This window comes from Vibrio sp. Vb1574 (genome assembly GCF_033338675.1).
Window position 1 is genome coordinate 1 of the sequence record NZ_JAWOTC010000016.1, and the last position, 57,671, is coordinate 57,671.

Genomic DNA, 57,671 nt, shown 5'->3' on the forward strand with positions numbered 1-57,671 from the left:
CTTTAAAATACAAAACGCCCGATGAAGTACATCGAGCGTTTTAGTTAAAAAGTGTCAACCCATATCAGGACGGGTCAGCGAACACGAGCTATTTCGTGTAGCGCATCACCCCTTCTTGCACGGCGGTCGCCACTAAGTGACCTTGCTGGTTGTATATTTCGCCACGGACCAACCCACGAGTATTGCTCGCCGTTGGGCTCTCTATCGCATATAGAAGCCATTCATCCATCTTAAACGGGCGATGGAACCAGATAGAGTGGTCAATGGTGGCCACTTGAAAGTTAGGCGTCATTAATGAGACTTCATGTGGATGCATTGCTGTCACAAGGAATCCCCAATCGGATGCGTAGGCCAGAAGGTACTGGTGAATTAGCTGATTCTCTGGCATTTCACCATTAGCACGAATCCAAAGGTACTGTTTGGGTTCTGCTTTTTTGGGCTTCAAAGGGTTGATAACCGTAACGGGGCGAGTTTCGATTGGCTTTTCCCCGCAAAATGTTTTGCGTAAGCGTTTGGGTAGAAATTCTGCAATATGGCTTGCGAGCTCACTCTCTGAGGCAAAGTATTCTGGACCAGGGATATCTGGCATTTCTTTTTGATGATCAAACCCAGGTTGATCGCCATGGTAGGATGCGGTTAGGTAAAAAATAGGGCGTCCATTTTGAATTGCTTTTACGCGTCTAGTGCTAAAGCTACGGCCATCTCTCAGATTTTCTACATCATAAATAATAGGTTTTTCTGGATCGCCAGGGTACAAAAAATAGCTATGGAAGGAGTGTACCGTGCGTGTTTCTTCAACGGTGTAGCGCGCAGCAGAAAGCGCTTGCCCAATTACTTGACCGCCATAAACTTGAGGCAAACCTAGGTTTTCACTTTGGCCACGAAACAAGCCTTCTTCTAATTTTTCGAGTTGTAGTAGGCTGAGCAATTCTCGTAGTGGTTTACTCATTGTGTCTCCTCACCGTTGTCTTTCATTCCAAGTTACCTCAACAGCCTCACTCTTGTGAAGTGGCATAGTTAAGAACTATTGAGTAACTTAGAAATAGTATTGTTCCAATTATGAAACAAAATCAATTGTTTGATAAATTCTAACTCAGTCAAACTATTGTCAAATAAAGTGACAGGAAGCAGACAGTTTTATATTCCACACCTATAATTGCCTCGGTTTAATGCTCTTTTCGAGGAATATATGAAAAAAACACTACTACTTGTTACTTCTCTACTCTTTGGGGCTGCGTTAGTGGGTTGCCAAACTTCTCAAAATACAGAAATGGAATCTACAGAAGCGTCAATGAAGACGATTACAGGTACAGTGGCTTATCGCGAGCGGATTGCCTTGCCACCAAACGCAGTGGTTACTATTGCGTTAGAAGATGTGTCCTTGGCGGATGCGCCAGCAAAAGTGTTGGCGAAACAGACATTCGAAACAGAAGGTAAGCAAGTTCCTCTTTCTTTTGAGTTGAGTTACGACAGCAATGAAATCAAACCAAACCATCGTTACAGCGTTCGTGCTCGCATTGAGGTAGATGGAAAGCTGCGTTTTATCAGCGACACACATAACGGTGTTATTACAGATGAAGCACAAACTCACCAATTAGATATTCGTCTAGTTGGAACACGTTAATACGACGTACTGAGAACAAAAAATGGCAGCTTAAGGCTGCCATTTGTATTTTTTAAGTGAAGTTTTGCCAACTTCCGATACTTCAATCCCTTCTGCTTCTAATTTCTTTTTTTGTCGCTCTAAGTCTCTGCCTTTTAAAGATATTTTTCCTTGGCTATTTACCACTCTAAACCAGGGGAGTTTACTGCCTTCTGGTAAGTTGCCCAGTGCTTTACCAACATGTCTCGCATAGCCCGGATAACCGGCCATTTTGGCAATTTCCCCATAGGTGGAGACTTTTCCTTTTGGAATTTGGTGAATTACAGCAAAGATTTGCGCTAAAAATTGGTCCATACTCAAAAGTGTCTATTTTGGGTTACTAAGGAATGGTAAACCATTGGACTTGTATATTGCTAACGGTTCTTAACCCTTGTGTTGCCAGCGACTCACTTTGAAGAATTACATTTTCTGTTCTTTAGTGTCGTTGGTTGATGAGCCTTAAACAGCATGAAGCAAACGCAAGCTAAGCTTGAATCTAGACCCTCTCAACGACTTTCAATCCCAGTTTTTGCCGTTGAGTTACCAAGTAGGTGGGGAAGCCAGGAGGCGCTATGATTTTATCGACACTTCAATTTTTCGTTACGACCTTACTCGCTGTTGTCTGTGTTCGGGCGATGAGTTTGAGCGAGGGTGACATTCCCGTTCTTGCACTTATGATCCCCGCGCTGTGGGTTCTGCCACAAGGTGGGTTCGCTGGCTTAGTATTGCTGGGCGCGATGATGGCTTTTGGTGCGACACTCTCAATGCAGCCAATTGCTTTGTCGGTTGGTGTTTTGATCCTTTTCCCACTTTTAATGGTGGTATTTTCTCGTAGAAGCTCTTTAGGTGTGTTGCTCACCGCTGGTCTTATTGTACTTACACTGCAAGTTGGTCTTATGGTCACACAGCAAGGCGGTAAGCTGGATGGTTCTGCTTGGGTTACAGTGGTTCAAACCATTGCGGTTATGGCGATGTGGTGGTCGGCTGCGCATTGGACGCCATCCAATAAACACAGCTGGTGGCCGTTGTTTTTGTTGCTCCCATTGTGGATTGCAGGCCTACCGTACGCCGTTCTTATGGCGTTAAGTTTGACGGGAATGTTAGCGTCAATGGAAGCACTTGCGAAGCTTCAACATACCATTCGTTGGAGCAAATTATTATGTTGGACATTGCCGACTGTGGGTTTTGCCGCTTTAGTCGTCAGCCCGACCACGGATGTGCCAAACCCTGTTTTCGTGGTTTGGATCTGTTTGTTAGGGACGGCTTGGATGACTGACTATATTTTACGTAGTAGCGATGAACAGGCTGAATTATGAGTTTTTAGTCAGGTAAAAAGTGACATGTGCGGCAGAGTATCGAATTGGTTGTGGAACAAAATGGAGATTAGTATATGTTCTTCATTTCATATTTACTACACTTCCAATAATAATAACCACAATATAAGTGGTTGATTTAAGATAAGTTTGTCATGACAACTTTTGCTCGAACACTGTTGCTTTTTGCATGTTGCCTCTTGAGTTTGAATGTAAAAGCCGAAGCCCCTTTAATTGCTCATTATAAAGTCGCGACTGAAGCGGATGATGTCGTCACTCGTGTTCTTTTCAATGCTGTTTCAAAGGAGTTTGGCTTTACCGTTCAATACGTGAACTACTCCAGCTTTGATGCCATTCTAAATTCAGTAGCGAATGGGGAAGCGGACTTTGCTGCGAATATCACTTACACACAAGAACGTGCTCAACGTTTTAGTTATTCCCGCCCAACAAATATCGAATATACCTACCTCTTTGGTTTAAAAGATTCGACGTTGAGTGACATTTCGCGTGTTGGCGTCCCCAAAGATACAGTTTATGCCCAATTACTTAAACAACACTACCCTGAGCTAGAACAGATCTCTTATCAAGGTCACGAACAAGCAGTAACACTGCTACGTTCAGGTGCTGTGGATGGCGTTGTCGATGCCATTAACCAGCTCAAGCCGATGCTGATGGAGGGGTTTGACGCCAAGATGCTCAATGATCAGATTTCGATAAAGCCCGTATCCATCATCAGTAAAAAAGATCATCATCTTGAAGAGTTGGACACGTTCGCTACGTTTATTCACGGGGAAGCGGTGCAAAAGCAGCTTCGCGAAGAAATTTCCCAGTATCAATTTGAATTAAGGCGAGCAGCGTTGCGTGATTCTATTCGTTTATTACCCCTTGATTTTAATGAACCAATACGGATTAAGCTCGAATCTATCTTTCCATATGTTGTATACAACGCAGATGGTAGTGTCGAAGGGATGACGGCTGATGTAGTCCTGAGAAGCTGTGAGATCTTGGCTTTAAACTGCTTGATCATTAGTGAGCCTGGTGAAAGCTGGGGTTCTATGTACCATGAGTTTATCCAAGGTAATTTCGAAATTTTGGCGCCGTTAACGGTCAGCCGTGAGCGGCGCGCATTTAGCTACTTTCCAAAGCCCCATTACGCGCCAGCATCGGTGATGGTCAAGCGTTTAGGTTACAAACCGAGCACATACTCTCATGTTTCACAGTTGATATCTGAGCGGATTGGCGTAGTTAAGGATGACTTTTTCGATCAAATGATGACGCAACTGTTACCGCTAAAAGAACTCAAACGTTATCGTACCCAACAAGAGCTCATTCAGGGGCTACTAAATGAAGAAGTCGATTACATTCCGATGGATACGGCGATGCTCAATCATTTTTTACGTCTCAGTGAATTGGTTCCGATAGAGCAGGATACCGCTATTGGCGAGTTTTATGAGTCACAACTCTCTGTTGGATTGGTCGCGAATGAAAAAGGAGCCATGCTTGCGCCTTTCTTCAGTCGAGCGATAGCGATGTTAGAAGTTGATAAGATCATTGCTCAGTACGATGTACGCCCAGATTGGCGTACCGCACTTGAATATGAGATTCGATTAGCGACGCAAACACAAGCTGTGTTTATCTTTGTATTATTGTTTGCTATTTGTGTTTCGCTTTATCTTTACCGTCAATCGAACACTGACAACTTAACAGGGTTAAGGAATCGTCGTGCGTTGCAAGTAAAGTATCGAAAAGGAGTAAACAAAGATCTATCCATACTTTACTTAGACATTAATCATTTCAAACGAATCAATGACACTTATGGTCATCGCGCTGGGGACGAAGTTTTACAACTACTGGCGCTAAAAATTCATTATGTCTGGTCGGGAAGATGTTATCGAATTGGAGGGGATGAGTTCATATTACTGGGTTATCCTACGCAAGCCGAGTTAACTAGAGCAATGAGAGAGCTCAGTAGAATCGATGTGAAAGGCAAATTATGTAGTGATTTGGAGTCTATAAGTATCTCTATTGGTTTCTCTGCAAAAAGGGAACGGCACATGAGCTTAGAGCAAGCGATGCATTTGGCTGATGAAGACATGTACATGAGTAAGCAGTCCTCACGGCACGACTCCTCTTATCGTGACTGCACGGTTTCATCATAAAGGAATGAATTGATCGAGTTTTGTTCAAACGGTAATGAAATGATGAAATTCAAGGTTTTTGCTCTTGCATTATGAGAGCTGATACTGAATAATCGCCCCATCGATTGAGGCAAGACCTCTCGAAAAGAATTATGGGGCTCTGGTCCTCTCGCAACAATAGCTCGTGAACTCGGTCAGGTCCGGAAGGAAGCAGCCGCAGCGTGTGACTTGTGTGCCGGGATGTGGCTGGGGTCCCACCCTTTGAAAGCCCTGCGTTATCGCAGGGCTTTTTTCGTTTTTGAGCCTTCTTTTATTTTGGCTACGCTTGGTGTTCAACGTCTTCTGATGATCAAGCTTCTTGAGGTTATTTAGGTATAATTTATAATCTCATCCGCTCGATACCGAACTTTCGTGAAGATTGTTTAGGGTACACTCGCCGAATAACCATTTTCACCTGGGATACTTTAATGATTTCAAAAAACCAATTAAAACTGCTTCGTGCTTTAGGTCAAAAGAAACAGCGTAAAGCGCATGGCTTATTCCTAGTTCAGGGTGAAAAGAACGTACTAGAGCTAGCAAGTAGTTCATTGAAGGTGAAGCAGGTTTTTGCAACAGCGGCATTTCTCGAACAAAATGCTGGTACGCTAAATCGTTTTGATTGTGTTGAAGCATCGCTTGATGAATTGACCAAAGCGAGCACGCTTGTGAGCAATAATGCGGCCATTGCTGTGGTTGAAATTCCGAGTGTAAAAGAGCCTCAAGCGAAAGGCTTGATGATTGCGCTAGATGGTGTATCCGACCCTGGTAATCTAGGTACGATTATTCGTGTTGCAGACTGGTATGGCATCAAGCACATTATTGCGAGTACAGATTGTGCTGATCCTTATAATCCTAAAACGATCAGTGCGACCATGGGCAGCTTTGGCCGCGTACAAGTGAGTTTGGTGGATTTGCCAAGTTACTTGGAACACGCCAAATTGCCAGTATATGGCGCGTTTTTGGAAGGAGAGAGCGTTCATAAAACGGATTTCGCTGCTGAAGGTATTTTGTTGATGGGCAGCGAATCTCATGGTGTGCGTGAAGCCGCAGCAAAATTCGTGACAGATAAGATCACGATTCCGGCGTTTGGCGGTGCCGAATCACTGAATGTCGCGATGGCGACTGGCATTATTTTAGACAACATGCGCCGCCAACATAGCTAACGCAACAATTACATAATAACAAAGCCAGTCAATTGACTGGCTTTGTTGTATTTTGCCTAGAAAAATCAGCCTGGCTGAATCTTGCGTTTAACGAAATACAGTGAATGTTGTTCGGTGAGTTAATTTTGTTTTAGTTCAATAGGCTGTGCCTATAAATAAAATTACTCCTTTCCATTTAGTAAAATCAGGAAATTAGGCGACACTTATCTAAAGGCCGCAATAAAATGCCCTTAAGGAGATAAGAATGCATTCATTAAAAGTAAAAGATTACATGACGTTGCAAGCGGTGACTTTCACGAAAGATATGTCACTTTCGGCAGCTTTAAACAAAGTAATGCAAAGTGTCACACTAGGTGGCCCTGTCATTGATGAAAATGAAAAAGTGGTTGGGTTTTTATCGGAGCAAGACTTATTAGATAAGTTGGTGAAAGCAAGTTATCACTGCCAAGATACACATACGGTACAAGAGTGTATGCATGATGATGTCTTATCTGTTTCTCCAGAAATGTCAGTAATTGAACTGGCTGACATGATGAAAGTTGGAAAGCCGAAAATGTATCCAGTGGTGGATGGCAAAGGTAAGTTGGTTGGTGTTATCACAAGAAGAGACGTGCTGCGTGCCATAGGAATGACATTAAATGAGTGTTTTAAGCATCCCGTTTAACCTCTCTGTTTAAACTTTACGGAATATTGCTTTTAAACTGGTTTGGAAAGACGCTTCGGCGTCTTTTTTATTTTCTATCGCCGAACTGTACAAATTTATCTTGACCTTGGAGCTTACTCTAAGGTTTATCCTTAGCAATAGGTAAATCACCGATACCAATAAGGAAAAAATTATGTGTACAAAACATCAAGGTTGCCAATCTAGCAAAATCAAAACTGCGGTGCCGCTTGGTGCAAGCGAGTCATGCTGTGCGCCAGTAAAATCTTCGCTCAATATCTCTCAGGCCAGTGTTGATGTTTCTGAAAGCTCTTGCTGTAGTGGAGGAGGCTGCAGCGTTGACACAGGCGAGGAAGACGATCCCACAAGGGAGAGTAATTCCTCCGTTCGGAACGCTTGGCTTGTGTCAGGTATGGATTGCCCATCTTGTGCGCAAAAGCTTGAGAAAGCCATTACGTCTTTACAAGGCGTCAGCCAAGCCAAGGTTTTGTTTGCAACAGAAAAACTGGTCGTCGATTTTGATGGTCTAGAGCTGATAGCTACGATAGAGCAGACAGCCCAAAAAACGGGTTTCCCGCTCTTTTCACTTGATGCTCCAAAACCAAGCACTACAAAGAAAGGCTGGCTTGGCGTCATAAGAGACAACATCCAAATTCTCTCGATTGCTGGTGCAATGGCTACTGCGGCAGTAATTTCTAAGATCGACCCTCAAATAAGCGCTTGGTTATTCACTTTGACGTGTTTACTTGGTTTATACCCAATCGCGCTCAAAGCATTTAAGTTGGCGCGTAGCGGTACGCCTTTTGCGATTGAAACGTTAATGAGTGTAGCGGCGCTCGGCGCTTTATATTTAGGTGAAACCGCCGAAGCCGCAATGGTGTTATTGCTTTTCCTTATTGGTGAAAAGTTAGAAGCATATGCATCATCTCGCGCGCGAAGCGGTGTCCAGGCGTTAATGGACTTAGTCCCAGAAAATTCAATTTTAATTATTGATGGTGAACGCAAAGAAGTACCAGCTGCGCAGCTTAAACCAGGGGATATCATAGAAGTCGCACCCGGAGGTCGTTTGCCTGCCGACGGTGTTTTGCAAGATGCGCTTGCGAGTTTTGACGAAAGTGCGTTAACGGGAGAATCTGTTCCCGTTGAACATCAAACCGGTGGCAAAGTGATGGCCGGGGCTGTGGTTGTCGATAAAGTGGTTCGTTTACAGGTGACTTCCCGTCAGGGCGAGAATGCGATAGATCGAATTCTTCATTTGATTGAAGAAGCAGAATCCCGTAAGGCACCATTAGAACGCTTTCTTGATAAATTTAGCCGTTGGTATACGCCACTAATGATGTTGGTGTCTCTGATGGTTATCGTTACGCCGCCATTACTATTTGCCCAACCGTGGGAAACGTGGATCTATCGAGGACTCGCCCTGCTGTTGATTGCTTGTCCATGTGCATTAGTCATTTCAACGCCTGCGGCGATCACTTCTGGCTTGGCGGCAGCGGCTAAGCGGGGCGCATTGATCAAAGGTGGAGCGGCGCTTGAGTTGCTTGGCAAGGTTGAGTCTGTCGCATTTGATAAAACTGGGACACTGACGCAAGGTAAACCAGAAGTGACCGACGTCTTTGCTTTTGATATGGATGAAGACAAGTTACTTAGCCTAACTGCGTCAATCGAGGTTGGTTCAAGTCATCCTCTAGCGGTTTCTTTAGTTACCAAAGTGCAAGAGCAGGGGCTTACTATTCCTGAAGCGTTGGATAAAACCGCGCAAGTAGGCTCTGGTGTCACTGGTTACGTCGATGGAAAAATGGTCCAAGTGGTCACGCCTTCAAAGGCAGACTTTCCACTTTCTCAAGAAGCCAAAGAGCAAGTGGTTACGTTGGAACAACAAGGTAAAACGGTTGTCATTGTTCGTTACGATGACGAGGTCATTGGCGTGATCGCATGGCAAGATACATTGCGCTCAGATGCCCAGCAAGCCATCGCAATGTTGAAGGAACTTGGGGTCACGTCGGTGATGCTAACGGGTGACAACCCGAGAAGTGCAGAAGCAATGGCAAATAGAATAGGCTTGGATTATAAAGCGAGTTTGTTACCTGCAGACAAGGTGCATTACGTCGAGAAACTATCACAACAACATACCGTTGCGATGGTGGGAGACGGTATCAATGATGCTCCAGCCATGAAAGCTTCGAGCATTGGTATTGCGATGGGAGGCGGTACGGATGTTGCGCTCGAGACTGCTGATGCGGCGTTAACACACAACCGGTTGATTGAGCTACCTGCCATGATAGAACTGTCGCGTGCGACGCTAAGTAACATTCGTCAGAATGTCGCGTTAGCGCTAGGTTTGAAAGGTGTATTCTTAGTGACAAGTTTACTTGGGGTTACTGGGTTGTGGGTTGCAGTATTAGCTGACAGTGGTGCAACAGCACTGGTGACATTGAATGCGTTGAGATTACTTCGTTTTGAGTCCAAACAGATCAAATAACTGACCTAACCAATGATCCCACTCATTAATAGCCCGAGGCATTCGTGTATCGGGCTTTTTTTAACCGTATTCACCTGATGCGATCAGACGTTTTTCTCGTCCTTGAAATCACGCATTGCTATGCAACAAAATGATCTAACGCCCCTTAAAGTGTGATCAATACCAGTTTTGTTTGAAATTTCATTTTCATTACATTTTGTCATTGTGATTGTGATCACTCTATGTTGGTGAAAGGTTCGCTACAGTGCATCTGTACCCAATAACTGATTAATGAGCTTATTGTTCATAAAATAAGCCACAATAAGGAGCGACTTATGTCTCAAGCTGTATTCCATTTAGGTGTTACTGAAGCTGATCTTAATGGTGCGACTCTAGCGATCATTCCTGGTGACCCAGCGCGTGTTCAAAAAATCGCAGAACAAATGGAAAATCCAGTATTTCTAGCAAGCCATCGTGAATACACGCTATACCGTGCAGAGCTAGACGGTAAACCTGTTGTGGTTTGTTCTACAGGTATTGGTGGTCCTTCTACCTCTATCGCAGTTGAGGAATTGGCACAGCTTGGTGTTCGCACTTTCCTACGTGTTGGTACAACGGGTGCAATTCAACCGCATGTAAACGTGGGTGACATGATCGTAACGACGGGGTCAGTTCGTCTTGACGGTGCGAGCCTACACTTTGCTCCTATGGAATTCCCAGCAGTTGCTGACTTTGAAGTAGCAACCGCAATGAAAGCAGCGGTAGAAGAGTCTGGCGCTACAGTTCACATGGGTGTGACTGCATCAAGCGACACGTTCTACCCTGGTCAAGAACGTTACGATACGTTCTCTGGTCGTGTTGTTAAGCGTTTCCAAGGCTCTATGCAAGAATGGCAAGACATGGGCGTACTTAACTTCGAGATGGAGTCTGCAACACTGCTAACAATGTGTGCGAGCTCTGGTTTAAAAGCGGGTTGTGTGGCTGGTGTTATCATCAACCGTACACAAAAAGAGATTCCAGATCATTCAACTCTGAAAGAAACGGAAGCGCGTTCAATTAAAGTGGTTGTAGAAGCAGCGCGTAAAATGCTTTAAGCCGCTATAGTTGGCATTTAAACAAACAGAAAAAACCAGAGGCTAACCTCTGGTTTTTTTCTACTTATAGAAATGCGTACAGCTAAAATTTAGGTATAAAAAAGCAGCATTAATGCTGCTTTTTATCGTTGTGAATTTTAGCTTTTCTTAATGGCACTATATCTCGTCTGAACCGCCCGCGTCTTTAAACCAAGCAGTTAAGTGCGTTCTTAAATCTTTAAGCTCATCAGGGCCAATCAGGGCTAGCCCTAAGTCTTCAGCACGAGTAATGTCATTGTGACGAAGAGGACGGAAGCTCACCAACATTGCGCGCGCTTGTAAGCCACCTAATAGATCGCGAAGCGATTCTAACTTATATAAAGTATCGTCGCCGTCATCTCTCATGCCTTTGGTTTTGCATTCGATGATGTGCAGCTTGTTGTTTACAACTGTTGCGACATCTAACTCATTGCGTACTTCACTTTCACCAAGTTTGCGATAAACCTGAACATTTAACGATCGATCTTGGATCGTCGGCATGGTGTCTTGGATTTGCTTCACGGTGCTGTGAACCAAAGTTTCTAACCACTCACCGTTTGAAAAGCGTCGAGCATCTTCATCTGCAAACGTTAAAACGCCATTCTCATAGGTGGCGATTTCTGCTTCTACTAAATCTGAAAGCAACATGTTGAGCTCACGGTAGCCCTGCTGTTTTTCGGAGAGCTCGACATCAAGCTTTTGTTCTTTGCGGCATGTGGTTGCAAGGTAGTTAAGTGTTGCTAGACCTGGCCCAAGTTCAAGCGCATTTGAGGCCCATCGTTCACCAAGTTCATACAATTTTTTATCAAGAAGAGGTGGTAAATCAACGTGGTGAAACTCGCCGCGTGCACCAAAGATAGTGAGGTAATCTGCAATCGTAATGTGATCTTCGACTTGGGTATCTTCTTTGCCATCAGGGTATAACCAACAAAGCTTATCGCTACTAGGCTCAACCACAAAAATTGGCCAGCGATAGGTACGGAAAACTTCGTACACCGACAACAAGCGATGACGAAGACCACAGCTCGCGTTCAATTTTACATCTTCGCCGCGTTCATGGAGATCTTTTGCCAGTTTTTGAATTGCTTGTTTGATCAGAGATGTATTAACAGCGGATGGAATTTCAAAAAATTCAGAAGTAATTTCTCGTTGATCTAAAACGGCACTCAGTCGGTCAAATATATCTAACTGGCTCTTGTCTCCGATGAAGACGATATGTGTGCTTAGCGTACGATTATCTAATAGAGGAGTGACCAATCTCACTGGGTCTTGGTCGATAATACCAACATGAACAGCCATAGATTTTCCTTTTTATGAGGCCGCTCGAAAAGAGTTGTGCAAGGGGATGAGCTGGCCTTATTAATCATATGTAGACATGGCCGACAAAAAACAAGGGCGACTTAACAAAAAGTCGCCCTTATACAGTTGATTGCACTAATTAATGCTCTTAATTATAAAGTATTTATAACTTAAAGCGGTGGACCAATTCATTTTGCTGATGAGCCAAGTGGGTCAGTGATTCACTAGTTTGTGCGATACTCGACATGGCTTGGAAACTTTCATCGGCGATGCTGTTGATATCTTCAATACTGCGAGCAATGTCTGTTGATGTTTCACTTTGCTCTGCTGCTGCTTGTGAAATGTGCGTACTCATTTGGCTGATCTCAATGATTAGCGCCTGGATCTCTTCCATTGAGCTGTTCGCTTTTGACGCTTGCTCAACCGACATCTCCATATCGCTCATACAGCTTTGTATGACTTGGTTTGCTGATTGTGAGCTAGATTGCAGATTACTGATCATGGATTCAATTTCAGTGGTTGATTGAGTCGTTCTTGATGCGAGTACTCGTACTTCATCTGCCACTACCGCGAAGCCGCGACCTTGTTCACCAGCGCGAGCCGCTTCAATTGCCGCGTTCAATGCCAGTAGGTTGGTTTGCTCCGCAATGTTGCGGATCACATCAAGGATAGACCCAATTTGACCACTCATCTTTTGTAGCTCAGAAACTGCGGAGACCGATTCGTTCAAACGTGTTTCTAGTTGATTAATGGTTGAGATGTTACTGCTCATAACATTTCTGCCTTCTTCAGAGGCAGATTCGACGCGTTGCACCATTTCTAGCGAGCCTTGCGCACTTTGCGCGACTTCCTGCACTGAATGGGACATTTCTGTCATCGCGGTAGCGACGTTTGCCGTTTGTTCGCGTTGAGAGCTCAATTTGATTTGTGCTTGCGAAGAGGTGCGTTCGTTGGTTGTCGCGGTTGACGATAGGTTTTCTGACGCTTCGTTGAGTTTCACCAAGATCTCGTGAAGGTTGTCGGCGAGTGAGTTAATGTGTCCACTCACACGGCTGAATTCGTTGTTATAGCGAATGTCGATACGCTGTGTCATATCACCTTCAGTCAGGCTTTCTAACACTTTTAGAATACGAGTCAACGGTTCGCGAACGCTTTGTGCGATGTGGTAGCCAATAGCTGTCGCGAGTAAAACGACAATAACGCCAATGATGATGGCTTTCGTTACACCCGCCGAATATATGTCACCTGCGTCTGCCAATGATTCATTGAGCTTATCTGTTGCGGTTGTCGTGAATTGCTCAAGAATCGCCATGGTTGAATCCACTTTATTTGCTAGGTTGGCGATATTGTTATACAAAGCGGCGCGGGCATTGAGGTAATTATTATGTTGGTCTAGCACACCGCCACGCATACCAACGTCACGAGTAAATTGCTCTACAGATTCGCCAAAAGCTTTTTCTAGCTCAGGAAGCTGAGTCACCAACCCGCGGAATGCGTAATTCAAGTGCGTTACTGCTTTGCGGTTTTTAGCTACGGCTTGCGTAACAAACTCAGGGTTGGAACTGGCGAGGGCATCAGAGGTAATTACTTCGGCATCTTTTAACTTGATAAAGTAGCTCTTTGCCATGACTTTGACAGAAATGCTGGTTTGATCTGCCACATATTCTTTAAGACCAACCGAAAGTTCGGTATTCAGTTTTTGGAAGCGGCGTGAGGATTTTTGCACTTCTTCTTGAGCCGCAAACATTGCTTCGTAGTTGTCCATGGCCTCTAGAGCTTCTGTAAAATAGCTCTGCTCTAACGTTTTTAACTGTGAAAACGGTTCGGCAAGAGAAGGGTAGATTTGGCTTGCGGTTTTCAGTTGAGCCAATGTGGATTCGAAGCGCTGTTGAGATCTAGCAAATTCCTGACGCATTTCATCCATGCGTTGTTTATTCTCTGTCGTCAGGAAGTCTTTAAATGATTTGTCGGCAGAAAGCAGCTCAACACTGGTTTGATTAGATAACGATACCAACGGTAGGGATGATTTAGAAACCGTGCCAAATTTTCCGTGAATATCACTCATTCCTCCCATCATAATGGCAATTGTGACGGCAAATAGGATGATGATCAGTGCAAAGCCGGCATACATCCTTTTAATAACTGAACCTCGCATAAGTGAGCTCCCTCTCCCAGAAATAGACAAGCTACCCAAGTATTTTTGAATTTACTTGGGTATAAAAATAATAATTGTCTTAAAAAAGTAACAAAATTCATTGGATTGTATTCAGTTTGTGATGCGCATTTTATGACGCACACGACAAAAAAAGCTTCGTTAATTAGCATTTGATTAATAATGTTAAGTGAACACTGTTTTTATTGAGCTCCGCTTTTGGTTGGCGCATACTAATTGGGGTCTAATTACGTTTATAAAATGGAGTCCTCATGGCGGAAGAAACGATCTTTAGTAAAATTATTCGCAAGGAAATCCCTGCCGATATCCTTTATCAAGATGATTTGGTGACTGCGTTTCGCGACATTAACCCTCGCACACCAAGCCATATTCTCATTATTCCGAATAAACTGATCCCAACAACGAATGATGTAGAAGCTGAAGATGAAGCAATGATGGGGCGTTTGTTCACTGTTGCTAGAAAGTTAGCGAAAGAAGAAGGTATTGCTGAAGACGGCTATCGCCTGATCGTTAATTGTAATCCACATGGTGGCCAAGAGGTTTACCATATTCACATGCACCTACTAGGCGGCCGCCCTCTAGGTCCAATGGTATTGAGCTAAGCTTTTAAAAGTGGGTGGTGATTCACCCACTTCTTTTTCCTGTCGAATGACACATTTGTGGAGATAAATGTGAAACTAGGTGTAAAGCTGTTAGGGCTGATGAGCTGGGCTTTAATGGCCTCTGGCTGCGCGAACTTATCTGCGGGCAATCTGTTTAGCCATTACAGCAACCAGAATCAAGAAGTTTATCAAGCCGTTGTTGCAGGGGAATATGCCAAAGCAAAACAACTTCAATCAAGTGAAGTGGGTGGCGAGATACTTGGCAATTTTGAAAAAGGTCGCATCTCTTTTCTTGCTGAAGATTACCCAACAAGTTTGAATGCGCTAGAAAGCAGCGATCGTGCCGTACGTGTTCAACAAGATCGAGCGACGATATCTGTGTCAGACACGGCAACGAGCGTCGGCTCTCTCGCAGTGAACGACAATCTCCAAGACTATCATCCCGCCGATTACGAACTTGGCTTTTTGCACCTGTATCTAGGACTAAATTACTTACAGAAAAACGATTTAGAAGGGGCACTAGTTGAAGTGCGTCGAGCTAATCAAGTTCAGGAAGCAGCAAGAAAGGCGCGTGAAAAAGAGCTAAAAGCAGCAGAGAAAGACCTTAACAAGCAAGGCATGTCTGCCAATTTAGGCAGTGTGTTAGCGAACTACCCTGATGCTGGTAAAAAACTAAGCGCGGTACAAAATGGTTATCTGTTCTATCTTTCTGGCTTGTTATATGAAGCGTCGCGAGACTTAAACAGTGCTTATGTTGATTACCGACGAGCACTCGCTGTAATGCCAGACAACAAGCAAGTTGTGGAAAGCACCTTATACGCTGCTAAGAAGCTGGGCATGCGTGAAGACTTGCGCATGCTAGAGAAGCGGTATGGTAAAGCACCTTCTGGATTAACTCAGTCACAAGGGCGAGTCATCGTTATTGATGAGCAGGGTGTTGTTGAGGCGATGAAAGGGTGGCGTATTGATTTACCAATTTACGACAGTCGCGATAATGGCGCGATTTATTCGTTGGCGCTTCCTTATTATCAGAACCGAGGTGCTCAACGTTTTAGCGATGTTGTTTTAAATGGTCAGGTATTGCCTTCCAGTACGCTGACTGATGTTAATGCGATGGCGCAAAACGATCTTAATGAACGTCTTACTACAATAGTGATCCGTCAAGCTCTTCGTGTTTGGGCAAAAGATCGAATCCGAAAAGAGGCGGCGAAAAAAGGCGATGATGTGGGCAACATACTTTTCAATGTATGGAACACATTGACCGAACAGCCAGATACGAGAAGTTGGCAAACATTGCCAGCGCAAGTGAAAACGGCTTCAAAAATCGTGAAACCGGGAACACAAAGTTTAAACTTGGGTGATCAAACCTATCAGTTTGAAGTGCCTGCACAGCAGACTACATTGGTATGGGTATCTCGTCAGGGAGCACACTCAACCGTGTGGCATAAACAGCTAGGGAGACTGTAATGAAAGCATGGCTTGTTTGTTTAGCAATGGCTATTGGTTTAGTTGGATGCGCCGAAAACACGGCTGGTATTCGAATTGATGGCCAAACGCAAAAAGTATTTTTTAATGATAACGTTTTAGGTAGTCGCTTATTAGTTGACAACATCACCACCACTTACGTTGATGATCGCCCACGAGGAGTCGTGCAGCTGAGTAGCAATTACAAAGGTGATCAGCACATTCTTTACCGATTTTATTGGTATGACAACAATGGTTTAGAAGTGAATACCAAACCTGGTCCGTGGCGAAAAATGATTGTGCGAGGATTTGAGCAAGTCACGTTATCTGAAGTTACTGTGAATCCAAATGGCACAAAATTCCGTGTGCAAATTAGAGAAGCACAAGACGATTAATCTTAACGGCTCTGCCGAAGCTGCCGCGCTAACGATGCGCTGGTATTGAAAAACTAAGGAACTCTCATGAAAAAAAGTATTATTGCTCTTTTAGGTCTTGCCGTCATTTTAGGTGGCTGTTCTAACAAAGTCTCTTACGGCGATGCGCAAGCAACAGAAACCACGACTATCGATTTTGGCTCAACAGATTTACAAAAAATCGCGGCTGAAATGGTGGATAGCATGATGATGTCGGGCTCTGTAGCAGCAATTACTCGTGACCAACGTCCTATCGTTTTTGTTGAGCGAATTAAGAACAAAACCAGTGAACATATTGACACTGAATCCATTACTGACACGATCTCTACTAAGATGTTGAACTCAGGTAAGTTCCGCTTTGTTGATATGGATCGTGTTGAGTCTGTGCGTGAACAACTTAACTTCCAAAACACGGATGAGCTTGTTAACCAAAGCACAGCGATCCAATTTGGTAAAATGGTTGGTGCTCAATACATGCTTTACGGCAACCTATCTAGCATTGTGAAAAATGCAGGTAGCGATAAAGATGTATACTACAAGATGACCATGCGCCTAATGGACCTAGAAACAGGTTTGATTGAGTGGGCGGATGAAACTGAAATTCGTAAAGCGCAATCTAAGAGCCTATTCGGTCTTTAATCGAACAGGGTGGAGAAGTCATCAATGGCATGGTTTTCTTGGCAACAAGCAAAACAGTTAGATCCGAGTCTTAACGCTCTCGATGGCTTCTTTACGGAGCCTCCGGTAAAAGTACAAACTGTTACCGGGGGGCTAACCAACCGCTGTTGGCGGTTGGAATCTTCTCAAGGCCTTGCATACATCTGGCGACCGACCAGTCATGTCTGCAAGGCTTTTTCAATTTCTCGTCACAGTGAATATCAAGTGCTGAATGCAGTCTCTTCATTGGAAATTGGCCCCAAGCCAGTTTTTATTCATGAGCAAGGGTTGCTGGTGGAATGGATAAAAGGAGAGGCGCTGACGGAGTCAGGCTTAGCACTAAGCGATTTATTATCCATTGCGGCGAAGATTCATCAATATCCGATAAGCGCAATTCCTTTGGTTCCATTTTCATATATTTCTCGCATCGATCATTATTGGCTTGAGCTTGATGGTCAGTATGTGGGTACGGAGTTTGATGCTTTGTACATGAAGTGGCGCACGGAACCGAACGTTGCACCTGTTCCACTTGCCCTATGTCACTTCGATCTGGGGTGTTATAACCTAGTGCGAGGAGAGAATGGGGTGAAAGTCATTGATTGGGAGTATGCCGGGATTGCTGACCCTAGGCTTGATTTGACCTTAACTATTCAGGTCGCGAATGCGCCTGTGGAAGAAGCGGTAAAGCAGTATTGCCAAATTCGAGGTATCGAAGATGTGTCTCTTTGGCTGAGAGGTGTACACGCTTGGCAACCAAGAACCTTGGTGATGGCGATGCTCTGGTATCTACTTGCCTATAAATTGTGGGGAGGTGAACAATACTTAAACAGTGCGTATGAGTTGAAAGGCTCATTGTGTATGGAAGATCACTGTTTTGAGAACTCGTGATATTTTCCCCTTTAATAGTAAGGAAATAGTGGTAGTTTTAATAAAAGTACCAGATACACACAGGGAGAGGTACAGATGATTATTTACTTACACGGCTTTGACAGTACAAGCCCGGGTAACCACGAAAAAGTTCTTCAACTGCAATTTATCGACGAAGACGTTCGTTTTATCAATTACAGCACCCTTCACCCAAAGCACGACATGCAACACTTGTTAAAAGAAGTGTCTAAAGTTATCGATCAATCTGATGACCCAAACCCGTTAATCTGTGGGGTAGGTTTAGGTGGTTACTGGTCTGAGCGAATTGGTTTTCTATGCGGTATCAAGCAAGTGATGTTCAACCCGAACTTGCACCCAGAAAAAACGATGGCTGGTCGAATCGATCGCCCAGAAGAGTACGAAGATATCGCAACAAAATGTGTTGATCAGTTCCGAGCGAAAAACCAAGCGCACTGCTTAGTGATTCTCTCTAAAGATGATGAAGTGCATGACAATTCGAAAACGGCAGCTGAGTTAGGAAAACACTATCAAATCATTTGGGATGAAACTCAGTCTCATAAGTTCAAAAAAATCTCTCATCATTTACAAGCGATAAAGGTATTTAAAAATACTTATTAATGTTGAGTGTAGACAGTAAAGCGGCGTTTTTATCGGCTGCTTTGCTGCGATTCCTTCTCTTGAGTATGCCGAGCCACTGTCTCTTTGAAAGGCACATTTTCTTGGTTTAACGCTTTGAATATTGTGTTCTCCTTACCGTTTTCTTACTTCCCTCCTATGTAGCACGAACACCTTGTTGTAGAGTAGTCGAAAAGTAGTCAATCCGTACTCGTTACACGGATTTTGGTTGCCTTCAAAGTTGGTCTCTATATAATGAACCGGACTAAAATAATTTGATAAATATCAAAAAAAATTGAGAGCGAGTAATAAACTTGCCCAAAAAATTCTGGCGTCGTATGCGTACCAGATAAACATGCCAAACCCTGACAAGTCATTGATAGATAAAGAATCAAGGTGAATGGCAGTTTTTTAATCCAAGTAATTGAGACACCTCTAAGAACCAAGAATTCATCGGTTGGATGGATGCCACAAATATTTGTGAGTCATGCATCGAGCTGAACCCCATATATTCATTTTTGTAGAGGAAAATCATTGTGACACGCATTATCGTTGTAGGCGGCGGTGCAGGTGGTCTTGAGTTGGCAACTAAGCTTGGTCGAACTCTAGGTCGCAAAAACCGTGCGCAAATTACGCTAGTCGATCGAAAAGCGAGCCACTTGTGGAAGCCATTATTGCATGAGGTTGCTACAGGTTCTTTGGACGAAGGAGTAGATGCACTGAGCTATCGAGCTCATGCAAAAAACCACAGCTTCGACTTCCAAATGGGTAGCCTTCAAGACATCGACCGTGAACGTAAAGTGATCATCTTAAGTGAGCTTAAAGACGAACACGGTGAACTTCTTATGCCAAGCCGTGAGCTAGAATACGACATTCTAGTGATGGCGATTGGCTCGACATCAAACGACTTCAACACGCCTGGCGTTCGTGAAAACTGTATTTTCCTAGACAGCCCTGAGCAAGCACACCGTTTCCGTACAGAAATGAACAACGAGTTCCTAAAGCTGCACGCGAAAAACGGTAACGGTACGGTCGATATTGCGATTGTTGGTGCTGGTGCAACTGGCGTTGAACTATCAGCTGAGTTACATAATGCTGTTAAAGAGCTGCGCACTTATGGCTTCGGTGATCTTGATTCTAGCAAGTTGAACGTCAATCTGATTGAAGCAGGTGAGCGTATTTTACCAGCGTTACCTCCACGTATTTCTTCTGCTGCTCATCAAGAGTTGGTGAAGTTGGGCGTAAACGTGCGCACCGCCACTATGGTGACTAAAGCTGAAAAAGATGGCCTTACTACAAAAGATGGTGAGAAGATCCCAGCTCAAATCATGGTTTGGGCTGCGGGTATCAAAGCTCCAGACTTTATTAAAGATATCGCTGGCTTAGAAACGAACCGTATCAATCAGCTTGTAGTGAAAAACACACTACAGACAACACGAGATGATGACATCTTTGTTATTGGTGACTTAGCACAATGCACCCAGTCTGACGGTTCGTTCGTGCCGCCACGCGCTCAAGCTGCACACCAAATGGCAAGCCAGGCATTTAGTAACATCGTCGCGAAGATCAACGGGCGCGAGTTGAAAGACTATGTATATAAAGATCACGGTTCATTAGTGTCTCTAAGTCGCTTCTCAACCGTTGGTAGTCTGATGGGGAACCTAACTAAAGGGTCGATGATGGTAGAAGGCCGTATTGCTCGTGTCGTTTACATCTCATTGTATCGCATGCACCTAATGGCGTTGCACGGTGTATTCAAAACCGGTCTGATGATGCTCGTCGGCCGCATTAATCGCGTGCTGCGTCCAAACCTTAAGCTGCACTAAGGTTTTAAATCCACTCTGTGTGGATGTGTTGTATCTTAAAAAATGCAGAAGCCACCACAAGTCGGTGGCTTTTTGTTTATGTTAGATCTGTCGGTAAAAGTGAGAACACAACGCCATCTTTAGGCTTACCCTGAAAAATAAACCGGTTTCTGGCGATGGCTTCTTTTTGTGCACCGACGGACTCAATTAAGGCTTGGCTAGCTTCGTTGTCGGGGTCACAAACAATCTCTAGTCGAGTTAAACTTAGCTTTGCGAAGCAGAATTCTGCTAAGGCTTTAACGGCTTCTTGGGCATAGCCTTGCCGTTGATAGCGGTCGGCAACCCAGTAACCAATACTCGCCATATTAAACGTATGATATAACTCATTAACCGCTGCCATTCCAACCAAAGTGTTACTTTGCCGCTCATAGATACCGAAACCAAAAGCCTCAGTTTTGACCCAGTTAAGACGGGTTGCCAACAGAAAGTCCTGCGCGGTTTTCAATGTGACGTTTTTATCACACCAGTCAAGCCATTGGTGCAGCGAAGGGGATTCTGCAAGTAATCGTTGTAGTGAATGTGCTTCTTCAGCAGGGATGAGCTTGAGCGCTAAGCGGGGCGCAATGATTTCAAAGTCTGGACTCATGAACTAATACGACTTCCATGTTGAGTGTAAGTAAATTGAAAGCTGTCTATTTATACTTGAACGCAGCTATTTTCCTTGCTCTGCGTTGGTTAGGAATAACTGAGGTATAGCAGATAAAAACAAAGCGCAGCTTTGCTGCGCTTTGTCGAACCGCTCGTGCTTATCGAACCCGACGAACTTGAATGATCATACCCATCAACGGGTTATCTAGGTAATGAGTCTCGCTGCTACGCATACGACGTTTTTGATCCATTCGATAACTCTTCAGGAATTTCTCTTCGGTTACTGTCGGCGATATTTCTGCCAAGTTACCGACTTGGACGTTACCATCGACTTCACCTAAGTCATCCGCCAATTGCTCAGTTGAGGTTGGTTCAAAACGCACCTCTCTAACACTTGGTTCGCGGAGATCTAGTGTTGTTTCGGCGAAGAGGTAATGCTGTACGTATATTTGGAATCGACCATCTAGTTCATATAAAGGACCATTGACCGTCTCTTCACTGTAACCGTCGCTGGAAAATGTTTGATTGCCATTGATTGGGCGGCCATCTGCTTGATAAGAATCAGAGAAATCTCGCCCGCCAACGATGCGGAAAATTGGGGCGCTAGATTTACCTCGGTCACCTTGACGCCAGGCTACGTGTTTAAGCACTTTAAAGCCGGCATGATTATTTAGTGCCGCTTCTTGCGCGTTGAGACGGAAAGAAGAACTTGGCAAAAGTGTCACGCCTTTAGAGCGGCGGTAGGATTCACTCTCTAGGCTACCGACATTTTCCATATCGATTTTTGGCAGTTGATTCGGCCAAGATTCTGTTGTGCTTTCAGCGTCGACTGCTCGCTTGAAAATGATCACTTCAATATCAAATTGGCGCTGTGCCCAAGAGGGCATTGAGACACATAGAAGCAATAACGGGATCAGTATTCTCATTCGACTATTAGCTCGTTGGTAATAAATTCTGTTTAAAATCATTCAGTAAGTCTTGAACAAACTGAATGCGTTTACGTCGGTCCACCAATGGTACGCTAAACTTGAACTTAGTTGGACCTTCCATTGCAAATTTTTGCGGCTGTGATTGCAGCAGTTTAACTAAATACGCTGGATTTATGTCAGCATCAGGGTAAAACTCGATAAATCCACCTTTATCATGGGCTTCTATCTTTTTCGCTTTTAAACTACCAGCCGAAATTTTCAATTCTGAGACGGCAAGTAAGTTCTTTGTTGCGTCTGGAAGCAAACCAAAGCGATCAATCAGTTCCACTTTTAGCTCTGATAGTTCATCACTGCTTGTGACACTCGCAATGCGTTTGTACATCGACAGTCGTGTGTTTACATCCGGAATGTAACCATCTGGTAAGAGCGCTGGGATTCGCATTTCCACTTCAGTTTGCTCACGAAGCAGCTCATCCAAAGACGGCTCCTTGCCTTCTTTTAATGCTTGCACTGCTTGTTCCAGCATTTCCATATAAAGTGTAAAACCAACGGATTGAATTTGCCCACTTTGCTCATCACCAAGCAGCTCACCAGCACCACGGATTTCTAAATCGTGGGTTGCTAACGTAAAGCCAGCACCTAAGTCTTCCAGTGAAGCAATCGCATCAAGACGCTTGATGGCATCTTTGGTCATGGCTTTTGGATGTGGCGTTAATAAGTAAGCATAGGCTTGATGGTGCGAACGTCCAACACGGCCACGTAATTGATGCAACTGCGCCAAGCCAAGATTGTCCGCACGATCCATGATTATGGTATTCGCCGTTGGTACGTCGATACCGGTTTCGATGATGGTTGTACACACCAACACATTAAAGCGCTGATGGTAGAAGTCATTCATGATTCGCTCAAGTTCGCGCTCGCGCATTTGACCATGAGCCACGGTAATACGTGCCTCTGGGATGAGTTTCTGTAAGTCTTCTGCCGTTTTTTCAATGGTTTCAACCTGATTGTGCAGGAAGTAAACCTGACCACCACGCATAATTTCACGCAGTACCGCTTCACGGACCACTGGCTCTTCTTTTTGTCGAACAAAGGTTTTAATGGCTAAACGGCGTGCAGGAGGTGTCGCGATGATCGACAGGTCTCGCATGCCACTCATTGCCATATTCAGTGTGCGTGGAATTGGTGTTGCGGTGAGGGTAAGAATGTCCACATCCGCACGCATTGCTTTGACTTTTTCTTTTTGACGAACCCCGAAGCGGTGTTCCTCATCAACGATCAACAAACCTAAATCTTTGAATTTAATGTCGCTCGAAAGCAGCTTATGCGTACCAACGACAATGTCTACTTTACCATCGGCAACGTCTTGCAGAATGACTTTTTGTTCTTTGGCAGATTTAAAACGAGACAGTACTTCAACTCGGATTGGTAAGTTGGCAAAACGGTCACGGAAGTTTTCGAAATGCTGCTGAGCAAGCAAGGTTGTTGGTACGAGTACGGCGACCTGTTTACTGTTATCCGTTGCGACAAATGCTGCGCGCATAGCGACTTCCGTTTTACCAAAGCCCACGTCACCACACACTAAGCGATCCATCGCTTTTGCCTGGCACATGTCTGACAATACGGCATTGATGGCCATCGCTTGGTCATCTGTTTCTTCAAACGGGAATGTTGCTTTAAATGTTGCGTATTGCCCACGATCTAGCTCAAATTTGAAGCCAGGTTTTAATTCTCGTTTAGCATACACATCCAGCAATTCTGCTGCGACATCACGCACTTTTTCTGCCGCTTTACGACGTGCTTTTGCCCACGCTTCACCACCTAATTTATGCAGTGGCGCACTCTCTTCAGCGCCGCCAGAATAACGGCTGATAAGATTCAGTGATGAAACTGGCACGTAGAGCTTGGCATCGTTTTGATACTCAAGGGTGACGTATTCCGTTTTCATGCCACCGGCTTCAAGTGTTTGTAAACCGATGTAGCGACCAATACCGTGATCAATATGAACCACAGGTTGACCGGGTTTTAACTCCGCAAGGTGGCGAATAACGGTGTCACTGTTGACGGCTTTTTTATCTTTGCGGCGTCGCTGGATAACACGGTCACCGAGTAGATCACTTTCACAGATCAGAGCGAAGTTCAGCTCTTCGTGAATGAAACCATGCTCTGCTGCGCCTAAGATCAAGCTGAATCGATCTCCCGAGTCTAGAGCTTGGTAAAGTGAGCCATGTACGACTGGCCGAACTTTGATGCCTTGCAACAGCTCCGTTAGTGCTTCACGACGACCTTCTGACTCTACCGAGAAAACGACTTTTCCGCTGAATTGCTCACTAAACTGACGAAGGCGCGAGAGCGGCTCTTTATTTTGTTGCTGAACGCCAAGCTCGGCTAACGATTGTACGGGTAGGTTTTGACGACCGGCACGCTTAACCACTTTATCTAGGCTCAATTGAGCGATAGGGAGCTGTTTTAGTTGACTGAAAAGTTCGTCTTTTTTCAACCAAAGCTGTTCAGGAGTCAAAAGAGGACGCAACGGATCAACTTTTTTCTGGTCGTATCGATATCCGACATCGGTTAAGAAAGTATCGACCGCAGATTCGATATCACCATATGTGATGACTTGAGAGTCTTCTGGCAAATATTCAAATAAAGTCTCGGTATGGTCAAAAAACAGCGGCTGCCAATACTCAATACCAGCGGGCCACGTGCCTTTGGTCACTTGCATGTAGATTGATTCAGGCTCGCGGCGTGCGTCGAACTGGGTGCGCCAACGTGTACGGAAATCTTCAATCGCTTCTTTAGTGGTTGGGAACTCATGTGCAGGCAGCAATTGGATTTGCTGAATATCGTCGATAGAGCGTTGGTTCTCTGGATCAAACGTGCGAATGGTATCTATTTCATCATCAAAGAAGTCGATGCGGTACGGGTCATTGCTGCCCATAGGAAAGAGATCCAGAATAGACCCACGACTTGCATATTCACCTGGCCCAAATACTTGATCTACATGGCGGTAGCCTGAATTTTCAAGTTGTACACGTAACTTCTCTAGCGAGATTCGATCACCAGTTTTCACCATTAAAGTGTGTTGCAACAAAAAATCACGTGGCGATTGGCGTTGCAATACTGTACTGACCGGGACGATGGTTATGCCATCACGTTGACTTGGCAGTTGGTATAGGCGTGCGATACGTTCAGAGATGATTTCTTGATGCGGAGAAAAGTTATCGTAAGGCAGCGTTTCCCAGTCGGGGAATAGGCTTACCGTTTGGTCGGTGAATTGCTCAATCTCTGCCTGAAGCTTTAAAGCAATTTGCGGGTCAGGCACAACGAGTAGCGAGTGACTCGAATGCTGTTTGGCCAGCTCTGCAATGGCTAGAGGTAGAGCTGCGCCCGGCAAATTACCTAGCTGTTTTTTGTCGCCACGCTCTGAAGGGTTGGTGACGGAAAGAATCGTTGCTTTTGTCATAGGAATTATTTTTTATCTCGCTCCATCGAGCGCTGACGTAAAAGTTTTTGTTGTTGATACAGTGCCGCCTTTATCAGTAAATCTTGATCAGATTCTCGGAGCATCTTGTATCTAAGCGTGATAATGAAATCTTGCTCTGAAGCATCACATTCTTCTACTTGAGCGTAACAGTAAATCGCCGCAGCAGGGTGATCGAGGAACAGTTTAACACGAACGAGTTGTTGAGTAGTTAACGCTGTATCTGAGCGGAAACTGAGTTGACTAGCACCAAACTGCGTCGTTTGATATCGAATGGAGGCGTCATCTTGTTGTGAAAGCATAAAGCTCAACAAGAGGTTAAGTTTCGCGTTTTGCGTATCAAGCAAGTTGATCACATGCTTTAACTCTTTGTTTTTCAGCTCTAGACGCGCGTTGTCTGCCAACATATCTAAGTGACTAAATTCACTGGCGACAATAAATGGTGCTGGAATTTCGGAGGCAAATGTTTCTTCATCTGGCAAAGCAAAGTCCGCACTCAACGTTTCGACGTTGATGGTGAGGTTATGATGGACGGTAAAGTATTCTTGCTCTGTCATATAGTCGATCCTTTTGCCAGTGAGCGCTCCCTGTTCACTCAACAAACAAAGAGAAATAGGGCACTGATTATCGCTAACTGAATGAAGTTATCAAGTTTAGCTGATTTGTCCTTGAACTTTTTGCCCTAAATACAGACTTATTGCATGTCGTTGACAAATTTAGCGATTCTCTTGTCTTCTTAATGAGAAGAGTAAGGTAAGATAATCCGCTAAAGCTTTATATCAAAACAACCAGTTGGTTTGTCTTATATGTATCATCCTATCTCATTGTTTATTGGCTTAAGGTATCTTCGGGGACGCTCTGGAGATAGGTTCAGCCGATTTGTTTCTTATATGTCGACGGCGGGTATTACGATCGGTGTAATGGCGTTGGTGACGGTTCTTTCTGTGATGAACGGGTTTGAATCGCAGTTAAAAGAACGCATTTTAGGTGTGCTACCTCATGCCGTTGTTTCGCAACACGATGGAAAAACGCCTATGACCGAGTCTGCTCCTCCATTTGTTCAAGCGATGTCGAGTGAATCTCAGCCGGAGCCTATCGTTAGAGGAGAGGCTGTTATTCAGAGTTCTGCACAGCTGACGGCTGGTTACCTCATCGGTATTGAACCTAAGAAAGGCGATCCGATTAGCAACCATTTGATTGCCGGACGATTATCGTCACTTCAAGCAGGTGACTACAATGTATTTTTGGGTCACAGTTTGGCGCGTTCACTAAAGGTCTCAATCGGGGATAAAGTACGCTTGATGGTGACCAACGCGACGCAGTTTACCCCACTTGGTCGTATTCCTAGCCAGCGAAACTTCACTGTCTCAGGCATTTTCAATACGGGATCGGACGTTGATGGTCAATTAATGATTGTGAACATGACGGATGCATCTAAGCTGATGCGTTTCCCTAAAGACACGGTTTCTGGTTGGCGTGTCTTTTTCTCTGACCCATTTATGGTGACGGATTTTGCTGACCAACCCATGCCTGATGGATGGGAATGGAGTGATTGGCGCGAACAGCGTGGTGAGCTTTTCCAAGCGGTGAAAATGGAAAAGAACATGATGGGACTTATGCTAGGTCTAATTGTGGGTGTCGCTGTATTCAATATTATCTCCGCTTTGATCATGGTGGTAATGGAGAAACAATCAGAAGTCGCAATATTGAAAACTCAAGGCATGACTCAATCTCAAGTGATGACCATTTTCATGGTGCAAGGTGCAAGCAGTGGTGTAATTGGCGCGATTGTTGGTGGCGCTGCGGGCGTGATCTTGTCACTTAATCTAAATGCGATTCTTGAATCTGCTGGTGTGGCGCTATTCAGCTTTGGTGGTCATCTACCCATCTTGATTGATTCACTGCAAATTCTTTTAGTGGTGGTGTTGGCGATTGCTCTTAGCCTTGCTGCTACGCTTTATCCTTCTTATCGAGCATCTTCTGTTAAACCTGCTGAGGCACTTCGCTATGAATAAGCTATTAGAATGTCGTGATATTCGTAAAGTCTACCGAGAGGGTTCGTTAGATACGGAAGTGTTGAAAGGCGTAAGTTTCGATATCGACAAAGGGGAGTTGGTTTCTATTGTTGGCTCTTCTGGTTCGGGAAAAAGTACCTTATTGCATATTTTAGGTGCGTTAGATGACGCAACTCATGGTGAAGTTGATTTTCTAGGGCAAAACCTATCAGCTTTGAGCTCGAACAAACAGGCGGCATTACGCAACAAGCACCTTGGTTTTGTATACCAGTTTCATCACTTGTTGGCTGACTTTACTGCGCTTGAAAATGTGGCGATGCCACTGATGATTGGCGGTGCTAAAGTAGCGGATGCAAAACAGGCGGCTAAAGCGCTGTTAGATAAAGTTGGTTTGAGTCATCGGATGCAACATAGACCCTCCGAGTTATCGGGCGGTGAGCGTCAGCGTGTTGCGATTGCGCGTGCATTGGTGAATAAACCTGATCTGGTCTTGGCTGATGAACCTACGGGGAACTTAGATCACAATACGGCACTGTCTATCTATGATTTGATGCGCGAGCTCAATAAAGAGTCAAACATTGCATTTTTGGTTGTCACGCATGACAAAGAGCTGGCAGCAAAAATGGATCGTCAAATGCACATGCAAGATGGTTTGCTCGTAGATCGTTTTGTGACTGATACAGCATCTGCGGAGGGCTAGTTTTGTTTACCTCTTTAGCTTTGATGATTGGTGGTCGCTTCAGTCGAGCGAAAAAGCGCAACAAGATGGTGTCTTTCATATCGCTTTCTTCGACTATTGGTATTGCGGTTGGCGTTGCTGTGATCATTATCGGTTTGTCTGCAATGAATGGCTTTGAGCGCGAGCTGCAATCGCGTGTGTTGTCTGTGATCCCACACGGCGAGTTAGAAGGTGTTAATGGACCACTTCATGACTACACCAAAACGATGAATCAAGCTCTAAAACATGAACATGTTGTTGCGGCAGCACCGTACGTTCGTTTTACGGGCTTGGCAGAAAAAGGCAGTAAGCTAAAAGCGATAGAAGTTCGTGGTGTAGAGCCTACTTTCGAGCAAGCGGTGTCGAGCTTATCGAATTTTATTGACCAAGAAGCTTGGCAAAACTTTTATGCCGGTCAGCAGCAAGTGATCTTAGGACGAGGTGTAGCAAACGAGCTAAATGTCGCCGTGGGGGATTACGTTACGTTGATGATTCCGCAAACAGGCGGCGCAAATAAAGTGCAGGCTCCTAAGCGAGTGCGCGTGAAGGTGTCAGGGTTCTTAACATTGAATGGCCAAATCGACCACTCTCTAGCGTTAGTACCATTAGCGGATGCTCAGCAATACGCGAGATTAGGGGAAGGGGTCACTGGCATTTCACTAAAAACTGACGATGTTCTCAATGCGCCTTCTATTGTTCGCGAGGTTGGTAGCATGATTGATGTTTATGTGTATTTGAAAAGCTGGCAGCAAAAGTTTGGTTTTTTGTATCGCGATATTCAGCTCGTGCGCACCATTATGTACTTGGTGATGGTACTGGTGATTGGCGTGGCATGTTTTAATATTGTGTCTACGTTGATGATGGCAGTGAAAGACCGAGCGGCGGAAATCGCAATTTTGCGAACAATGGGAGCAAAAGATAGCCTAATCAAACGGATCTTTGTTTGGCAAGGTGTATTCTCTGGTGTATTTGGCAGTCTCGTCGGCAGTGTTATCGGTGTCTTAGTGGCGTTAAACCTGACTCCGTTAATTAAAGGGTTAGAGAGCTTAATTGGTCATCAGTTTTTATCGGGCGATATTTACTTCGTCGACTTCTTACCATCACAACTACACTGGCCAGATGTGGCATTGGTGTCAGTGACGGCGATAGTGCTTAGTTTACTTGCGACGTGGTATCCTGCTTCTCGTGCCGCAAGGTTGAATCCGGCGGCTGTACTGAGTTCTAAATAGCTGATTGTTTTACAATATGCGAAAAACAAAAAAGGACCGAATTCGGTCCTTTTTTGTATTTATCCGACTTGAGTAACATCGCGTTTCATTCTAACTGTTAGATGCCCCTCAACTGATAGCTCAAATGCTGATTTTTACGCAGTAAGGTCTTATCTTATTTTGCGTTTTTGCCAGCTCCGTACCACTGAGTAGCGCCAAAGCCCTCGAATTCCGAAGTAGCCAATAATCGCGGATACAACCCCACAAATTGCGCAGCCCAATAGAAATGGAGGTCCAATGGTACTCATTTGCTGCATGATGAATTCCCACGATAGTTCAAAGTGAAAAGGTTGCGGGGGAAGACGCATCACTAGAGCACCTAGCTTGTACGCAAAGTAAAATAGCACAGGCATAGTGATAGGGTTGCTGATCCATACCAAAGCGACGGAGAGGGGCAGATTGACACCCAACATAATGGCCAAGCCAGCGGCCATGATCATTTGGCTCGGCAGCGGAACAAAAGCCATAAATAACCCGACAGCAAAAGCCCCTGATGCCGAGCGGCGGTTTAAGCACCACAAGTTCGGGTTGTACAACACATTGCCGAAGACCTTCAATGCTTTTTGGCGTTTGATCAATTCATGATCTGGCATGAAGCGTTTTATCAGCTTTCTAGGCATAGGACAGCATGACTCTCTCAGAAAAAAGTTGGACCTTGGCGTTATTTGTAGCGAGCGTAATCTCGTCAGCTTGGTGGCCGACAATACCAGATTGGCGTTGGTTGCTGCTGGGAATAATAACCACTGGCTCAATAATCAAATTACGTCGTGGCTTAATTAGCATAGGCGCAATTGCGGGCTTTATGGTTGTCATCGTCCACGGCAATGTATTGGAGTCTCAGAGACAAGCCCTTTTTCAAGCAGGGGAGAATATTACCATAATTGGTAAAGTTGACAGCCCTTTTACGCAAATAAGTCACGGTTATGAAGGTATTGTCGCTATAGAAGCGGTAAATTCTCAAACTCTGTTACCTTTTCTTAAACCTAAAATCCGTCTTATTACGCCTTTTCCACTCGATGTTAACAGTGAGTTTACGACATCCATCTCGTTAAAGCCGATTACAGGTCTACGCAACGAAGCTGGCTTTGATGCTGAAAAGCACGCGATGGGTAAAAATATTATCGCCCGAGCGGTTGTCAACAAAGACGCTAAGTGGATTGTTCGTTCTAATGTATCTCTGCGTCAATCCATTATTGCCGATGTCGCTGATGATGTGTCTTCCCTTCATCATTTCTCGTTAATAAGTGCGTTAGTTTTTGCTGACCGTTCTTGGTTGTCTAAGGAAGATTGGCAAGCGCTCAGGGACAGTGGTTTACTGCATTTGGTCTCCATTTCTGGTTTACATATTGGTATGGCGTTTACTTTTGGGCTAGTCGTGGGCGGTACCGTTCGTTATCTATTACCCCAATACCAGTTGTTACCTAGCTTATATGGGCTGATCTTCGCTGTTGCCTACGCTTGGTTAGCGGATTTCTCTCTGCCTACTACGCGAGCAGTGTCGGTATGCGTTGTTTACGTTCTCCTGAAGTATACTCTGGTGCACTGGACTTCTTGGCGAGTTCTTTTGCTTGCAGTATCTCTACAACTGCTTGTCCAACCTTTTGCATCCTACAGTATGAGCTTTTGGTTATCGTACCTCTCCGTTTGTGCGGTATTGTTCGCAATTAATTTGATTCGACATCAAAGGGGAGGTTGGAAAGCGCGATTAAAAGCGTTATTGCTTACTCAATTGATGTTGAGCGCTTTAATCGTACCTGTTAGTGGCCATTTCTTCTCCGGTTTTAGTTTGTCCTCAATAGCCTACAACTTGGTATTTATTCCTTGGTTCGGATTTATCGTTGTACCTTTGATGTTTCTAGCCCTGTTCTCATCTTTGTTTCTTGAAATGATAGCGAAGCCTCTGTGGCATTTGGTGGACTGGTCATTACAGCCATTGAGCACGTCAATACAGTACGCAGTAGGTTCTTGGCAACCCATTAGCATGGAAATGACAATGCTGGTTATGGTGATAGTGGTTTGCTTAATATTTCAACGGTTCATGTCTCAGTACGCGTGGTATTTGTTACTCGGCATCGTTATTAGTATCAAGTTTGCAGCGGAGTATGAACCGCATTGGCGTATCGATGTATTAGATGTAGGTCATGGCCTTGCAGTGGTTGTAGAAAAAGACGACAAGGTGTTGCTGTATGACACTGGTAAAGCATGGCAAAGCGGCAGTATCGCAGAGCAGGTCGTCACTCCGGTTTTGCATCAACGAGGTTATGAAAGCATAGATACACTGATTCTAAGCCATTCCGATAATGATCACGCAGGCGGCCGCTTTTTCATTGAAGATGCCTTTTCTCCACAGCGTAAACTTAGTAGTCAATTCTTTATCGAATATGAGCCTTGCACTAGAGGCGACCAATGGAAATGGCAAGGATTAAACATGGAAGTGCTCTGGCCTCCTGCACTTGTTCAACGTGCGTATAATCCGCACTCCTGTGTATTACGACTTACTGACCCTATTTCTAACTTTAGTATGCTTTTTACTGGTGATATTGAGGCCATTAGCGAGTGGATTTTGCTTAGAGAACCCGGAAAGTTACAAAGCGATGTGATGCTAGTCCCTCACCACGGGAGTAAAAGTTCATCGAATCCTCGATTTATCGAGGCGGTGAGCCCGAGTGTGGCGGTTGCTTCTTTAGCAAAAAACAATCGATGGGGAATGCCAGCGGAAAATGTCGTTGCTTCATACCGAAAGCTTGGCGTTACTTGGCTTGATACTGGTGAGGGTGGTCAGGTAAGCTTCTTTATTCACCGTGATAATTGGCGCTCAGAAACCAAACGTAGCGATACATTTGAGCCTTGGTATAGGCAGATGCTGCGTAAGGGAGTAGAATGAGAGTCTTAATGTAAGAAAATAAAGCACTTCTATGTCGATAAATACTGATGAAACGACTTGGCAGACGTTTAAGCGTCTATGGCAATTTATTCGCCTTTATAAGTCAGGTCTTGTCGTTGCAGTCATTGCATTAGTTATTAATGCTATATCAGATACCTATATGATTTCCCTGCTAAAACCACTACTCGATGAAGGTTTTGGGAACGCTGAATCTGATTTTTTACGCACGCTTCCATTGATTATTTTTGCCATGATGTTCATCCGTGGCATAAGTGGATTTGTCTCCACCTACTGTTTGAGCTGGGTATCTGGCAACGTAGTTATGCAAGTCCGTCGCATGGTGTTCAATCACTTTATGCATATGCCAGTGTCTTACTTTGATAAGGAAAAGACGGGCAACTTATTGTCGCGTATAACCTACGACTCAGAGCAAGTATCAGCGGCAACTAGCCAAGCGTTGGTGAGCATTGTGCGTGAAGGCGCAAGTATCATTGGTCTGTTAGTTTTGATGTTTTACAACAGCTGGCAATTGTCGCTAGTGCTGTTTGCTGTTGCTCCCGTTGTAGCATGGGGTATTGGTGTTGTTTCTAAACGTTTTAGAAAAATATCCAAAAATATGCAGACCATGATGGGTAACGTAACTGCATCAGCAGAGCAGATGCTGAAAGGCCATAAAGTTGTGTTGAGCTATGGCGGCCAAGACATCGAACGTAAACGATTTGAAAAAGTCAGCAACCAAATGCGTCAACAAAGTATGAAGTTGGTGACGGCTCAAGCGGCGGCTAACCCTATCATCCAAATGATTGCATCACTTGCAATTGTTGCCGTTCTTTATTTAGCAAGTATTGATTCGATTAAAGAGCAACTGACTCCAGGTACATTTACTGTTGTGTTCTCTGCAATGTTTGGTCTGATGCGCCCACTTAAAGCGCTGACTAACGTTACTTCTCAGTTCCAACGTGGTATGGCCGCGAGCCAAACGCTCTTCGCGTTAATTGACCTCGAGCCTGAGAAAAACGAAGGTAAGTTGACAGTTGAACGCGCAAATGGCGATGTTTCAGTTAAAAACGTAAGCTTTACTTACACTGGTGCAGAAAAACCAGCATTGGAAAATGTCAGCTTCGATATTCCAAGAGGAAAAACGGTGGCGCTAGTTGGCCGTTCTGGCTCAGGTAAAAGTACCATCGCGAACTTGTTCAACCGCTTCTATGATGTTGACAGTGGATCTATCACATTAGATGGGCATGATATTCGTGATTACGAGCTAAAGAATTTACGTCAGCAATTTGCACTAGTATCGCAAAATGTTCATTTGTTTAATGACACGATAGCAAACAATATTGCGTACGCAACGGATGGCCAATACGAGCGCAGTGATATCGAGAAAGCGGCAACACTCGCGCATGCGATGGAGTTCATCGGCAAAATGGATGATGGACTTGATACCATGATTGGTGAAAATGGTGCTAGCTTGTCTGGTGGTCAACGCCAACGTGTTGCGATTGCGCGAGCTCTATTGCGTGATGCTCCAGTGCTGATTCTTGATGAGGCAACTTCGGCTTTGGATACCGAATCCGAGCGAGCTATTCAAGCTGCACTTGATGAGCTGCAAAAAGACAAAACGGTACTTGTAATAGCGCACCGCTTATCCACAATCGAGAAAGCCGATGAAATTCTTGTGGTTGATGATGGTGCCATCATTGAACGTGGCAACCACGCTGAGCTTATTGAGAAAAATGGTGCGTATGCACAATTGCACCGTATTCAGTTTGGTGAATAAGCGCGGTGATTGAAAAAATCTGGTTTGAAAACCATCCAATAAAATACCTCTTGTGGCCGCTTTTGTGGCCACTGAGTTTATTATTTGGAGCGATAAGCAAGTCAAAGCGAAAGCAATACCAAACTGGCCGCAAGCAAGCTTATAATGCGCCTATACCTGTTGTTGTGGTTGGCAATATCACTGCTGGTGGCAATGGTAAAACACCAGTTGTTGTGTGGCTTGTTGAGCAACTACAGCAAATGGGCTTTAAGCCGGGGGTTGTTTCTCGTGGTTATGGGGCAAAGGCTCCTGCCTATCCGTTAGTGCTAAAAGAAGATACGCCAGCGAAGCATTGTGGCGATGAACCTAAGTTGATTCATCGCCGTACAGGAGCACCTGTTGCGGTAGATCCTGTGCGTTCAAATGCAGTGAAAGCACTGCTAGATTTGGATGTGGATATCATAATTACGGATGATGGATTACAACATTATGCGTTAGGCCGTGATATTGAGTTAGTGATTGTGGATGGGAATCGCCGGTTTGGGAATGAAAGCCTGATTCCATTAGGTCCTTTACGTGAAGGTATTGAGCGACTTAAAGAAGTCGACTTTATCATCACCAATGGCGGTCAAGCGCATACGGGCGAAATCGCAATGGCTTTAGCACCCTCTAAAGCTATTAATCTTAAGACTAAGCAACATGTGGATGTCTCGGAGTTGAAAGATCTCGTCGCATTTGCGGGCATTGGGCATCCTCCGCGTTTTTTTCATACACTAAACTCGATGGACGCAGATGTTAAAGTCACAAAAGGTTTTGCTGACCATCAAGACTTTGATCAACAAGAATTAGAAGCATTGGCTCAACAAGGGACCAATGTGATTATGACCGAGAAAGATGCCGTCAAGTGCAGCCATTATGCGCAAGATAATTGGTGGTATCTGCCTGTATCTGCCCAGTTTGAATCAAACGATGCAGAGCAAATTTTAAATAGAATAAAAGAGGTTAAAGCGGCTTATGGATCACCGTCTACTTGAGATTGTAGCTTGCCCTGTTTGCAAAGGTAAGCTGACGTACGATAAAGATAATCAAGAGTTGATCTGCAAATTGGATCGCCTTGCTTACCCGATCAAAGAGGGTATTCCAGTTCTGCTAGAGCCTGAAGCTCGCACTATGAGCATGGATGAGGGACGCTAATGTCTTTTACGGTTGTCATCCCTTCGCGCTACGCATCGAGCCGTTTGCCTGGTAAACCGCTAGCGGATATTGGTGGTAAGCCTATGGTTCAGTGGGTTTATGAACAAGCGCTACAAGCGGGTGCGGAAGATGTCATCGTTGCAACTGATGACGAGCGTGTTGCGAAAGCGGTTTCGTCATTTGGTGGTAAAGTTTGTATGACCTCTCCCCACCACGAATCAGGTACGGAGCGTCTTGCAGAAGTTGTTGAAAAAATGGCTATTCCGTCAGACCACATTATTGTTAATGTGCAAGGGGATGAGCCTTTGATTCCGCCGTCCATCATTCGTCAGGTTGCTGATAACTTATCTGGGTGTGAAGCCCCGATGGCGACGTTAGCTGTAGAAATAGACTCGGAAGAGGACGTGTTCAACCCGAACGCTGTTAAAGTTGTCGCAGATGAGCAAGGCTATGCGTTGTACTTTAGTCGAGCAACCATCCCTTGGGATCGCGATAACTTTGCTAAACAAGACAAAACCATTGCCAACCCATTAATGCGTCATATTGGTATTTATGCTTATCGAGCTGGTTTCATTAATACGTATGTCAATTGGGCACCAAGTGCATTAGAGCAGATTGAGTGTCTTGAGCAACTGCGAGTGCTTTGGTACGGTGAAAAAATTCATGTGGCGGTAGCGAAAGAAGCACCAGCGGCAGGGGTTGATACGCCCGAAGACCTAGAAGCCGTGCGCGCGATTGTTGCAAAGCAAGCGTAACAAATGCTCAGATAGATTTAAGAATAAACAAGGCTCCTGAATTAGGAGCCTTTTTGTTTTACTTGTATCGAGATATTAGTTAAATGTTAGTGTCGTATTGGTTCCGTTTAGGGCAGGTCGCTAAGACCTCTCGGTGACCGGTGTCTTTCACTTCTTGGAGAATGACATCAAAGCCCCATAATCGATACACGTGCTTTAGAACTTCTTCGTAACTATCATCAAGTGGGATGCGGTTGTGAGGAACGTACTGCAACGTAAGCGATCGATCACCACGGACATCGACATTAAACACCTGAATGTTTGGCTCAAGATTAGATAAGTTGTACTGAGCGGCTAGGGTTTCTCTAATGCGTTTATAACCCATCTCATCGTGTATCGCAGCGACTTCAATAAAGTTCTTATGATCATCATCGTTGATCGCAAACAACTTGAAATCACGCATTAATTTCGGAGAAAGGTATTGGCTAATAAAGCTTTCATCTTTGAAATTATGCATCGCGAAATGCACTGCATCTAACCAGTCGGTTCCTGCTAAATCTGGAAACCACTCTTTGTCCTCATCAGTTGGTTCTTCACAGATACGCTTAATATCTCGGAACATGGCAAAGCCTAACGCGTAGGGGTTAATGCCATTAAAGTAAGGACTGTTATAAGGCGGCTGAGCCACGACACTGGTGTGGCTATGTAAGAACTCTAGAATGAATTTTTCAGACACCAAGCCCTCATCATAAAGATGGTTGAGTATGGTGTAGTGCCAGAACGTTGCCCAGCCCTCATTCATGACTTGCGTTTGTTTTTGCGGATAAAAATACTGACTGATCTTACGGACGATCCGAACAACTTCACGTTGCCACGGCTCTAGCAACGGCGCATGTTTTTCGAAGAAGTAGAGCAAGTTTTCCTGAGGCTCGCTTGGGAATCGCTCTTTAATGTCTTCCTCTTTCGTCTTGGCTGTCGGTACGGTGCGCCAAAGCTCATTAACTTGAGATTGTAGGTATGCTTCGCGTTCTTCTTGTCTTGCTTTTTCCTCTGTAATTGAGATTTTCTCTGGACGCTTGTAGCGGTCTACACCAAAGTTCATTAACGCATGACAAGAGTCGAGCAGCTTTTCCACTTCTTTTACGCCATACCGTTCTTCACACTCGGCTAAATACTTTTTCGCGAACAGCAGATAGTCGATAATAGAGCTGGCGTCAGTCCACGTTTGGAATAGGTAATTACCTTTGAAAAAAGAGTTATGGCCGTAACACGCGTGCGCTATCACGAGTGCTTGCATTGTTACCGTATTTTCTTCCATCAAATAAGCAATACAAGGGTCGGAGTTAATCACAATCTCGTAGGCTAACCCCATTTGACCATGTTTATAGTTCTGCTCTGTTTGAATGAATTTTTTACCAAATGACCAGTGGTTGTAATTGATTGGCATGCCGATACTTGAATAGGCATCCATCATCTGCTCTGAAGTAATCACTTCTATTTGGTTAGGGTAAGTGTCTAGGCGATAATGCTCCGCGACACGCTTAATTTCTTTGTGGTATCGCTCTAACAGCTCAAATGTCCAATCTGGTCCATCTGGCAACACTTTACTGTTACGCTTCTTAGGCGCCTCTCCTGAGAGGTTTCTCGTTGCGGTATTCATCGCTAGCCTCCTTACGCCGTTTCTTTTTGGAATAGTTCACGAAAGACTGGGAAAATATCCTCCACAGAGCGAATGTTTTTCATTGCGAAATTAGGAAACTCTTCAGTGAGTTTTTCGTACTCATGCCATAGAGTTTGGTGCGAGCGCCGCGTGATCTCTATGTAAGAGTAGTACTGACAGTTTGGAAGTAATTTGTTCACTAACAGATCCCGGCATCTTGGCGAATCATCTGCCCAGTTGTCACCGTCGGATGCTTGAGCTGCATATATGTTCCACTGACCAATCGGGTATCGCTCTTTTACTATTTCATCCATTAACTTGAGCGCGCTAGATACAATGGTACCCCCGGTTTCTTGTGAGTAGAAAAATTCGTGCTCGTCCACTTCCTTCGCTTGGGTATGGTGGCGGATAAAGACGACTTCGACATTCTCGTAGGTACGAGTTAAGAACAAGTACAAAAGAACATAGAAGCGTTTTGCGATGTCTTTCGTTGCCTGATCCATCGAACCGGATACGTCCATTAGACAGAACATGACCGCTTGGCTCGATGGTACCGGGCGTTTCTCATAGTTCTTGAAGCGTAAGTCGAAGGTATCGATGAAAGGCACGCTTTCGATTTTCTTGCGCAGTTCTTCAATTTCAGCCTTCAAGCGGTTCTCTTCAAACTGCTGAGCAGGTTCAATATTTTTGATGCGAGCAAGTTCGTCTTCTAACTCTTTAAGAAGTCGTTTCTTACCAGCAGTCATTGCAGTACGGCGCGCAAGAGATTGTTGCAGAGAACGTACTACGGCGATATTGGAAGGGATACCGGCAGTTTGAAAGCCTGCACGGTGTGTTTTCCATTCAGTGATTTTGGCAATTTGGTTTTTTTCTAGATTAGGCAGCTCGAGATCTTCGAACAAAATATCGAGGTACTCATCTTTTGATATTTGGAATACAAATTCGTCTTGGCCTTCTCCATCTGGACTGGCGTTCCCTTCTCCTGAGCCGCTACCCTGACCGCCACCTTTGGGACGCTCAATTTTATCACCAGTAATGAATTGGTCGTTACCGGGATGAACTCGTTCGCGAACACCACCTTTGCCTTGATGAAATATAGGCTCGTTGATGTCTTTGTGAGGGATAGAGACGTCTTCGCCCGTTTCCGTATTCGTAATCGAGCGTCGATTCACTGCGTCTGCTACCGACTCTTTTATTTGCTCTTTGTGGCGCTTCAAGAAGCGCTGTCGATTAACAGCGCTCTTGTTCTTGCCATTGAGCCTTCGGTCTATAAATTGCGCCATGAAATAGCCCTCTTCATGTTTCACAAGCGACCTAACTCAATACTGGGTTAGGATGACTTACGTACTCGTAGGTACCACTCAGAAAGTAGGCGAACCTGTTTCTCGGTATAGCCTTTTTCCATCATGCGAGCGACAAAGTCGTCGTGCTTCTTCTGATCTTCAGAAGAGGTTTTCGCATTAAATGAGATAACCGGAAGTAGCTCTTCGGTATTGGAGAACATTTTCTTCTCGATTACTGTGCGCAGTTTTTCGTAGCTGGTCCAAACCGGGTTTTGACCATTGTTATTCGCTTTCGCACGAAGCACAAAGTTAACGATTTCGTTTCGGAAATCTTTCGGGTTAGAAATACCAGCTGTTTTTTCGATCTTCTCTAGCTCAGCATTCAGTGAAGAGCGATCAAATAGCTGACCAGTTTCTGGATCTCGGTACTCTTGGTCTTGAATCCAGAAGTCTGCATAGGTGACATATCGATCGAAGATGTTTTGGCCGTATTCAGAGTAAGACTCAAGATAAGCGGTCTGAATCTCTTTACCGATAAATTCAACGTATCGAGGCACTAGGTAGCCTTTCAAGAACTCGAGATATTTCTCTGCTGTTTCAGCAGGGAACTGTTCGCGCTCAACCTGTTGTTCAATCACATAGAATAGATGTACAGGGTTGGCTGCCACTTCGGTTTGGTCGAAGTTAAATACGCGTGACAAAATCTTAAAGGCAAAACGTGTTGAGAGACCGTTCATGCCTTCATCGACACCAGCATAATCACGATACTCTTGATAGCTTTTTGCCTTTGGATCCGTATCTTTCAGCGTTTCACCGTCGTATACGCGCATCTTAGAGAAGATGGACGAGTTTTCAGGCTCTTTAAGCCGAGAAAGAATACTGAATTGTGCCAGAGTCTCGAGCGTGCTTGGTGAACAAGGGGCTTGAGACAACTCACTGTTTTCAAGAAGTTTTTGGTAGATTTTGACTTCTTCTGAAACACGTAGACAGTAAGGTACCTTCACAATATAAACACGGTCCAAGAACGCTTCATTGTTCTTGTTGTTACGGAAGGTCTGCCACTCAGATTCGTTTGAGTGAGCCAGAATCATACCGTCGAATGGAATCGCAGAAAGGCCTTCTGTACCGTTGAAGTTGCCTTCTTGCGTTGCTGTTAACAGCGGGTGAAGCACTTTGATTGGTGCTTTGAACATCTCAACGAATTCCATTAAACCTTGGTTTGCTTTACACAGCGCACCGGAGTAGCTGTAAGCGTCTGGATCGTCTTGCGAATAGTGTTCAAGCTTACGAATATCGACTTTACCAACCAATGATGAGATATCTTGGTTGTTTTCATCGCCTGGTTCAGTTTTGGCAATACCGATTTGGTCAAGGATAGAAGGGCGTACTTTCACTACTTTAAATTTGGTGATATCACCACCAAACTCGTGAAGACGTTTAGCGGCCCAAGGAGACATGATCGAGCGAAGATAACGGTGCTCGATGCCGTATTCTTTTTTCAAAATATCGCCATCTTCTGTGGCTTTGAATAGGCAGAATGGATGGTCATTCACTGGGCTGCGTTCGCCGTTAGCAGTAAGAACATAAATAGGCATCTGTTCCATCAGAGCCTTAAGCTTTTCTGCAAGCGAAGACTTACCGCCACCTACAGGGCCGAGTAGGTAAAGAATCTGCTTACGCTCTTCTAGGCCTTGCGCCGCATGTTTTAGGTAAGACACAATTTGTTCTATGGCATCTTCCATGCCATAAAAGTCTTTAAAGGTTTCATAACGAGAGATAACACGATTCGAGAAGATTCGGCTTAGTCTCGGATCCTTTGCCGTATCGATTATCTCTGGTTCACCAATCGCCATCAGTAGGCGTTCTGCTGCATTAGCATAAGCGCTTTTGTCATCTTTACACAGGGCTAAAAACTCCTGTAACGACATCTCTTCATCTTTTGCAGCTTCATATCTTGATTGATAGTGGTCGAAAATACTCATGTCGCTTTCCCCTTTAATAGTCAGTCTACCGACGAACGTTGATTCAGGCTTTCCACCAACAGTTATGCTCGTTGTTGTTTGAATATACGTCCTGTTATCACATTTGGTTCGTACAGAATGTAAGATTGGCGACACCAAAGACTTTGCTTTATGGACGGTTTTTTCGTTACAACGGTGAGCGGTGGATATGAATTTTTCAATCACAGCCTTTCTCTACTTAAGCCTAGTCGGGGATTTGCAATTTTGCTTAACAATTATGAATTTATTGTAAAAGTGACATTTGAATCACTCTTTTATTAAGGACGAATTTATGTCGTGAATAGGTGCAATAGAAATCAAATATTTGGCAAAGACAGAAGAGTCTCAGTGATTCGTTGTTCTACATTGAGCAAGGTAAGTGAAAGAGGTAGGAAGAGAGCAAAGTCTTAGATAAGTTTGTGACAGGGTAAATAACAAGGAGAGCGGGCGCTCTCCTCATTCTTAGACGACCATTTTATGCGCTGAAGATTTGCGCTAGTTCGTTTTCACATAAATGATACTGACGAGGGCAGTTACGCCAAGTTTGCAGCATACGGCGGTATTTATCTAGCATCGGCATTTGGCTGTTAAAGTGATGATCTGCCTTGTCAAACTGAGGGTACAAACCTTCAGAATCGATGAGAAAACGTACGTAATGTACTTGTTGCGCTTCTGAAGCGATATCAAATCCCAAGAACTTCAAGCGGCGCTGATCTACGTTGCTGCGGTCTTCATCGTCTAGCATGTTGTAAGATTCTTGCATCGCATGATACATCTCCATAACGTCGATGATCTCACGACATTCTGCTTCTGAGAGGCAGCCGAAATCTTTGTTCAACTCTCGCATTTGTAGTTCATAACCACGTTCAACGATCGTTTGTAAGCGTTTGTATTTGGCCGCATTACTTGGATCAAGTTGAGACATAAGGTTGTATTGGTTTGATAGAATCAAACGTTGAGCGTTTGACATTTCCATGGTGACCTCACTAGATATCTAATACATTTTTAATGTGCTTAGGTTAACGCTTAAGACATGAGTGAAACATGATCTCAACACATATTTAATACTAAAAAATGGCAAGAACTGTCACTTTTGACCAGTTTGAAAACACTTATTTATGGTAATGATTGTATATGTAGTCTCGGTCTGAAAATACTCTCAGCCACTCTGGCTTGAATACGGTTAAAACCGCCAGTGCCATACCATTTAATAGACCTTCTGGAAAGGCGAGCAACGGCACAAAAACAAAGTAGTTATGTTGAATGGTTTCCCAATCGTAGTGACCAACTGATAGGTGATAAAAAGAGTTAATGATGAGGTGCAGACTTCCTGTTATCGCGCCATTGAAAAATCCAGCAACGAAGATGAAAACAAAAATGTTTCGTGGCAAGTAGTGGTAACTCAGAAGAAACACTAAGTAACTAATGAAAATCGGAATTAGGGCTGATAGAACTAACGACGTGGGTAAGAGTAGCAAGGACACATCATGTTGTAGGTGGTTGACCAACATAGCGGGAATGCTGAGTATAAATGCCATGCGCCAACCATACATCATCGTCAGCGTTGTTAGTGCAAGAAAATGAATCTGTAATCCTTCTTTTACACCTGCTTGAGCTGCCCATAAAATACTGAAAAAGAAGAGCGTTGCAAAAACGAGGTGCTGAAATCCTTTTTCTTTTTCCAGTTTGGGCCAAACGACTTTTTTCCAATCTGGTAGGCAGTAGACTACTACTATCCAAATTGAGACAACAAGAGAGCCTAAGTTAAACAAATCCATGTTACTTCCTTCCTATGCGAACATGACGCAATCATTTCTATCGTTCTTTTTATACCTAAATGACCGCAGAGAAACTCACTGATAAGGCTTAGATATAATCAAAAAAATACCAGCAATAAGCTGGTATTTTAAAGAGGTTAGTCTTGCGGTTCACTTAGTATTTTACGTTATCGTTGTATTGAGCAAGAATGGATTGAATTTCATCCATGGTTTCTTTCGGTGGCGGGTTTACGCCTTCGAGTGGGTATTCTAAGCCTAACGCTTCCCACTTATGAGCCCCTAATTTGTGGTAAGGAAGTAACTCGACCTTTTCGATGTTATCCATGTCTTTAATAAATTCACCAAGCATGTGTGCTGCTTCTGGGTCATCTGTGTAACCAGGCACGACGACATAGCGAATCCATGTTTTCTTTCCGATTTTTTGCAAGTAACGAGCAAAGTCCAATGTGCGTCGGTTGGATACACCGATGAGATCTTGGTGCACTTCGTCTTTCATGTGTTTGATGTCAAGCATGACTAAGTCTGTTGCATCCAGTACTTCATCGATAACATCAGTGTGCTTACGAACATAACCGTTAGTATCTAGACATGTATGAATGCCTTCGGTTTTAGCTGCGCGGAAAAAATCACGTACGAATTCCGGTTGAAGCATCGCTTCGCCGCCAGAACAAGTAACGCCACCACCTGATGCATTCATGAAGTGGCGGTAACTTTTCGCTTCGGAAATGATTTCTTCAACCGTGACTTCTTTGCCATCATGCGTGTCCCAAGTATCGCGGTTATGGCAATACTTACAGCGCATTAAACAACCTTGCAAGAAGACGATAAATCGAATACCAGGTCCGTCTACGGTACCACATGACTCAAATGAGTGAATACGACCAGCTGTTGACATCTTTTGCTCTCATTACTAGTAAATTCTAGCTGTTATTTTATTACAAAAAGCAGGGTTAAAACAGCTTTGTCGGTACTAAAGGCAAGGTTATTTGAAGAAAGAAAATAGATGGAGCCAATCTACATAAACGCTTGAACACGAGGTGGTTAATACCTACCCCGAGAACTTGCCGTGTATCTAGATTGACTTCGATGCTGGGATAATCCAGTTTTTAGAAAAAGGCGAACACGGAGAACGAGCCTGTCCCATAAACATCGGTTTGGGCTTCTTCATAATCCGGTGTTTTAATTGTAAAGGTGATGCTTGCACCGTAATTTTGGTTGTACCAAGATACCCCCGCGACGGCACTTGCTTGCCAATTTTGCAGTGTGACGTCGTATGGCGCTGACGGTTCAGGAATGCCAGGACGATCTCCTTCGATAGTCATGTCATTAAAGCGGTAACGACCTTCAAACCCGGTGAACAAGAACCAACTCGACGTGTTCTGAGCGATCATACTTGCTGAGAAAGGGCTTTCGACACTGATATTGGCGGCTCCGATGCTATTCGCTAGGTTTGTACCCCAACGAAACATGACGCCTTGAGAGACATCACTACGGAAGTTACCCGCATTGATGTCGTTAATGTTGGTGATCTCCCATTGTGTTTTTTGTTCTTCGCTGCGCATCAATTTGTTAAATACGCGGTAACCAAGGCTGAACGCCACTTTATCTTCAATCTGGTAATCCCAACCTTGAGGGTCCGTCGATCCTGTTATGCCGTGAACGATTTCTTGCGCCTTTTCTGATAGCGAACTTTCACCCGTAGTTCCTATGGTGAAATTGTACCGTACAGCTTTGTCACTCGTTAGGGAAAGGTAGTTGATTTCGGTGTGTAGGTAACCGGCATATGGGCGATCATTGATTAGTGGATAATCGGCTTCAATGTCGCTTGGAGTCCACATCTTGTGGCCAAGAACCAACTCTATTTTATCGATATTGGCGTGCTCTGAGTTAGCTAGACTCAGCCATTTCCATTGGCTTTCTTGTGTCAGTTGGTCTGTCGCGTAAGAAAGGAAAACACCATTCGTATAGTCTTGATCGACGCCAAAAATACCATCGTTGTCGATGGTAAAAGAAACCGTAGACTTAGTGGATGCTATTGCAACTGGAGAAAGAAGGGTAAGAATAATTAATTTACTAAATCTCATAGACTTTATTTGCTAACTTTTTTCGCATCATACGTAAGAATGCGGGCAAAAGTCTTTCGCGATATCACAACTTTCATTCAAGAAATAAAAAAAGGCTGATGCTACTTAGCATCAGCCTTTGTTGTATTACTAGAACGTTATTTCGCTATAGTCTTATAGAGACTCAGTGAATGTACGCGCGATTACGTCAGCTTGTTGCTCTGCAGTTAGAGAGTTGAAGCGAACAGCGTAACCAGATACACGGATTGTTAGCTGAGGGTATTTCTCTGGGTGCTTAACTGCGTCTTCTAGAGTTTCACGGTTAAGAACGTTCACGTTTAGGTGTTGACCACCTTCGATACCCGCTTCGTGGTGGAAGTAACCATCCATAAGACCAGCAAGGTTAGCGCGTTGTGAACCCTCATCTTTACCTAGTGCGTTAGGTACGATAGAGAATGTGTAAGAGATACCATCTTGTGCGTCAGCAAACGGCAGTTTAGCAACTGAAGTTAGTGATGCTACAGCACCTTTCTCGTCACGACCGTGCATTGGGTTTGCACCTGGAGCAAATGGAGCACCAGCACGACGACCGTCAGGCGTGTTACCAGTTTTCTTACCGTAAACCACGTTTGAAGTGATAGTAAGAATTGACTGAGTAGGGATTGCATCACGGTAAGTCTTAAGCTTACGGATTTTGCCCATAAATACAGAAACAAGTTCACATGCAATGTCATCAACGCGTGGGTCGTTGTTACCGAATTTAGGGTAATCGCCTTCGATTTCGAAGTCGATTGCTAGACCGTCTTCGTCACGAATTGGCTTAACTTTTGCGTATTTAATTGCAGATAGTGAGTCAGCCGCAACAGATAGACCAGCAATACCACAAGCCATAGTACGTTTAACGTCACGGTCGTGTAGAGCCATTAGTGCCGCTTCGTAGCTGTACTTATCGTGCATGAAGTGGATAGCGTTTAGTGCAGTCACATATTGTTTCGCTAGCCAATCCATGAAGTGGTCCATTTTCTCCCACAGTTCATCGTAGTTAAGAACATCGCCTTCGATCTTAGGCATTTGCGGGCCAACTTGGATTTTTAGCTTCTCATCCACACCACCGTTGATGGTGTAAAGCATTGTTTTCGCAAGGTTCGCACGAGCACCGAAGAACTGCATTTGCTTACCAACAACCATTGGAGATACACAACATGCGATCGCGTAGTCGTCAGAGTTCATGTCTGGACGCATTAGGTCGTCATTTTCGTACTGAATAGAAGAAGTATCGATAGATACTTTCGCACAGAACTTCTTGAAGCCTTCAGGTAGTTGCTCAGACCAAAGAACAGTGATGTTTGGCTCTGGAGAAGGACCCATAGTGTATAGTGAGTTTAGGAAACGGAAGTTTGTACGAGTAACTAGCGTACGACCGTCAAGACCCATACCACCCATAGACTCAGTTGCCCAGATAGGGTCGCCAGAGAATAGATCATCGTACTCAGGAGTACGTAGGAAACGAACCATACGTAGTTTCATTACGAAGTGGTCGATCATTTCCTGAGCTTGTTCTTCAGTTAGCTTACCAGCCGCGATATCACGTTCGATGAAGATGTCTAGGAATGTAGAAGTACGACCTAGAGACATAGCCGCACCGTTTTGAGATTTAACAGCAGCTAGGTAACCGAAGTAAGTCCACTGAATAGCTTCTTGCGCAGTTTCAGCAGGACGAGAAATATCACAACCGTATTTTGCAGCCATTTCTTTGATTTGACCTAGAGCACGGTGTTGCTCTGCGATCTCTTCACGAAGCTGCATTGTCATTTGTAGGTCTTCGCCGTTCTCAAAACGCTCTTGTAGAGAAGAGAACTGCGCGAATTTATCCTTCATTAGGAAGTCAATACCGTATAGAGCAACACGACGGTAGTCACCGATGATACGACCACGACCGTATGCATCTGGAAGACCAGTCAGTACGCCAGATTTACGACACGCCATGATTTGAGGAGTGTAGATATCGAAAACGCCTTGGTTGTGAGTTTTACGGTATTCTGTATAGATTTTTTTAACTTGTGGGTCTAGCTCGCGGTCGTAGGCTTTGCATGAACCTTCAACCATGCGGATACCACCGTTAGGGATGATCGCACGTTTTAGAGGAGCGTCAGTTTGAAGACCTACGATAGTTTCTAGGTCTTTTTCGATGTAGCCTGCATCGTGAGCAGTGATGGTAGAGATAACTGAAGTATCAAAATCAACAGGAGCGTGAGTCGCGTTCTCTTGTTTGATGCCTTCCATTACCTTAGCCCAAAGCTTGTTAGTCGCTTCAGTACCTTCAGAAACTAGGAAAGATTCGTCGCCTTCGTACGGAGTGTAGTTCTTCTGAATGAAATCACGAACGTTTACTTCGTTTTGCCAGTCGCCTGCAGCAAAACCTTCCCAAGCTTTAGCAAATTGCTCTGCCATGACATACCTACCTTTTTAGTAGAAAAAAATACGTACTGCTTCGCCGTTGAGCCAGCTATCCCCAGATAAAAGAGGGGAACAGTACACTCTTATGAATAACAATATTTATAGTCTTAAATTTACGTATTCGATTTACAAAACTATAAATATTGTCACTAGTTTTAACGTTTCTCTTTTTAAGCAACAGTTAGAGGTTAAACTAAAATTTTTTTGCAAACCTTAAACTAAATCAATAAATCCTCAAAAATCTCGATAAAAATGGGGTAGCGACGAGCGCTACCCACAAATTTCTGGACTGCTAGCTTATAGCCAAGCTTGGATGCCATACTGGCCTTCAAGCATACCAACTGCAAGCATAGCAACTAAACAGATAACAAGTACGCTTACTGGGATCACAATCTTGTCTACAAATGATAGGCGAGACGCGCGCTCTTTATCTCCAATTAAACCGTTGTTATCTAAAAGCATAGTTAGTGCCCAAGCTAGAACTGGATTAACAACGGCAGAACCAAAGATACAAATGCCTGCTGCTTGTGAGTCTTTCGAGTCCTTCACCATCTGCATGCCAGCTTCAAGCAGTGGTAGAGATACACCAACGAGAAGAGCAACGCGCATAACTGGAGGCCATACTGCAACGTCCATAGGAAAACCAAGGATTGCAACAATAATACATAGAGAGCCTAGTAAGATGGCGCCAGCAGGAATAGGGCGTTTCGCGATTGCAGCAGGGATCATGTAAGTCCCCCAAGATGATGTGATGTTACCACCACCCACTGCAGTACCGACCATTTGGCGAACGGAACACATTGTCATTGTGTCATCAACGTCCATCAGCACTTTCTCACTCTTACGTGGGTAGTTCATCTCTTGGAAGATACGGTGACCCAAGAAGTCAGGTGACCACATTGCTACCGCAAGAATGGCGAATGGTAGTGAAGCGATGAAGTGTTCCATATTAGGAAGACCAAGCATCCAACCTTCTTCTGTTGAACCCCACCAGTAGATTGGATTTAGGTTTGGAAGGCCTGTCTCGGTTACGAATTTAATATCGAAGCCTGCGCCAAGAGCAAGTGCGATTGCAAGCCCAGTGAAGGCACAAACAGGGATCGCTAGCCAGCGTTTGTTCACTTTAGCAAGGAACGCGTATAAGCCAATGGTAACCGCAAGAACAATTAGACCGATGTAACCCATGCTACCAGCGGCAACCGTATCGGATTGCAAACCAACAGCCCAAGCTTGAATAGAGTTAATTTGGCTCATGGTTCCGGTTAAACCTAGGAAAATAAGAAGGCCACCAGCCGTACCTTCAGAGGTGAGGTTAACCAGTTTTGACCCACCTTTTAAGAGGCTCAAAATCAAACCAAACACACCAATGAGAATTGCTAATGCAAGAGGATGAGCACCAGCAAGAGCGATGGTACCAATAAGAGGGATCATTGGGCCGTGGTTGCCTGCTAGGTTGGCTTTAGGGTTAATAAAACCAGAGGCAAGTACACAGAAAAGAAGTGCAGGGATGAGCATTTCTACACGCGCAACTTCGATAGCAAAGTCCTTGCCTAAGTTTACGTGGTCCCATGCTGCAGTAAGACCTTCAGCCCAAGACATCATTACCGCAGAGTACATTGCGATAATACCGATAGTACCAGCAAGCGCTGGAACAAGGTCTTCAAGCTCAAAGCGGAAGTCACGACCTGGCAAGTTCAAGCCAAAACGACGTGGCTTCATGATTTGTAGTTCGTGGTCTAGGTAGTCTGAACGGCTTGCGAACTCAGATGCTGGACGATGAAGCTCACGGTAGCTCTTGGTCTCGATATCTGAATCAGAGTGCGTTTTGTTAACTGCGTCTGACATAGATTCCTCATATATTTAAAAGTTATGAATTCTTCATTCAATTGTGTTAATCCGCATCCTGCGGCACGCTTATGCTAGCTATTGTTAGATTTGTTACACGTCGACACTGTGCCTAAGCATAGCTAATAACTTATTGTGTTGAGGCACAAAAAAAGCCTCATCTTTTGGCAGGAGTCTAGCAAGATAGCCATTTAGGGTGATTGATTTAGATCACTTTAAGAATGGTTGTGAAATAAAACTACAGAAAGTTTCTGGCATGCGAATGAGATGCGGAGATCTTGTGTAATTTCATTACACAAGTTGCATAAAATTAGAACTTTTTGTCCTTTTGCACGAGATGCAGATTAAATGTCAATATTCACGGTGATTATATAAAGCTGGCTTTATTCTTGCTTTGGACAGAGCAAAGACAATTTTTTGGCTAATCATTGCCGCTCAGTTTAGGAAAAAGACATGAAACAGCTTAAAGTACTGCCACTAGTGGCAATCATCTCAGGGTTAATGGTCGGTTGCGGCGGCGGTGGCGGCGGTGGCGGTGGTGCAGCGCCGAAAACTGCGTTTACTTTTGATTTTGCTATACCAGCAACAATGACTGAAAGTGAAGCAACTACGAAAGGTTGTACTGTATATGACCACAAAACTGAGCTGAACGGCGATAAAACGGTTTTAACCTACAGTGCAGCGTCAAAAGAGCAAGTGACCAACTATGTTATCGGTTACTACTCTGATGCAGATGGCAAAAGATCCGGAGACATTATCAAACCTACCACTGATAACTTTAAGTTTTATCTTGAAGATATCCCTGACGGCGGCTTTATAACGTTTCAAGCAATAGAATTTAACGGCAAAGAAGCTCGCGTAAACACGTTTTCAAAAGAGTTCTTGGAAGATAAGAAACTACGTAATGCTACTTTTGCACTAAACCGAGACTCTTTGAACAAATGCTTTACTGGCGGTAACTTAGCAAGCAATAAGTTTACTAACTTAGATTACCGAAATGCTGAATCAGGTGGCGGAGATTACAACTTTGTCTCGCAAACCGATATTTTCACGTCTCCGAACCCTGATATGTTGCCTACTGATGAACTGATGGGGCTTAAAGGTGAACCAACGGCATTGTTTCAGTATGAATCAGGTTCAAGCGACAAAGCGCTTTACCAATATGGTATTGGTTCGTGGGGAACTGGTGAGATAGCCTTAGTTAGAGCGGATAATACGTCAAACATTTATTCGTCTTCTGACTATACTTACGACTCGCTTAACATTGGCTTTGTTACTAACGGCTTTGCATATGACGCGTTGAAGCTGGATAAAACGGCCGTTGAATATAATCGCCCTAGTGCAACGAATAAAGAAACTTGGGTATACATGGCGTTCTCAGAGAATCAAGTTAATGGTTGGGAGTCTCTACTTAACGAAACGATCTCTGACGGATGGGATATTGACGTTGATCCGAGTGCTTACTTAAATATTGATAACCTGCCGAACACAAAACCAAGTGTATCAACGCAAGGAAGTGCAGAGTCCGTGATTGATCTGGACATGGGCTTAACATCGTCTACTGAAGGCTTTACTCGTGTCGCTTACTTTGCAACTTCAGGCGACTACAGAGTCACACATCGCATTTTCACAACAAGTGATAGTGATTCTGTTGTTGTTCCTGAATTGCATTACTACAACTTCCCAACATCGGCCGTTAACGGTTTGAAGGTTTCAGCTTCGGACGATTTTAATCGCACTGCTTTAGTAGTGAATGAAGATAGTAATATTGATTCTAAAGTTTTCATGAGCTTCTTCTCCAATGGTGAAGCGTCAGAGCCTGAACTAGATGAAGACCTAGATGGCATCATTACTTCTGAAAAAGAAGGCTTAGAAAATGAAGTGACATTACGTACTTCAAACTCGTTGGTAGTCAGTCGTTTTAATTAATTCATTGCGACCTCGAATAGGTTTCAATTAACACTTTTGTAAATTTATTAAGCCCCTTTGAAAGGGGCTTTTTTATATTTAATATTCAACTTTTGAAGAATATGTTGCTATATATTGCATATTAATTTGTCTATCGTATCTTTCTATTCGAATTATTTAGGTTAATAATTTGTTGCAAGTTTCAAGGGGCGGTGCTAATTTGTTCCGAATTAGAGAGGGCGGAGTCCCTTAATTGCAGTGACAAAAACACAGGGAGTAGGGCGCATGAATGATGTACCAGCGCTAGATATAAAAGACCTGCACAAAACATTTGGACAAAATGAAGTTTTAAAAGGCATTTCACTTGCCGCGCACAAAGGAGATGTTATCTCCATCATTGGCTCTTCCGGCTCAGGTAAGAGTACCTTTCTCAGATGTATCAACTTGCTAGAAACGCCTACCGCGGGCGAAATTTGGGTAAATGGTGAATTAATCCAAATGAAGAACAACAGAGCAGGTGAATCTGTTCCTGCTAATGAAAAGCAAGTCCAACGTATTCGCTCACGCCTGGCAATGGTTTTCCAAGGTTTCAACCTCTGGTCTCACCTAACCGTACTAGAAAACGTGATTGAAGCGCCTGTTCATGTCTTAGGCGTGCCAAAAGCTCAAGCGATTGAAAATGCAGAAGTCTTGCTTAAGAAAGTAGGCTTGTATGAGCGTAAAGATTATTACCCTGGGCACTTATCTGGCGGCCAGCAGCAACGTGCAGCTATTGCCCGTGCGCTAGCAGTTGACCCAGAGGTGATGTTGTTTGACGAGCCAACTTCTGCGCTTGACCCAGAACTTGTAGGAGAAGTTCTGGGGGTAATGAGAGATTTGGCAGATGAAGGGCGAACTATGCTGGTGGTCACGCACGAAATGGCGTTTGCACGTGACGTATCAAACCATGTGATGTTTTTACATCAAGGCTTAGTGGAAGAACAGGGAAATCCAGCTAAGCTATTTACAAACCCGGATTCAGAACGATTACAGCAGTTTATCTCATCCATTTACTAATATTTGTTAGGCGGCAGACTATTGCCTCCTAAGCCAACACAACAAACAAAACGAAATAAAATAGCAATCACAGGAGTATGGAAATGAAAAAGTGGTTATTAGCAGCAACGATTGCTGCAACAGCAGTATCAGGTGTTGCCCAAGCGAAAGAATGGAAAACAGTTCGCTTTGGTATCGAAGGTGCTTACCCTCCGTTTAGCTGGACAGAAACTGATGGCTCAATAAAAGGCTTTGACGTAGACATGGCAAATGCACTCTGTGAAGAGATGCAAGTGAAGTGCAAAATCGTCGCTCAAGATTGGGATGGTATTATTCCTTCTCTGCTTGCACGTAAGTACGATGCCATCATCGCAGCAATGTCTATCACTGAAGAGCGCAAGAAAAAAGTCGATTTCACTGGCAAGTACGCACAAATTCCAAATAAATTTATCGCTAAGAAAGGTGCGGGTCTAGATTTTGATAATCTTAAAGATGTCAAAATTGGCGTGCAACGTGCGACGACACATGACAAGTACTTAACTGACAACTACGGCGATGATGTTGAAATTGTGCGTTATGGCTCTTTTGATGAAGCGTATCTTGATCTAGAAAATGGTCGAATTGCTGCCGTTTTAGGTGATGCGTCTGCTCTAGAAGAGGGTGTGATCAACAAAGCAGGTGGCGAAGCTTATGAGTTTGTTGGACCGTCGTTAACCGATCCAAAATGGTTTGGTGAAGGTATGGGTATCGCTGTTCGTAAACAAGACAAAGATCTGACGAAGAAACTCGACGCAGCAATTATTTCACTACGTGAGAAAGGTGTTTACCAAGAAATTGCTGGTAAATACTTTAACTACGATGTGTACGGTGAATAAACCGTAATTAAGCGACCGTTGGCTTGTTCCTAGAAGTAGTCAACGGTCGATTTTTTGAGTTTAGGGATTAGGAACTCACCTATGCTAGATTTACAAGGATACGAAGCTTCGATTTTGAAAGGAGCTTTAGTAACAATAGAAGTTGCAGTGCTTTCACTCATTCTCGCCATGGTCTTAGGCATGCTTGGCGCATTAGCTAAGTTAGCACCTTACAAATGGGCAAGGGCGATTGCCACTCTTTACACCACAGTCATTCGCGGCATTCCAGATTTGGTTCTGATGATGCTAATTTTCTTTGGTGGACAAATACTTTTAAATAACAGCCTTTACTCCATCAACGAAACGCTCAACGAGTGGTTTGCCTCGAGTGATCCAAACCATGAATGGACGTCTTACTTACCTGATTATATTGATGTCAGCCCATTTATAGCTGGTGTACTCACGATTGGTTTTATCTTTGGCGCCTACATGGCGGAGACTTTTCGTGGAGCGATCATGGCGGTGGACAAGGGTGAATTAGAAGCGGCGAAAGCTTATGGGATGAGTTCAGCTTTATCGTTTAGAAGAATCTTGCTTCCTCAGATGATTCGTCATGCATTACCTGGATTTGGTAATAACTGGTTAGTGTTACTTAAGACCACCGCGTTAGTTTCCATTATTGGTCTGGATGACATGGTGAGAATGAGCTCATTGGCAGCAGGTACGACCAAAATGCCGTTCACCTTTTACATGGCTGTCGCGCTCATCTTTCTATTTTTTACCAGCGTTTCGACCGGGCTACTCAAGCTTGTTGAGCGTAAGTTCAGTATTCATGCGAGGTAAGTTATGGACTTTTCTTTGATTATTGAAAGCTTTCCAACTTATCTTCAGGGACTTTGGACAACAGTTTGGTTAGTGGGATTAGCGTTGGTTATTGGCTTGTGTGTCTCTATCCCATTAGCCGTGGCACGCAATAGTACCAATTACGCTCTAAGCTTACCTTCTTGGGGATTCATTTACTTTTTCCGTGGAACGCCGCTATTGGTTCAGCTGTATTTGATTTACTACGGCATGGATCAGTTTTTCCCTGTGAAAGATACCTTATGGGAGAACGCTTGGTTCTGTGCTTTGGTCGCTTTTATTCTTAATACATCGGCTTACACCGCAGAAATTATTCGTGGTGCGATTAATGGTTTGCCGAAAGGTGAGGTGGAAGCTGCGAAAGCCTATGGCATGAGTAAGTTTATGACATACAGACGTATTATCTTGCCGAGTGCATTGCGTCGAGCATTACCAGCTTATTCCAACGAGGTCATATTTATGCTGCACGGAAGTGCAGTCGCGGGCATCGTTACCATCATGGATTTAACTGGTGCTGCGCGTCTAGTAAACTCGCGCTACTATGCACCATTTGAGTCTTTCCTGACGGCGGGGCTGTTCTACATGGCACTGACGTTTATAATCTTGTGGTGTTTCAAAGTGGCAGAGAAGCGTTTCTTAGCTTATCTGCGTCCTTTAAGCTAATTATCAATAGAGGCAATAGCACCGGAGTGGGTGCTATTGCTTTTGATAATTTTGTTATCTTCATTCCTATTTTTCCTACCGATACAAAAGACTATTTCTTTTTATTCATGTGCTTACATTAATATTTGATAAACTCATTGTTTAGTAAGTAAAAATGAAAAAAACAATTCTATCGTTGGGCATTGCCGCCTTAGCCACAGGATGTGGTGGGGGAGAGGGAGAATCACAACCTAATGCTCAAGTAAAACCAACGCAAGCTCCAGTTCAACAAGCTCTTGAAACTGGTAATGCACTGCTCGTTTCTGACCCGAGCGAATTCATTCGTAAAAGTCGTCAGGTTGTAGAAGCTCACAAGATGCAGTCGAATACGATCAAATCTGCAATTGCGAAAAACCTTTCAGGTCTTTATTGGGATCCAACTCATGATGCCGCGATCTTGGCACCTCAGTATGGCTTCAACGACACCATCTTGATGACCAATAAGGCCATGGCAAGCGGTTACAAAGATCAAGCGTTGTCAATTGGCGTTGCCGGAGAAAAATCTAATGGTCAACGTTATGCACTATTAGGGAGTAACCCATTTAGAACGGCACAACGTTTTCCCGACTCTTCCAACTCTGCGATGACGCAATGGTTAAGTAATCTGGTCACTTGGTTGTCGGGCGGAGTTACTTCAAACGTCGTCATCGCGCAAATGGATCAGTCTTATTACTTTCCGGATGAGCAAGCGACTCGCAATTGGCTGAAAGACACTGTTTCACAAGAGCTGGCGTTTAACGAGGCCAACCTATGCGATGGTTCGAAGCTACTTAGCTGCTTGCAAACCAATACTCCAAACTTATTGATCTTGTCACAGCATCTGCAATCTGGAGATACCAACAAACCAGTACTCGAAGCTTTGGAATACGCTGAGCAAGCCCAAATTCCTGTTCTATACCTGCATTGGGATGGAGGACTAACTGATCTTGGCCAAGACATTTTGGAAAAATTCCATGTTGATTATGTGGGAGATAACTATTGGCGTAAGTTAGGCTTGGTCGACTGGGATCCTTCATCGTTGATGAACGTTGTGCCGGACTCTGTCATCACACAACAAGCGCTGTTGTCTCGTTTTGAATCTCAAAATTTCAACGTTGACTTGTCACTGTGTGATGACAAATCTTGTCCTGACACTGCGAATATGGAAAGTCAATTTTATGCAGGGGCAAACAGTATTCGCCATCGGTTGAAAAAGCTTGATGAACAAAAAGTAGATTTGTTTAATCAAGACGGCTACCAATACGAAAAACTCATGGTATTGCTGGCTGATCATTATCGTCAAACGGTTGTCTTCCCAATGGACAAACAGTCAACCCAAACGACCGAATTCCTAAAGTCGTACTTTGCCGATTACGTGCAATACAACAGCCGAAGCGTAAACCCAAAACAACCAAATATGGGGAACTTCAGCCGTAGTGAGTTTAGCCCTGAAGTAAAGAGAATCAGCGCAACTATTAATATGGAATCAAAGCGTAATTTCCGCTCTGCTGGTGTGTATGCGCTTCCTGGGGAAACTTTTACGGTTAAACGTAATGACAGCAATGATGTGGCGACTAAGATTGTCATCAACACTTTAAGAAGTGGTGCAACTCATGAGTTCAGCGAAGATGGATACACGCGACCAAAACTGCTGACTTCATTTGCTTACGAAGTCAAAGCGGGTGAAACCATCACGCTGACTTCTCCTTATGGCGGCCCAGTACAGGTTCACTTTGACAAAAATGATGTTCCGGTTGAACTGAAATTTAATCATGTGGCACAGCATCCAGTTTGGAGAAGTGAGAAGGACAACGACGCTTTTATTCAACAGTTAGAAGCCAATTTATTCGATTGGGCTGAGCTGATCACTCCTGGGTTTGAAGTACACTCAAAGCGCGACAAAATGTTGGAGTCGGTCAACGATGAAATGTGGTCTACCCCTTCGGAAATGGCGCTTGCAACAGAAGAATATGTTCACAACTACCCGCATGTGCTGGCAGGTTTCCAAGGGCCGGGCATAGATGAAGTGCCTGAAATTATTCAATACGCCCAAAACCAAGGTTGGGAAATCGCCAATATTGATACAGTGAAGCACATGAACGCTGACCAAGCGACGTGTGGTTATGGTTGTTCGGGTAACCCTTACGATGCTTACTGGTCATTCAGCCCACTCGGTCACGGTGATTTACATGAGCTTGGTCATGGTTTAGAAAAAGGTCGATTCCGATTTTCAGGCTGGGAAGGGCATTCAACGACCAATTACTACTCGTATTACAGTAAGTCTCGTTTCTTCCAGAATACGGGAAAAGTTTCAACTTGCCAAAGCTTGGATTTCAAAGGCCAGTTTGAATTATTGCAAGCTAGCCGAACTCAAGCGGATCCAAACGCATACATGGCTGCGCAAAATCAAACCAGTTGGAGTTGGGGCGCTCGTGTTTACATTCAAATGATGATGGCGGCGCAGCATGAAGGTGTGCTTAAAAATGGTTGGCATTTATTGGCGCGCTTGCACCTGATTGAACGTGAGTTTAACCGCTTAAAATCGGACGACGCGCTTTGGGATGAGAGACGATTGAGCATTGGTTTTGCCAACTACTCTCGGGAAGAAGCAAATAGCATCTCGAACAACGACTGGTTGCTTATTGCTCTGAGCTACATCTCTCAGCGAGATATGACTAACTATCTCGATATGTGGGGGTTCTCGTTCACAGAAAAAGCGAAACAGCAGGTTGTGGCGCTGAATCTACCGCCGATGCCGCTCACTTACTTTGCAAGTAGTAATACAGGCTACTGTCTGAACGAATTTGCTCAAACACCGATAACTATTGATGGTCAAACGGTTTGGCCGCTGAATCAGTGATTAACTGGTAATTTGTATGAAAAGGGAGACAGAGTCTCCCTTTTTATTGGACTAAGCTTAGCGTTGAGTCTCGCTTATAGCTTTGCAATATATTACTTAAATGTTGACCAGATTGGTGCGTGATCTGAAGGCTTCTCGATACCACGAAGCTCATAGTCGATACCAGATTCAATACACTTTTCCGCTAGAGAAGGGGTTGCCAAAATGACATCAATTCGTAGGCCACGGTTATCATCAAAACCGCGAGAACGGTAGTCAAACCACGAAAATTGATCGTTCACCTCTGGGTATAGCTTACGGAAGGTGTC

Annotated in this window: 47 protein-coding genes and 1 other RNA gene (1 of these 48 running past the window's edge); 29 read left to right on the forward strand and 19 right to left on the reverse strand. The window is 44.2% G+C overall.

Features of this window, described 5'->3' with window-relative positions:
• Positions 1 to 88: 88 nt before the first annotated feature.
• Complete coding sequence (gene tesB, locus R7O12_RS12390; RefSeq protein WP_318125884.1) at positions 89 to 949, reverse strand: acyl-CoA thioesterase II; 861 nt, start codon at positions 947 to 949, stop codon at positions 89 to 91.
• A 240-nt stretch (positions 950 to 1,189) separates the two neighbouring features.
• Here tesB and R7O12_RS12395 point away from each other — a divergent pair, with 240 nt between their 5' ends.
• Positions 1,190 to 1,624: a YbaY family lipoprotein gene (locus R7O12_RS12395; RefSeq protein WP_005378572.1), complete on the forward strand. Its 435-nt coding sequence runs from the start codon at positions 1,190 to 1,192 to the stop codon at positions 1,622 to 1,624.
• Positions 1,625 to 1,654: 30 nt separating this feature from the next.
• Here the strand turns inward: R7O12_RS12395 and R7O12_RS12400 are convergent, their stop codons facing one another.
• A complete protein-coding gene (locus tag R7O12_RS12400; RefSeq protein ID WP_005378570.1) occupies positions 1,655 to 1,957 on the reverse strand; it encodes a DNA base-flipping protein in 303 nt (100 codons plus the stop codon).
• A gap of 257 nt (positions 1,958 to 2,214) precedes the next feature.
• Here R7O12_RS12400 and R7O12_RS12405 point away from each other — a divergent pair, with 257 nt between their 5' ends.
• The 7 genes from R7O12_RS12405 to udp all read left to right on the forward strand — a co-directional run bounded on the left by R7O12_RS12405 (position 2,215) and on the right by udp (position 10,511).
• A complete protein-coding gene (locus R7O12_RS12405) occupies positions 2,215 to 2,958 on the forward strand; it encodes a hypothetical protein (RefSeq protein ID WP_005389942.1) in 744 nt (247 codons plus the stop codon).
• Between the two features lie 152 nt (positions 2,959 to 3,110).
• The gene (locus R7O12_RS12410; RefSeq protein ID WP_318125886.1) at positions 3,111 to 5,114 is read left to right on the forward strand and encodes a GGDEF domain-containing protein; all 2,004 of its coding nucleotides are present in this window, start codon (positions 3,111 to 3,113) and stop codon (positions 5,112 to 5,114) included.
• A 137-nt stretch (positions 5,115 to 5,251) separates the two neighbouring features.
• An RNA gene (ffs, locus tag R7O12_RS12415) (signal recognition particle sRNA small type) lies at positions 5,252 to 5,348 on the forward strand.
• Positions 5,349 to 5,560: 212 nt separating this feature from the next.
• The gene (locus R7O12_RS12420; protein ID WP_005378485.1) at positions 5,561 to 6,295 is read left to right on the forward strand and encodes an RNA methyltransferase; all 735 of its coding nucleotides are present in this window, start codon (positions 5,561 to 5,563) and stop codon (positions 6,293 to 6,295) included.
• Between the two features lie 244 nt (positions 6,296 to 6,539).
• The gene (locus R7O12_RS12425; RefSeq protein WP_005378483.1) at positions 6,540 to 6,959 is read left to right on the forward strand and encodes a CBS domain-containing protein; all 420 of its coding nucleotides are present in this window, start codon (positions 6,540 to 6,542) and stop codon (positions 6,957 to 6,959) included.
• Positions 6,960 to 7,131: 172 nt separating this feature from the next.
• Complete coding sequence (locus R7O12_RS12430; protein ID WP_025766942.1) at positions 7,132 to 9,438, forward strand: zinc/cadmium/mercury/lead-transporting ATPase; 2,307 nt, start codon at positions 7,132 to 7,134, stop codon at positions 9,436 to 9,438.
• Positions 9,439 to 9,752: 314 nt separating this feature from the next.
• A complete protein-coding gene (gene udp / locus R7O12_RS12435) occupies positions 9,753 to 10,511 on the forward strand; it encodes a uridine phosphorylase (RefSeq protein WP_005378479.1) in 759 nt (252 codons plus the stop codon).
• 156 nt (positions 10,512 to 10,667) lie between these two features.
• On the opposite strand, the gene R7O12_RS12440 is transcribed toward udp, so the two are convergent.
• Together R7O12_RS12440 and R7O12_RS12445 are read right to left on the reverse strand one after the other, a co-directional pair.
• On the reverse strand, positions 10,668 to 11,828 hold the full coding sequence (locus tag R7O12_RS12440; RefSeq protein WP_005378476.1) for a DUF1887 family protein: 1,161 nt from the start codon (positions 11,826 to 11,828) through the stop codon (positions 10,668 to 10,670).
• A gap of 163 nt (positions 11,829 to 11,991) precedes the next feature.
• The gene (locus R7O12_RS12445) at positions 11,992 to 13,983 is read right to left on the reverse strand and encodes a methyl-accepting chemotaxis protein (protein WP_005378474.1); all 1,992 of its coding nucleotides are present in this window, start codon (positions 13,981 to 13,983) and stop codon (positions 11,992 to 11,994) included.
• Positions 13,984 to 14,252: 269 nt separating this feature from the next.
• Between R7O12_RS12445 and hinT the strand changes: the two genes are divergently transcribed.
• From hinT to R7O12_RS12480, 7 genes are all read left to right on the forward strand, one after another.
• Complete coding sequence (gene hinT / locus R7O12_RS12450; RefSeq protein ID WP_005378473.1) at positions 14,253 to 14,603, forward strand: purine nucleoside phosphoramidase; 351 nt, start codon at positions 14,253 to 14,255, stop codon at positions 14,601 to 14,603.
• Positions 14,604 to 14,672: 69 nt separating this feature from the next.
• Complete coding sequence (locus R7O12_RS12455; RefSeq protein ID WP_025766940.1) at positions 14,673 to 16,070, forward strand: COG3014 family protein; 1,398 nt, start codon at positions 14,673 to 14,675, stop codon at positions 16,068 to 16,070.
• Positions 16,070 to 16,462: a YcfL family protein gene (locus R7O12_RS12460; protein ID WP_005378469.1), complete on the forward strand. Its 393-nt coding sequence runs from the start codon at positions 16,070 to 16,072 to the stop codon at positions 16,460 to 16,462. The genes R7O12_RS12455 and R7O12_RS12460 overlap by 1 nt, the downstream gene beginning before the upstream one ends.
• A 66-nt stretch (positions 16,463 to 16,528) precedes the next feature.
• The gene (gene lpoB / locus R7O12_RS12465; protein WP_005378467.1) at positions 16,529 to 17,119 is read left to right on the forward strand and encodes a penicillin-binding protein activator LpoB; all 591 of its coding nucleotides are present in this window, start codon (positions 16,529 to 16,531) and stop codon (positions 17,117 to 17,119) included.
• Between the two features lie 24 nt (positions 17,120 to 17,143).
• Positions 17,144 to 18,025 (forward strand): thiamine kinase, encoded by an 882-nt coding sequence (gene thiK, locus R7O12_RS12470; RefSeq protein WP_318105643.1) that lies wholly within the window; start codon positions 17,144 to 17,146, stop codon positions 18,023 to 18,025.
• Positions 18,026 to 18,100: 75 nt separating this feature from the next.
• Positions 18,101 to 18,643, forward strand: coding sequence for an alpha/beta hydrolase YcfP (gene ycfP, locus R7O12_RS12475; RefSeq protein ID WP_206955014.1), 543 nt, complete (start codon positions 18,101 to 18,103; stop codon positions 18,641 to 18,643).
• A gap of 533 nt (positions 18,644 to 19,176) precedes the next feature.
• Positions 19,177 to 20,466, forward strand: a complete 1,290-nt coding sequence (locus tag R7O12_RS12480) for an NAD(P)/FAD-dependent oxidoreductase (RefSeq protein ID WP_005378463.1) — start codon at positions 19,177 to 19,179, stop codon at positions 20,464 to 20,466.
• A 76-nt stretch (positions 20,467 to 20,542) separates the two neighbouring features.
• Here R7O12_RS12480 and R7O12_RS12485 read toward each other — a convergent pair whose 3' ends face one another.
• The 4 genes from R7O12_RS12485 to R7O12_RS12500 form a co-directional block, all read right to left on the reverse strand.
• Complete coding sequence (locus tag R7O12_RS12485; protein WP_005387823.1) at positions 20,543 to 21,091, reverse strand: GNAT family N-acetyltransferase; 549 nt, start codon at positions 21,089 to 21,091, stop codon at positions 20,543 to 20,545.
• Between the two features lie 160 nt (positions 21,092 to 21,251).
• Entirely contained in the window at positions 21,252 to 22,019 is a 768-nt protein-coding gene (locus tag R7O12_RS12490) for a peptidoglycan binding protein CsiV (RefSeq protein ID WP_021707672.1), read from the reverse strand.
• A 7-nt stretch (positions 22,020 to 22,026) separates the two neighbouring features.
• On the reverse strand, positions 22,027 to 25,488 hold the full coding sequence (gene mfd / locus R7O12_RS12495) for a transcription-repair coupling factor (RefSeq protein ID WP_318125887.1): 3,462 nt from the start codon (positions 25,486 to 25,488) through the stop codon (positions 22,027 to 22,029).
• Between the two features lie 5 nt (positions 25,489 to 25,493).
• On the reverse strand, positions 25,494 to 26,063 hold the full coding sequence (locus R7O12_RS12500) for a hypothetical protein (protein WP_017634743.1): 570 nt from the start codon (positions 26,061 to 26,063) through the stop codon (positions 25,494 to 25,496).
• A gap of 249 nt (positions 26,064 to 26,312) precedes the next feature.
• Between R7O12_RS12500 and lolC the strand changes: the two genes are divergently transcribed.
• The 3 genes from lolC to lolE are packed head-to-tail and all read left to right on the forward strand — an operon-like array spanning position 26,313 to position 29,468.
• Positions 26,313 to 27,521, forward strand: coding sequence for a lipoprotein-releasing ABC transporter permease subunit LolC (lolC, locus tag R7O12_RS12505; protein WP_318125888.1), 1,209 nt, complete (start codon positions 26,313 to 26,315; stop codon positions 27,519 to 27,521).
• Complete coding sequence (lolD, locus tag R7O12_RS12510) at positions 27,514 to 28,221, forward strand: lipoprotein-releasing ABC transporter ATP-binding protein LolD (protein ID WP_005378457.1); 708 nt, start codon at positions 27,514 to 27,516, stop codon at positions 28,219 to 28,221. The genes lolC and lolD overlap by 8 nt, the downstream gene beginning before the upstream one ends.
• A gap of 2 nt (positions 28,222 to 28,223) precedes the next feature.
• The gene (gene lolE / locus R7O12_RS12515; protein ID WP_017820016.1) at positions 28,224 to 29,468 is read left to right on the forward strand and encodes a lipoprotein-releasing ABC transporter permease subunit LolE; all 1,245 of its coding nucleotides are present in this window, start codon (positions 28,224 to 28,226) and stop codon (positions 29,466 to 29,468) included.
• Between the two features lie 149 nt (positions 29,469 to 29,617).
• On the opposite strand, the gene R7O12_RS12520 is transcribed toward lolE, so the two are convergent.
• A complete protein-coding gene (locus tag R7O12_RS12520) occupies positions 29,618 to 30,127 on the reverse strand; it encodes a DUF2062 domain-containing protein (RefSeq protein WP_005387834.1) in 510 nt (169 codons plus the stop codon).
• An 8-nt stretch (positions 30,128 to 30,135) separates the two neighbouring features.
• Here R7O12_RS12520 and R7O12_RS12525 point away from each other — a divergent pair, with 8 nt between their 5' ends.
• The 5 genes from R7O12_RS12525 to kdsB are packed head-to-tail and all read left to right on the forward strand — an operon-like array spanning position 30,136 to position 36,099.
• Entirely contained in the window at positions 30,136 to 32,391 is a 2,256-nt protein-coding gene (locus tag R7O12_RS12525) for a DNA internalization-related competence protein ComEC/Rec2 (protein WP_042522133.1), read from the forward strand.
• A gap of 31 nt (positions 32,392 to 32,422) precedes the next feature.
• Complete coding sequence (msbA, locus tag R7O12_RS12530; RefSeq protein WP_042522131.1) at positions 32,423 to 34,171, forward strand: lipid A ABC transporter ATP-binding protein/permease MsbA; 1,749 nt, start codon at positions 32,423 to 32,425, stop codon at positions 34,169 to 34,171.
• A gap of 5 nt (positions 34,172 to 34,176) precedes the next feature.
• Positions 34,177 to 35,184 (forward strand): tetraacyldisaccharide 4'-kinase, encoded by a 1,008-nt coding sequence (gene lpxK / locus R7O12_RS12535; RefSeq protein ID WP_065274294.1) that lies wholly within the window; start codon positions 34,177 to 34,179, stop codon positions 35,182 to 35,184.
• On the forward strand, positions 35,165 to 35,344 hold the full coding sequence (locus tag R7O12_RS12540) for a Trm112 family protein (RefSeq protein ID WP_005378451.1): 180 nt from the start codon (positions 35,165 to 35,167) through the stop codon (positions 35,342 to 35,344). The genes lpxK and R7O12_RS12540 overlap by 20 nt, the downstream gene beginning before the upstream one ends.
• Positions 35,344 to 36,099, forward strand: coding sequence for a 3-deoxy-manno-octulosonate cytidylyltransferase (gene kdsB / locus R7O12_RS12545; protein WP_318125890.1), 756 nt, complete (start codon positions 35,344 to 35,346; stop codon positions 36,097 to 36,099). The genes R7O12_RS12540 and kdsB overlap by 1 nt, the downstream gene beginning before the upstream one ends.
• A 79-nt stretch (positions 36,100 to 36,178) precedes the next feature.
• Here kdsB and R7O12_RS12550 read toward each other — a convergent pair whose 3' ends face one another.
• From R7O12_RS12550 to R7O12_RS12590, 9 genes are all read right to left on the reverse strand, one after another.
• Positions 36,179 to 37,738: a SpoVR family protein gene (locus R7O12_RS12550; protein ID WP_005378449.1), complete on the reverse strand. Its 1,560-nt coding sequence runs from the start codon at positions 37,736 to 37,738 to the stop codon at positions 36,179 to 36,181.
• Between the two features lie 11 nt (positions 37,739 to 37,749).
• Positions 37,750 to 39,021, reverse strand: coding sequence for a YeaH/YhbH family protein (locus R7O12_RS12555; RefSeq protein WP_005378448.1), 1,272 nt, complete (start codon positions 39,019 to 39,021; stop codon positions 37,750 to 37,752).
• A gap of 47 nt (positions 39,022 to 39,068) precedes the next feature.
• Positions 39,069 to 41,003 carry a PrkA family serine protein kinase gene (locus tag R7O12_RS12560; protein ID WP_005378447.1) on the reverse strand — a complete coding sequence of 645 codons (1,935 nt, stop codon included), beginning with the start codon at positions 41,001 to 41,003 and terminating at the stop codon, positions 39,069 to 39,071.
• Between the two features lie 493 nt (positions 41,004 to 41,496).
• On the reverse strand, positions 41,497 to 41,997 hold the full coding sequence (locus R7O12_RS12565; RefSeq protein ID WP_005378446.1) for a YfbU family protein: 501 nt from the start codon (positions 41,995 to 41,997) through the stop codon (positions 41,497 to 41,499).
• A 136-nt stretch (positions 41,998 to 42,133) separates the two neighbouring features.
• The gene (locus R7O12_RS12570) at positions 42,134 to 42,799 is read right to left on the reverse strand and encodes an energy-coupling factor ABC transporter permease (protein ID WP_318125891.1); all 666 of its coding nucleotides are present in this window, start codon (positions 42,797 to 42,799) and stop codon (positions 42,134 to 42,136) included.
• A gap of 154 nt (positions 42,800 to 42,953) precedes the next feature.
• The gene (pflA, locus tag R7O12_RS12575) at positions 42,954 to 43,694 is read right to left on the reverse strand and encodes a pyruvate formate lyase 1-activating protein (protein WP_005387854.1); all 741 of its coding nucleotides are present in this window, start codon (positions 43,692 to 43,694) and stop codon (positions 42,954 to 42,956) included.
• 211 nt (positions 43,695 to 43,905) lie between these two features.
• On the reverse strand, positions 43,906 to 44,883 hold the full coding sequence (locus R7O12_RS12580) for a lipid A deacylase LpxR family protein (RefSeq protein WP_005378443.1): 978 nt from the start codon (positions 44,881 to 44,883) through the stop codon (positions 43,906 to 43,908).
• Between the two features lie 153 nt (positions 44,884 to 45,036).
• Entirely contained in the window at positions 45,037 to 47,313 is a 2,277-nt protein-coding gene (gene pflB / locus R7O12_RS12585; RefSeq protein WP_005378442.1) for a formate C-acetyltransferase, read from the reverse strand.
• A gap of 303 nt (positions 47,314 to 47,616) precedes the next feature.
• Positions 47,617 to 49,164, reverse strand: coding sequence for a DUF3360 family protein (locus tag R7O12_RS12590; RefSeq protein WP_005378441.1), 1,548 nt, complete (start codon positions 49,162 to 49,164; stop codon positions 47,617 to 47,619).
• A gap of 453 nt (positions 49,165 to 49,617) precedes the next feature.
• On the opposite strand from R7O12_RS12590, the gene R7O12_RS12595 reads away from it, so the two are divergent.
• From R7O12_RS12595 to R7O12_RS12620, 6 genes are all read left to right on the forward strand, one after another.
• A complete protein-coding gene (locus R7O12_RS12595) occupies positions 49,618 to 51,093 on the forward strand; it encodes a 54K polar flagellar sheath protein A (protein WP_115385845.1) in 1,476 nt (491 codons plus the stop codon).
• Positions 51,094 to 51,357: 264 nt separating this feature from the next.
• The gene (locus R7O12_RS12600) at positions 51,358 to 52,128 is read left to right on the forward strand and encodes an ABC transporter ATP-binding protein (protein ID WP_005378438.1); all 771 of its coding nucleotides are present in this window, start codon (positions 51,358 to 51,360) and stop codon (positions 52,126 to 52,128) included.
• Between the two features lie 83 nt (positions 52,129 to 52,211).
• On the forward strand, positions 52,212 to 52,982 hold the full coding sequence (locus R7O12_RS12605) for an ABC transporter substrate-binding protein (RefSeq protein ID WP_005378437.1): 771 nt from the start codon (positions 52,212 to 52,214) through the stop codon (positions 52,980 to 52,982).
• Positions 52,983 to 53,063: 81 nt separating this feature from the next.
• Positions 53,064 to 53,804, forward strand: a complete 741-nt coding sequence (locus tag R7O12_RS12610) for an ABC transporter permease (RefSeq protein ID WP_005378436.1) — start codon at positions 53,064 to 53,066, stop codon at positions 53,802 to 53,804.
• A gap of 3 nt (positions 53,805 to 53,807) precedes the next feature.
• Positions 53,808 to 54,485 carry an ABC transporter permease gene (locus tag R7O12_RS12615; RefSeq protein WP_042522121.1) on the forward strand — a complete coding sequence of 226 codons (678 nt, stop codon included), beginning with the start codon at positions 53,808 to 53,810 and terminating at the stop codon, positions 54,483 to 54,485.
• A 154-nt stretch (positions 54,486 to 54,639) separates the two neighbouring features.
• Positions 54,640 to 57,363, forward strand: a complete 2,724-nt coding sequence (locus R7O12_RS12620; RefSeq protein WP_318125893.1) for an ImpA family metalloprotease — start codon at positions 54,640 to 54,642, stop codon at positions 57,361 to 57,363.
• Positions 57,364 to 57,455: 92 nt separating this feature from the next.
• Here R7O12_RS12620 and xthA read toward each other — a convergent pair whose 3' ends face one another.
• A protein-coding gene (xthA, locus tag R7O12_RS12625; RefSeq protein ID WP_005378433.1) for an exodeoxyribonuclease III crosses the window boundary here: on the reverse strand, positions 57,456 to 57,671 show its final stretch. Its footprint extends 591 nt past the window's final position; 216 of the gene's 807 nt are visible here — the last part of the coding sequence; the start codon falls outside the window, past its right edge; its stop codon occupies positions 57,456 to 57,458.

Coding starts and splice junctions, on each gene's coding strand:
- tesB (WP_318125884.1), bottom strand. CDS start 949: ATGAGTAAACCACTACGAGAATTGCTCAGCCTACTACAACTCGAAAAA.
- R7O12_RS12395 (WP_005378572.1), top strand. CDS start 1,190: ATGAAAAAAACACTACTACTTGTTACTTCTCTACTCTTTGGGGCTGCG.
- R7O12_RS12400 (WP_005378570.1), bottom strand. CDS start 1,957: ATGGACCAATTTTTAGCGCAAATCTTTGCTGTAATTCACCAAATTCCA.
- R7O12_RS12405 (WP_005389942.1), top strand. CDS start 2,215: ATGATTTTATCGACACTTCAATTTTTCGTTACGACCTTACTCGCTGTT.
- R7O12_RS12410 (WP_318125886.1), top strand. CDS start 3,111: ATGACAACTTTTGCTCGAACACTGTTGCTTTTTGCATGTTGCCTCTTG.
- R7O12_RS12420 (WP_005378485.1), top strand. CDS start 5,561: ATGATTTCAAAAAACCAATTAAAACTGCTTCGTGCTTTAGGTCAAAAG.
- R7O12_RS12425 (WP_005378483.1), top strand. CDS start 6,540: ATGCATTCATTAAAAGTAAAAGATTACATGACGTTGCAAGCGGTGACT.
- R7O12_RS12430 (WP_025766942.1), top strand. CDS start 7,132: ATGTGTACAAAACATCAAGGTTGCCAATCTAGCAAAATCAAAACTGCG.
- udp (WP_005378479.1), top strand. CDS start 9,753: ATGTCTCAAGCTGTATTCCATTTAGGTGTTACTGAAGCTGATCTTAAT.
- R7O12_RS12440 (WP_005378476.1), bottom strand. CDS start 11,828: ATGGCTGTTCATGTTGGTATTATCGACCAAGACCCAGTGAGATTGGTC.
- R7O12_RS12445 (WP_005378474.1), bottom strand. CDS start 13,983: ATGCGAGGTTCAGTTATTAAAAGGATGTATGCCGGCTTTGCACTGATC.
- hinT (WP_005378473.1), top strand. CDS start 14,253: ATGGCGGAAGAAACGATCTTTAGTAAAATTATTCGCAAGGAAATCCCT.
- R7O12_RS12460 (WP_005378469.1), top strand. CDS start 16,070: ATGAAAGCATGGCTTGTTTGTTTAGCAATGGCTATTGGTTTAGTTGGA.
- lpoB (WP_005378467.1), top strand. CDS start 16,529: ATGAAAAAAAGTATTATTGCTCTTTTAGGTCTTGCCGTCATTTTAGGT.
- thiK (WP_318105643.1), top strand. CDS start 17,144: ATGGCATGGTTTTCTTGGCAACAAGCAAAACAGTTAGATCCGAGTCTT.
- ycfP (WP_206955014.1), top strand. CDS start 18,101: ATGATTATTTACTTACACGGCTTTGACAGTACAAGCCCGGGTAACCAC.
- R7O12_RS12485 (WP_005387823.1), bottom strand. CDS start 21,091: ATGAGTCCAGACTTTGAAATCATTGCGCCCCGCTTAGCGCTCAAGCTC.
- R7O12_RS12490 (WP_021707672.1), bottom strand. CDS start 22,019: ATGAGAATACTGATCCCGTTATTGCTTCTATGTGTCTCAATGCCCTCT.
- mfd (WP_318125887.1), bottom strand. CDS start 25,488: ATGACAAAAGCAACGATTCTTTCCGTCACCAACCCTTCAGAGCGTGGC.
- R7O12_RS12500 (WP_017634743.1), bottom strand. CDS start 26,063: ATGACAGAGCAAGAATACTTTACCGTCCATCATAACCTCACCATCAAC.
- lolC (WP_318125888.1), top strand. CDS start 26,313: ATGTATCATCCTATCTCATTGTTTATTGGCTTAAGGTATCTTCGGGGA.
- lolD (WP_005378457.1), top strand. CDS start 27,514: ATGAATAAGCTATTAGAATGTCGTGATATTCGTAAAGTCTACCGAGAG.
- R7O12_RS12520 (WP_005387834.1), bottom strand. CDS start 30,127: ATGCCTAGAAAGCTGATAAAACGCTTCATGCCAGATCATGAATTGATC.
- R7O12_RS12525 (WP_042522133.1), top strand. CDS start 30,136: ATGACTCTCTCAGAAAAAAGTTGGACCTTGGCGTTATTTGTAGCGAGC.
- msbA (WP_042522131.1), top strand. CDS start 32,423: ATGTCGATAAATACTGATGAAACGACTTGGCAGACGTTTAAGCGTCTA.
- R7O12_RS12540 (WP_005378451.1), top strand. CDS start 35,165: ATGGATCACCGTCTACTTGAGATTGTAGCTTGCCCTGTTTGCAAAGGT.
- kdsB (WP_318125890.1), top strand. CDS start 35,344: ATGTCTTTTACGGTTGTCATCCCTTCGCGCTACGCATCGAGCCGTTTG.
- R7O12_RS12550 (WP_005378449.1), bottom strand. CDS start 37,738: ATGAATACCGCAACGAGAAACCTCTCAGGAGAGGCGCCTAAGAAGCGT.
- R7O12_RS12555 (WP_005378448.1), bottom strand. CDS start 39,021: ATGGCGCAATTTATAGACCGAAGGCTCAATGGCAAGAACAAGAGCGCT.
- R7O12_RS12560 (WP_005378447.1), bottom strand. CDS start 41,003: ATGAGTATTTTCGACCACTATCAATCAAGATATGAAGCTGCAAAAGAT.
- R7O12_RS12565 (WP_005378446.1), bottom strand. CDS start 41,997: ATGGAAATGTCAAACGCTCAACGTTTGATTCTATCAAACCAATACAAC.
- R7O12_RS12570 (WP_318125891.1), bottom strand. CDS start 42,799: ATGGATTTGTTTAACTTAGGCTCTCTTGTTGTCTCAATTTGGATAGTA.
- pflA (WP_005387854.1), bottom strand. CDS start 43,694: ATGTCAACAGCTGGTCGTATTCACTCATTTGAGTCATGTGGTACCGTA.
- R7O12_RS12580 (WP_005378443.1), bottom strand. CDS start 44,883: ATGAGATTTAGTAAATTAATTATTCTTACCCTTCTTTCTCCAGTTGCA.
- pflB (WP_005378442.1), bottom strand. CDS start 47,313: ATGGCAGAGCAATTTGCTAAAGCTTGGGAAGGTTTTGCTGCAGGCGAC.
- R7O12_RS12590 (WP_005378441.1), bottom strand. CDS start 49,164: ATGTCAGACGCAGTTAACAAAACGCACTCTGATTCAGATATCGAGACC.
- R7O12_RS12595 (WP_115385845.1), top strand. CDS start 49,618: ATGAAACAGCTTAAAGTACTGCCACTAGTGGCAATCATCTCAGGGTTA.
- R7O12_RS12600 (WP_005378438.1), top strand. CDS start 51,358: ATGAATGATGTACCAGCGCTAGATATAAAAGACCTGCACAAAACATTT.
- R7O12_RS12605 (WP_005378437.1), top strand. CDS start 52,212: ATGAAAAAGTGGTTATTAGCAGCAACGATTGCTGCAACAGCAGTATCA.
- R7O12_RS12610 (WP_005378436.1), top strand. CDS start 53,064: ATGCTAGATTTACAAGGATACGAAGCTTCGATTTTGAAAGGAGCTTTA.
- R7O12_RS12615 (WP_042522121.1), top strand. CDS start 53,808: ATGGACTTTTCTTTGATTATTGAAAGCTTTCCAACTTATCTTCAGGGA.
- R7O12_RS12620 (WP_318125893.1), top strand. CDS start 54,640: ATGAAAAAAACAATTCTATCGTTGGGCATTGCCGCCTTAGCCACAGGA.